This is a genomic window from Puia sp. (assembly GCF_036500295.1).
GTDB lineage: Bacteria > Bacteroidota > Bacteroidia > Chitinophagales > Chitinophagaceae > Puia.
Genome location: NZ_DASYCH010000017.1, coordinates 57,672 through 114,400, shown reverse-complemented (window position 1 = coordinate 114,400; position 56,729 = coordinate 57,672). Strand labels below are relative to the sequence as shown.

Below are 56,729 nucleotides of genomic sequence, written 5' to 3'. Positions count from 1 at the left end.
GCCGAATTCGCCGGTGGCGATGGGCTTTCCGAGATGAGTCGTGAGTGTCCGGATGGTCTGCTCATAGAGTGGGACGGCGATATCGGGTTTACTTGCCCGGATATAAGAGGGCCGGTTGCCTTTTTTCGTGGAGGCATGGAGGGTGAACTGGCTTACCAGCAGGATGTCGCCGCCGGTCTCTTTGACGGAGACGTTCATCACGCCGTTCTCATCGTTAAAAATGCGCAGGTTAACGATCTTTCCGCAGAGCCATTCGATGTCTTCGGGGCTGTCCGCATCCTCGATCCCGACCAGAACCAGCAGGCCATTTCCGATGGCCGATCTGACTACTCCTTCAATGGTGACTGAGGCACGGGATACACGCTGGATAACGGCTCGCATTTTTCGGATGAAGATACTACTTTACGAAAAGGAAACGGGTATTCGCGGAGGCCTACGATGATGGCGCCCGCCACCATCAGCAGAAAGATAATAGACGCCATCCATTGGATCTGGCGGCCGACATAATAGGACAGGGGCCGGAAGAAAAAGCGGATGACGTGTCTGCCGGCGGGGACTGAGAGGCCGCGAAGCACATAGTTGGTGCGGATGATGGGGACTTCTTTATCATCGATCCATGCCCGCCAGCCGCGCTTGTAATAGACCTCGCTGAAGACCGCGAACTGGCGGTGGTTGGATTGGGCGAGATAGCTTGCTTCGTCATTGTCGTTCTGGACGAGGGAGATGACGGAGGTATCCTTTTTTGCGGTGGAAGTATCGGGAGGGATGACGTGTGCGCTGTCGGCGGCGAAGAGGATGGCGCTTTTTTTCGGGTCGAAGTAGGTGAGATCGTCCATCACTTCTTTTGCGCCGGGTTCATACCGGATGCCCTCGACGAACCATACGGGACCGAGGTTATCCTTATTCAGGACCACGGTGTCGCCCCCACCCCGTTTTGCCCGGATAATATATTTCGCGTTGAGCATATCGATCGAGGGGGAGCAGTTGGGGTAATTATAGAGCTGGCGGTTGATCAGGTCTTCATAGATCTTTAACCGGGCCGCATGATATCCGCCGATGGACTGATGGAAGTAGGCCGTCATTGCGCCATAGGTAAGGGCATTCGACACGCTGTCGCGAATGTCGAAGACGCGGTAATAGCCTTTGTCCATTAGAATGGTGCTATCGGCATGGGTTCCCGCAAAGTTCTGTTCATAATCATCGCGCTCTTTGTAGTTATCGTTGTTGAGATATTTCCAGTCGAGGCTGACGATATCGGCAAAGGCGAGTCCGCCGACGAGGGTCAGCAGGATCGCCGGGGCGAATCTTTTCCGGATGAAGAGGGTGATCAACAAAGCGGCGATGAAGACGATGACCAGGGTATGAATGATTGCCTGGCCGAAAAGCTGCTGGCGATCGGCCCGGAGTCCGGCGACGAAGGCTTCCATCATTTGCAGGCCGGACTGGCCAAAGGACCTTGCCTTCTTCAGCAGATCGGCGTCGCGGGGGCTGGAATAGTCAAACTGGAAATAGAGGCCGGCTGCCAGCAGGAACACTCCAGTTACGAGCAACAATCCGCGGAGGTACCGGCGCCAGAGTCCTTTCTTATCTTCGGTGGCAACAATCTGCTGGAGGGTGAGGGTGGCCATCAGGCAGAGCAGAAAGGAGGGGACGACCAGGATCATGCTGGGGGCCCGGAACTTGTTGTACATCGGCAGGTATTTCAACAGGAAGCTGTTGAAGGGCTGGAAGTACCCGCCCCAGCTCATCATGATGGTGAGGACCATCACGGCGAGCATCCACCATTTGTGCCGGTTGTCGAGGATAAAGAAGCCGAGGAGCGCCAGCAGGACGATTACGGCCCCGACATAGGGAGGGCCTGAAAACAGTTCGCCCACGCCTCCCCAGTAATATTTCGGGCCATCCATCCCTACCTGGTCGGCGAGGGTCCGGGGCATTTTTTGGTAGACCCGGGTGGCTTTTGACCGTTCGGGCGGAAGCTGCAGGTCGCTGCTGCCGCCGAAAATATCGGGGATGAACATGACCAGCGGTTCGGAGCGGTACATGCTGAAGTCGAAGGCGGCGTGTTCGCTGAGGCCGTTTTGGGTGTAATTGCCTTTGTCGTCGGCCAGTTCGCTGCCGCCGCGGATCGACTCTTTCGATGCGTCATAGGAGGTGAACAGATTTACCGCGTTGGACAGGATGCCGATGAGGGCTGCGCCGACGACGAGCAGGACGGTACGGCCCAGCAGGCGGCTTTCTTTCCGGCGGAGCCAGGGAATCCCGTAGCCCAGGAGGACGCCGGCGGCGATGATCATTGTGTAATAGACGATCTGGATGTGGTTGAACGAGATCATCAGGGCTATGAAAAGGCTGGTCATTACGATGCCCAGCCAGTATTTCCGTTCGCAGATAAGGATTATCGCCCCGATTACGCCGGGCATGATGGCGATGGATTGCATTTTTGTATCGTGGCCAACGGAGACGATGACGGCGTTGTAGGTGGCATAAGCGAAGGCCAGGGCGCCGATGACGCCGACGAGGGGCTTTACGCGGAGAACTCCCGCCAAAAAGTAGAAGCAGATGCAGGCCAGGAAGAAAAAGCTGGCGGGTTTTACCAGGAAGAGGGTAAGCAATCCATAAAACAGGCTGGGGATATTTACGGACTGGGTGTCCATGGCGATCTGGTAGGCGGGCATGCCGCTGAACATCCCGTTGCTCCACAGCGGGAAATGCCCGTGTACATCCCTGTATTTAAATGAGTTATGCGCCATCCCCTGCCATTGCAGCACGTCTTCCTGTTCCAGGACCTTGTTGTCGAAGGCGGGATAGCAATAGATCACAGCCACCACGACGAACACGACGATCGCGATGAAGTGCGGAAAGGCACTTCTGAGCAGGTCCTTACTGAATTTTTTCATGAATGATTACGGCGGATGCTGGCAAACAAGGTAATAGGATAATGCAATTCGCGGACCAGCATTGGCTGAACCGGCATGATTTTAATCTATCTTTAACGGATCGCCGCTCTGGCGGCTTATCTATCAAAAACAAACTTTACGCCGGCGTTGCGGGCGTAAAATAACATGAAGATCGAACTTACAAAAGAAATTATTTTCAGGACTGCCCGGAGTGGAGGGAAGGGGGGACAGAACGTGAATAAGGTGGAGACGATGGTGGAGGGCTATTTTTCCATCCGGGATTCGGCCCTGCTTACGGCTGAGCAGAAAGAGGTGTTGGAGCGGAAGCTGGCGTCGCGGATCAATTCGGAGGGGGTTTTACAGGTGAGATCGCAGGTACACCGGACGCAGCTGGCGAATAAGGAGGAGGTTGTCCGGAAGATGGGGGCGCTTATCGAGGCGGCGTTGAAGAAGGAGAAGAAGCGTGTAGCGACGAAGCCATCGAAGGCGGCTAAAGAGCGGCGGATCGGGCAGAAGAAGCGGCAGAGCGAGATAAAGACGGGGCGGCGCCGGGTTAAGGGCGATGAGTAATTTTATTCAAGGTACGGACCCGGAAAACCTGGGTCCGTACCAAGACAGCAAATCCCGACCTGTCGACGGGATTGCTGCTGGTAACCTCACGAATGTTTAATGGTATTTGGTATCTGATCGGAAGGCAAAGGGGGGTAGGGGTTTGCAAATTAATTTCAACATTCTGATCCGACAGGTTCCACAAATTTCGATCCTCCAGGTGGTTTGCCCTAGAGCAGAGGTACGTAAAGTTCATGCGTACTTATACCTATTTTATTCAGGGGGTAATACCTGATACTGCTTATCTCCGGAAGCAGTATATTGTTGCTCAATCAAAAACACTTTGTTATGAAAAAGATCCCGACGTTCCTGCGGCTTTTCCCGGGCGCGCTTCCTGTTGCCGTCGTCTGTCTATTTCTTTCCGGAGTATCCGGCTGTGGTCCCCATCCAAATGACGGGGGAGGTAAACCATCGATCAATGAAGATTCCCTGCGGAATCACGTCATACCGATCAGTCTGGCCATTCAATATACAAAGGCCTTCCGGGCTGTTCTCGACAGCAACTATCACCTTCATCCCAAAGCGGTCGATTCGTTGCAATTCAACAATGCGGAAGAATTCCCCGCCGATGTGTTCTATGATCTTTTGGCGCAGACCAATCCCAAACAAGGTGGTGCAAAGGGAATCCGCATCTATCTCGGCCGTGATCCCAATGGTCAGCTGAAGATGGTGCTGATCCCTGTCGACAGTCTGGGCAACGATATCATCAATCATCTCGTTGATCTAAAGGGGAAGCCGGTTCCGGGCACGGCGCATGTGGAAGCGCTGCAGGTGAATGACGGTCAGGGATTCGAGGTTGGCCAGGTCTGTCCGACGGCCTGCGACAATGGGGGGAGCGGCCTTAACCAGTAACTACACATGAAGTCCATCTATATTTTTATTCTTAGTGAACTTATCTTATTTCCCCTCCTCGTCGGGCTGGTGCGGTTGCGTCGAATAAAAAAGAGTAGTTACCAGCCCTTTTTTTTCCTGATCCTGATGGGGGCGTTCTGGGAACTGCTCAATGTATATTTTATCAAGGTGCTGCACCTTCACAATGTCGTCGTCGTCAACTTCTATATGCTTTTTGAATGGCTGCTGATTGCCTGGCAGTTCCGCATGTGGGGGTTACTGCGAAGCCGGAATGCGGTGTTTTATGCCGTGCTGTTGCTTCCCTGTCTTGTCTGGCTGATAGAGCGCCTGGTCTTCTGGCAGATGGATTATTTTGTGCCGTATTACCAGGTGTTGTATTGTTTCCTGGTGGTGCTCTTCAGTGTAAACACCATCAATTTCATGATCACGCATGACTATCGCAACCTGTTTGGCAATCCCACCTTCCTGATCTGTATCGGCTTTATTATCTACTTTATCTACACGATCATTTTTAATTGGGCTTATCAGACCAGTTTGATGGGGGCCACGGAGACCACCACATTTATAATAATGCTCCATGGCTACGTAAATGCCCTTACAAATGTTATTTTTGCCATTGCGTTGCTCAGAATACCCCAACCCCAAAAGTTCACCCTTAATTAGGGGGACCGTAGTCCGACAACTCATGTATAATGGAAGCTAAGGTCCTGAATATTACTCTTTTCGTGTCTCTGATAATAGCGATTATCATCGTTTATTTCTTCGTATCCATCATCCGGTATCATCGCCGGTATATGAAGCTTCAACGGGAGAAGATCTTTGCGGAGATCACGATCCGGGAGAACGAACGAAAACGGATAGCCGGAGATCTGCATGACAGTCTGGGGCCGCTTTTGTCGGCGGTGAAGTTAAACATCAGCAGCGTGGAAGTTGAGGATGCCGGTGACCGGGAGGTGCTTGAGAAAACGGGGGGTTATCTGGATGAGATCATCGGAAGTATGCGCCGGATCAGCCATGACCTGCTTCCCAGCACGCTCGAGCGGAAGGGGCTGCTGGAAGCTATCCGGGAATTTCTGTTACAGGTCAAGAACAAGCAGTCGGTGAATATCCAGCTGTATGTGGTGAAGGAGGTCTCGGTTCCGAAGGAAAAGGAGATCCATATTTTCCGGATGATCCAGGAGATCGTTCATAACACCATCAAGCATGCACAGGCTAAAAACCTGCAGATCGGCTTCAGCGAAGAGGGGGGGCATCTGTTGTGCCTGACCAAGGATGACGGGCGGGGTTTTGACAAGGAAAAGGTGTTGGCCGGCAGCCTTGGATTGGGGCTTCGGAGCCTGGAGAGCCGGTGTGAGATCCTGAATGGGGTCTTGACGCTGGACTCGGTCCCCGGCGGGGGAACGAATTATTTTATCAAGATACCGGTGAGCTAGTCCCACGCTAAAGTCCTAATTTTATCGGGATGAATAACAGAATTCGCCTGGTAATTGCGGACGACCATGAGATATTTCGGGATGGTCTGGCTCTTATGTTGTCCAAACAGGAATCCGTTTCCCTTGCCGGGCAGGCGAGTGACGGCCAGGAACTTCTCCAGCTGGTGGATGAGACAAGGCCCGATATGGTGCTCACCGATATTAAAATGCCAAAGCTGGACGGCATTGCGGCCGCGAAGCAAATCCTGCAACGTTTCCCGGCGACGAAGATCATTGCGCTCTCCATGTTCGAGGAGGAGGATCTCATCGTGGAAATGCTGGAGGCGGGCGCCAAGGGTTATCTTTTGAAGAATGCCGATAAGCGGGAGATCCTCGAAGCCATTCTCACGGTTCATGAAGGAAATATCTTCTATTGCAAGCATACGACGGCGCATCTGGCGTCTCTGATCGTCAAGAGCAAGTTTGATTCGCATAAGAAGTCCGCGGGCCCGCTGTTCACGGACAGGGAGCGCGAGATCATCAAGCTCATTTGCCTCCAGCATACCGCTCAGGAGATCGGGAACCTGCTTTTTCTCAGTAAACGGACGGTAGAGGGGTACCGGACGCGGATACTGGAGAAAATGGACGTCAAGAACACGGCGGGGGTCGTGATTTTCGCCCTGAAGCACAGTATTATCAAAGAAGAAGAGATACTTTAGCGCCAAAAACCCCGTTCTAAGGTAATTTTGCAGCGATAAAACATTGATTTGAGCAGTATTAAAAAATTAGCGGGCGAGACGGTATGGTATGGCGTGAGCTCTATCGTTGCCAAGTTCATGGTCCAGCTGCTGACCCCCTATCTGACTGCCAAGTTCAAAGGGACGCCCGAGTTCGGGCAGATGAGCCTTGTCTATGCCGCCATTTCCTTTGTCAATATCGGGGTATTATTCGGGCTTGACTATGCCTATTTCCGGTATATCAACAAAAAGGACACGCCGACCGCCGATCTTTATCCCACGCTGCTGATCTCCCTGATCTCGAGTACCACGCTGATCACCACGGTGATCATCCTTTTGCGGGGTCCGGTAGCCACGGTCCTGGATGTGGCTAACCACCCCGGATATATTACCTTAAGCGCCCTGATGATCGCCTTCGATGCGTTGTCGGCGCTCCCCTTTGCCCGATTGCGGCACGAGGGCAGGCCGCGGAAGTACGCGTTTGTCCGCATATCGGGCATCCTGGTCTATATCGCGCTGGTGTTTTTCTTTCTTTCGGTCTGTCCAAGGCTGCTCAAGACCCATCCCAACAGCATCATCGCTTTGATCTATCAGCCGCGCTATGGATTCGTGGGGTATATCTTACTGGCCAATGTCCTTCAGAATGCCTTTCAGTTGTTGTTACTGAGCCCTGTTATGAAGGTACCCCACTGGACCTTCAACGTGCGGTTGTGGCGGGAGGTAATGATCTATTCCCTGCCTCTGACGGTCGCGGGTTTTGGGGGGATGATCAATGAGACCTTCGACCGGATCATGCTGGACTGGCGGCTGCCGCATGTCAACGACTATGCCACCTACCAGGTGGGTATCTATAGCGCCTGCTACCGGTTGTCGTTGCTGATCACCGTTTTTGTGCAGGCTTTCCGGATGGGGGCCGAACCTTTCTTTTTCAAGCAGAGCGTGGAGGAATCGGCGCAGCGTACCTATGCCCGGGTGATGAAGTTTTTTGTCATTTTGGTCTGCGGCATCTTCCTGTTTGTGATGATGTATATCGATGTCCTGAAATATTTCATCCAGGACCCGTCGATGTGGGTAGGGCTGAAAGTGGTGCCGATCCTGCTTTTCGCCAATATGTTCCTGGGCATCTACTACAATCTTTCCATCTGGTACAAGCTTTCGACCAGTACCCGTTCGGGGGCCTATATCACGCTGATCGGGGCGGCGATCACGCTGATCGTGAATTATGTTTTTATTCCGAGGTTCGGCTTTATGGCCTCGGCCTGGGCCACCTTCCTTTGTTATGCCAGCATGATGGTCATTTCCTATGTGTGGGGACAGAAGGTTTATCCTGTGCCCTATGCCCGGAAGAAACTGATCGCCTATATGGTGATCGTGGCGCTGTTGTATTTTGTCTATGTGGGGCTTACCGGCTTCTGGGATAACCTTGTCTACCATTTGACGGTGGGCACGATCCTAATGGCCGGGTATACGGTCTTCATCCTGCGGGTAGAGCGCAAGGAGTTCCGGCGCCTGCCGGTGATCGGGAAGTACCTGGGGGGGCGCCCGCCCGCGGCCGCTTAGGCCAAAAAGGGATTATTTTTCTTTTCCCAACCAATTGTAGTCGGTTCGCCGTGTCCGGAATAGACGATCGTCTCGTCCGGAAGGGGCCATAACTGGTCGCGGATGCTGGCCAGAAGGGTTTCGTGATGCCCGCCGGGGAGGTCGGTCCGGCCGATGCTTCCCCGGAACAGAACATCGCCCCCGATGAGGAAGCCTTGTGCGGCGCAATACAGCCCGATGCTGCCGGGGGAGTGGCCCGGCAGGAAGAGAATATCGAAGGTATGATCCCCCAGGAGGACGGGGCTGCCGGGGGCCAGGAAGATCAGTTCTCCCCGGTAGTTCTCGAAGGGCATGTCCCAGGCCTGGCCCCATTCCGGGGCGGCGGCCAGTACGGATTCTTCTTTTTCGTGGAGATGCAGGGGTAAGTCCCAGGTGTCGCTGACGAATTTGTTCCCGAAAACATGATCGAGGTGACAATGGGTATTGACCAATAACCTTGGGCTTAGGCCCTGCTGCTCAATATATTCCTTTAAGGCGGTCCGTTCGTTGCCGAAATAACAGCCCGGATCGATGATGCAGCAGGCATCCTTTTCATCGGATAACACGTATGTGTTCTCTTGCACGGGATTGAATGCGAAGGACTTTACGGTAAGCATAGGCCATAATTTAATATATAAATCAATTTCACCGGTAGGTTGGATTGTTATAACTTTAAAACCTTTAAAGGAAAGCAGGTATGCAATTTCATCAGTTCAGGTTGAAGTCCCACTATTTTCTCTGGATTTTTATTAGCCTTTTCTTTTTCACCGGATCCCTCAAGGCTCAGGTGAATACGGTGGAATTCGGTAAAAATCGCCTGCAATTCAAGAAGTTTAAATGGCAATACTACCAAACGACCAATTTCAACACCTACTTTAACCAGGGGGGGCAGGATCTTGCCAAATATGTCCTCCAATTATCGGAAAAAGAGCTGCCCGGGATTGAAAAATTTGTCGAATACGGGCTCCAGCGCCGCGCCAACATCGTCATTTACAACACGTACAATGACATGGAGCAGTCCAACATCGGGCTCAATCTCGACTGGCAGACGACTGGGGGGATCACGAAATTAGTGAATAATAAAATGGTGGTCTATTACAATGGCGACCATAACAATCTGCGTATTCAGATTCGCCAGGGGATTGCCCGCATCCTGGTGGAGAATATTCTTTTTGGGGACGATCTGGGCGAGTTTGCGGCCAACCAGGCCCTGCTCGATCTGCCGCAATGGCTGACGGATGGGTATATCGAATATGTGGGTGAGAACTGGAATACGTTGCTTGACGACCAGCTCAAGTCGGCGATGCTTTCGGGGAGGTACAAGAATTTTTATCAGTTTGCCTATGAGCGGCCGAATCTTGCCGGGCATGCCTTCTGGTATTATCTGGCCGATAAGTATAAGAAAGAGAACGTCACCTATTTCCTGTATCTGTCGCGGGTGTACCGGAACCTGAACAATGCGTCACTGCGCATCTGCAAGAAAAAGTTCAAGGAAGTCCTCAAGGATTTCATGATGGAGGAAGAGGAAAAATATGAAAAGGACCTTCGGGGTCGGCGCAATTTCCCGAAGGGGACGGTTTCCGTGACCGAGGATATCAACGATCACAAGGATTTCTTCCATTTCACGCCGAATCCTTTGCCGAAGAGCCAGACCTATGCGGTGGTGGAGTACAATCGCGGGAAGTACACGGTCAGCCTGCATGACAATTATATTTTCACCAAGGTGTTGTTGAAGAACGGGGTGCGGTCGCTGCAGGAGCAGATCAATCCGCATTATCCGTTGCTGGCCTGGGATCAGAAGGGAACCCGGCTGGCCTGTGTCTATTGGGACAGGGGGAAGACCAAACTTTTTGTCTATGATGTCGTCCGGAAATACAAGCCGATCACGCAGGACCTTCCCGATTTCCAGCAGGTGCAGGACTTCAAGTATATGCTCAACGATCACACGCTGATCATGAGCGCCGTGCGTAACGGTCAGTCGGACATCTATGTCTATGATCTCGACAAACAGACTTACCGGCAGATCACCAATGACATCTATGATGACATGGATGCCACCTTTATCGCTTTCCCGGGCAAGACGGGGATCATCTATTCTTCCAACCGGCCGTCGGCCCATGCCGGCACCAAGGATACCGTGCTGCCTTCCAACTATCATTACAATATCTTCCTTGTCGACAACTGGAATGACAACGAGGAAAAACAGATCTCGCAGCTGACCTATCTGAAATATGGGAATGCGCGCTATCCGATGCAGTACAACAGCAATCACTTCACTTTTGTGAGTGATGAGAACGGGATTGCCAACCGGTATGCGGGTTTCTTCCATACGCAGCGGGCGGGACTGGACACGGTTTACAAGGTTGGGGATGAGTTGCTGCACAACCCTACTGCCAGCGATCTCGACTCGACGCTGAAGGCGTATAACAAGCCGCAGGCGGATACCTCGTATGTAGTTTCCCTGTCCAATGATTCGGCCTATGTCTTCCCGATCACCAATTATCAAAGCAGCCTGGTCGAGACCAAGAATGCCGGGGACAACGGGCAGGTGAGTGAAGTGCGGCAGGAAGGGGATATAAAATTCCTTTATAAGCTGAAGGTGGATGAGGCGGCGCTTGCCAAGCGCAACGTGATTGCGCGGATGACCGATTACCGGAAGAAGACGGTTGCGGAATCGCAGATTGCCGGGGCCAGTGTTCTGCGGCCCGTAACGGCGCCCAGAAAGGATTCGTTGCGCCGTCAGCCGACCTCGGATTTCTTTGAGAGTGAGTTTGACCGGTCGAAAGACACGGGGGCCAACCGGAGGCCCAATGTCGCCAATCCCTTTGCGGTCCGGCCCGCGCAGCGGCAGCGGGAAGAAGTTCCCCTGCTTCAGAAGGCGAAACTTTTTGATTACCGGCTGAAGTTCTCTGTCGATAATTTCACGGCCGGCTTTAACAACGATGTGCTGGTCAGTAAATACCAGCCGTTTACCGGGTCGTTACCGATCAACCTGAGCGGACAGGACGCCTTCAGCGGGATGCTTAAGGCCTCCATCTTCGATCTTTTTGAGGATATCCGGTTTACCGGCGCGATCCGGTTGCCTTTCTTCGGCAGCGGCGGGAGTCAGACGCCGATTGTCAATACGAATAACCAGGCGACTTTTGCGCCCGGCAACTCCTCTTTCTTTGACGGGAGCAGCGAGTACTTTCTGCGGGTGGATTATCTGAAGCATCTCTTCGATTATTCGCTGGTCTATTACCGGGAAACGCAAACGGGGAATTATCTTGACCCGAACCTCGGTTCTTCGTTGTATCCCTATGACGCCAAAGCCTATACGAATTTGTGGCAGGGAATCCTCAAATATCCTTTTGACAAGGTGAGAAGTCTCCGGTTGTCGGTGGGTTACCGGACAGATAAAGTCGTCATCCGGCCGGATATCACCGGCTTCCCGCCGTTGAATGTGATCGACTCCGTGGGGCTTAAGGCGGCGCCGCAGGGCAAACAGAACTATGGACTTGTCCACCTGGAATATGTCTATGACAACACGCTGCTGAAGGCCACCGATATCTGGAACGGGCTTCGGTATAAGGTGTATATGGATTGGAATACGCAGCTGAACGGCGGTGCGGGTGTGGGTGAAGGCCGGTATACGTACAACCTCGGGTTTGATGCGAGACATTATCTGCCTATCTACCGCAACTTTATCTGGGCGGTGCGGGCGGCCGGTGATTTCTCCTGGGGGAACCGGAAGATCGTCTATTATCTCGGCGGAACGGATGGTTGGTTGTTTCCCAAGGCCAATAACAGTCCGCAGCCACAGGACCCGAACTATGCCTTTCAGTCGCTGGCGGTCAACCTGCGCGGCTTCAATCAAAATCTCACCAACGGGAACAACGCCGTTATCATCAACAGCGAACTGCGTTTACCGATATTCACCACGCTGTTCAATAAACCCATCAACAACGCCTTCCTGCGGAATTTCCAGCTGGTGCAGTTCTTCGATCTCGGCACGGCCTGGAACGGCAAATACAATGGGCTGAAGCGTCCCGAGCAAAGCTACCAGAGCGATCAGTATCCGGGTCTTACGGTGCTGGTCAAGGCCGGTGGTATCGGGCCGTTTGCCGGCGGATACGGATTTGGCGTCCGGAGTACGCTGCTGGGTTATTTCCTGCGATTCGACGCCGGATGGCAGATGAATACGTTCTTCCAGCAGAAGCCGGTGCTCAATGTATCGATGGGTGTGGATTTCTAATCAGCGTTTCGTCTTTTACGATGGGGCCCATTGCGAAGAGAAATATCGCAACCCCGATGAGCGCGGATATTCCAAATGCAATAAAAAGGACATTATAAGCCATCGTGTAGCCGTGGGTTACCGAGAGTGTCTTCAGGGTAATCCCGGAGGCGGATTGAAAGATGGCGCCGCCGAGGCCGTTGCCGATACAGGCCAGGCCCCAGGCAGAAGCCGCGGAATTCTTTGGTACGACGTCGGCGGGAAGGGCGAGACAATTGGCGGTGTAGGAGGTGTACCCAAATCCCGCGATGCCAAATACGATCAGTGCGGAAACGGCCGAGGTGATCAGGAAGGGCCCGGCTAAGAGGGCGAGCGCCATCAGGCCGCCGGAGAGTCCCAGTGCGAGCTTTCGTGCCCGGGGAACCGGCATTCCCCGGCGAATGATATGTTGGGTAAAATAGCCGCCGGCAATATTACCGATGTCGGCGATGAGAAAGGGCAGCACCGCATACAAGCCGATCTTTTTCAGATCCCAGTGATAGACATCCACCAGGTAGCGACCGAGCCAGAAGGTGACGAAGTACCATACCGGCTCGAGGAAGATCTTTGCCAGCAGGAAGGTGGCAACAAACCGGGTGCGGATGAGCCTGAGCGGAGAGATCGGGCGTTCGCGAACCTCTTGCGGAGCGGCGGAGGCCGGGGTATAGTAAACCAGCCGGTAGAGGATCACCCAGACGTAGCCAAAGATGCTCAGGATGACAAAGGTGGACTGCCAGCCATAACGGGAGCCCATAAACGCCACCAGTGGCGGAACGATAATGGCGCCCAGGGCCGAGCCGCTGTTGAAAATACCGGATGCCGTCGAGCGTTCGTGTGGGCGAAACCATTCACTGGCGACTTTCAGGCCGGCGGGCCAGTTGCCGGCTTCGCCGAAGCCCAGCATAAAACGGCAAATCCCGAACTGCCAGGGGGTACGGGCGATGGCGTGAAAGAGTCCGGCGGTGGTCCAGAACAGCATGCAGCAGATATACCCCAGTCTTGTACCGAGCCTGTCGATGACATAGCCGGAGACCACGTTGGAGATCATGTAAGCGATAAAGAAAACGGTCCCGAGATAACCGAAGACATCATCCGGGATGAGCTTTCGCAGATCGCCGGCCGCGCTCAGATAATTAAAGGCCAGGCGGTGGACGTAGTTGAGAACGGTAGCCAGGAAGGCCAGGCCGATCATCACCCAACGCATGTTGGAGGTTTGCGGCCCCTGACTGATTCCCTTCATAGTATGCCGGGTTTTACCAGCGATTTGACGGGTTGGCCTTTTTTCAACGGGTTGTGCAACGGTCGGCCCATGCCGGCCCATTCTATCTCCATGACATCGCCATCCTGCAGGACAAAACCCTTGCTGAAGCTAAAGGCGTCAGCGCCGAAGAAATGAATGTGCGCCTGTCCGGGGACACGATGATCCGGGTATTTGAAATGATGGTGTTCGAGATTTTCGAGGCTGTGGGCCATGTGCTGTGCGCCGGTGTGGACCGGCGTGGTCCAGGCGGATTGGCCGTTCCGCCGGATGCTGACCTTGCCGTCGATGGTGGTAAACGCTCCGCCGATGACCAGTTCGGGACCGATGGCACAGTTGCGGAGTTTGGAGGGGGCCAGGTAGAGGTAGTTTTTCTTCTCCATGACGTGATCGGAGAATTCATTGGCGGTTGTGAGCCCGACGCGCCAGGGGTGACCGGAAGGATCGACGATATAGACCCCGGCGACCTCCGGTTCTTCCCCGCCGTCATCGCCAAAAGGGGGGATCTCCAGTTGTTGGTTATGGGCACGCAGTGCATGACCGGTGCCTTTATAGAACCATTCGGGCTGAACGCCGACGGTCCCTGGTTTTGGGGAGCCGCCTTCGACGCCCCATTGGTAGATGCGAAGGCTGTCCGTAGGCGGGCTTGTAAGGCTGTCCTGGGTCTGGTGCATCATCTGCCGGCCCAGGGCGCTGTTCTTATGCGTGAGGCCGGTACCGGATACCAGACAGGCCGCAGGATTTTCGGGGTGATCAAAGGAGGGCAGTAATTGCCATTCATTTTGGCCGCCGTAGATGGAGTCGTAGTCCAGCAGGCTTTGGGATGCGAGCGTGGTGATGAGCTGGTGGAGCGGGATTTTTTTATCGACGGCCTGAAGTGCGGCTTCGTAGATCGATGATGGGCCGTCGAGGAGCCGGAGTTGGGGTTCTTCGACGAGGGCCACGCGGCGTTGCCCGGTGGGATGCGTGAGTTGGACGAGGCGGATAGGTTTGGTCATGGTAATTTTTTTATTGGCTGATCCAGCCACCGTCGATGGAAATACAGGCGCCCGTCATGAAACTGGAGGCGGGGCTGGCGAGATAGAGGGCTATGCCGCCGATCTCTTCCAGTTCGCCCCATCGGCCCATGGGGATGCGGGAGATGAAGGATTGATATTTTGCCGGATCGTTCATCAGGGGCAGATTCATGTCGGTACCGAAGGGACCGGGGAGAAGGGCATTTACGGTGATGCCGTGGGTGGCCAGTTCGATAGCGAGTGCTCTTGTCAGCTGGATCACGGCCCCCTTGCTGGTGGCATAGGGTGTTCGCTCGGCGATTGCGGTAACGGAGAGCATGGAGCCCAGGTTGATGATGCGGCCATAGCCCCGTTCTTTCATCCCCGGGATGACGGCCCGGCAAGCGAGCCAGGAGCCGGTGACGTTTATCTGTTGTACTTTGTTGAAGTCATCGAGGGAGAGCTGTTCGATCGGGCCGCGAATATTGATCCCGGCCGAATTGATGAGGATGTCGATCCGGCCCAGCTGTGCGGTAACGGCCTGGACGCCGGCGATGACGCTTTGTTCATCGCCAACATCGAGGGTGACGGCGATACAGCGTACGGGGGCGGCGGCTTCGATGACTGTCTGTGCGGCCTTGTTCTTTTCTTTGTCGCGGGCGGCGATTGCGATATCGGCGCCGGCTTCCGCGAGCGCTTTTGCCATGGAGAGGCCCAGTCCGCGGTTGCCGCCAACCACGAGCGCCGTTTTCCCCTGCAGATTGAATTGTTGAAGGATGCTCATGGTGTTTATTCGATGATGGTGAAGTGTTCGGGATGCGGTTTGAGGGTCAGGCCGACGCCGGGCAGGTGATCGTCGAGCTGTAGTTTACCGTCGTTCGCGATGGCTTCGCCATCAAAAATATACCAGAACATCTCGTTTCCTACTTCGATGCCTGTCTTTGGGAAGTACTCTGCCATCGGGGAGGCAAAGCTGCTCATCACCACGTGGAGATTGTGCATCTGGCCGCCGTGGGGGATGATCTCGATGCCGTTCTGGTAGGCCAGGGTGCAGATCTTCTGTGCTTCGGTGAAGCCGCCGACGCGGTTGGTGTCGAACTGGAAGATGTCGAGGGCGTCGGCTTTTATCAGATCGTAAAACCCAAACCGGGTATATTCATGTTCCCCGCCCGAGAGGGGGATCTCCGTGTATTGTTTCAGCTTTGCGAAATTGTGGATCTCGTCGGGGAGGAGCAGTTCTTCGACCCAACGGAGATTATAGGGTTCCAGCTCTCTGAGCAGCCGTCTTGCGTAGGCGAAGTCGAAACCCATATAGGCTTCGAGCATGATATCCACGTCGTCGCCGACGGTTTCCCTGACGACTCTGACCATTTCAACGTTCTTCCGCATCCCGGCGGTGCCTTCCGTCAGGGGGTAGCCGCAGCGCAGCTTCATGCCGGTGAAACCTTCGGCCTTGTAGTGCGCGGCTTCCTTTTGAAGGCTGTCGAGATCCCGGGTATAGAGCCGGCTGTAGTAGGTGTCGATCTGTTCTTTTGTCCTGCCGCCCATGAGCATGAAAACGGGTTGTTTCATGATGTGGCCTTTTATATCCCAGAGGGCGATGTCGACGGCGCTGATCGCCGCGAGGACTGCGCCTTTGCGGCCGAAGGCGACCGTGCTGCGATACATTTTCTCATAGAGATATTCCGTGTTGAGGGGATTTTCGCCGATGAGCAGGGATTTTAGCTTCGAGTCGATGATGGCTTTTGTGATATCGGGACAGAGGCCGGCATTGCCGATGCCGATATGGCCATCGTCGGTGACTATTTCCAGCACCAGCCAGCTAAAAAAGCGATAAGCCGCCTGCGAATCCTTTTGGAAAGGCAGGAGGCTTACCGGGGTGGCGAAGATGGTGTCACCGGTGGTGACCGGTCCTGTCCACTGATATAATTTTGCGTTGACCGTTTTTATTTTCATGTATTCGGGTTATGAGGTTTGAATTTAGCCTCATCCCTGAAGTTACGAAACGCGGATATTAACACGTTGTGGTTAAGAATTAACCTACGGTGATCACGATGGAGATATTGCTGGGCGATCCGCGTCTCGGGATTGCGGTCTGCCAGATACAGGACCACCAAAAACAGCCACTCCAACGGTTTCATAAGCAGATAGATGCCGTTCGACACCCAGGCCCTATCGAAGACTCCATAGTAGCGATGGATGCCGTCGCCTATCTTGTTGTACAGCGCCCTGACAGGGCGATGCAGCCAGGGTAGTTTCTGCTCGAGCAGTTCTTCAAAGGCATTGGAAATGAGAAGCTGGCGGTTGCATTGGATCAGGCGACCCGCCCGCACTCCTATCCTGACAGGTTTTACGAGGCGAGGGCTACCTTTCGCGGCAATTGTGCAGAGAAAATGGCCGCCGCAGACCACACCCGCGCACTGATAGTCCAGCTTTGAAAACCCGTGTTGGTAAGTGTCTGTGAAGACCCGGACGAAGGAATCGGGTTTTTGTCCGAACAAGAGCAAGACTGCAATGAGTGTGACCAGCAACGGAAGACAGAGAAGTACGAGTACCGGCATTTTTTGCCAGGCCGGGCTAAATACCACTCGCCGGCAGATCATGATGAAGCGGTTTTCAGTCGGCGCTTCCTCGTCGCTTACGCTGTCCAGCGCCAGGGAATGGTTTTCGACCAGGACCAACAGGAATTGATTTGCGACCGGGAGGATGCCGAAAAGCCAATACCAGGTATCCCGGCCCTGAAACCCCACAAAGCTGTCGAAGACGATGCCAATGATCAACAGGCAGTTGACAACGACTTCCAGCAAAGGTGGGGCGAGCCTTTTCTTCCATGCCGAATAAAAGAATGCGATCAGACAAAGTACCACCAGTACTACCGCCGAAAGCCGGTGGGTGGGCGAGAATATGGCCGAACCACCACAGCAACTATTCGCAGTACCCAGATCGTCGAGGAGAATGCCCACCGGTCCAAGCATAACGAGCACCTGTAACAAGTGTTTGAGCTGCGGGAAGCACCGACGGCCGGTGAATAGGAAACAAAAGAAGTCGATCCAGGTAAAGAGGGGTACCATACCCAGGACAAAGATGCCCATGCTATTTTTCTTTTAGGGTTAGGGAGTAACCGGGGCGGGTTCCGCGGAAGGTTGGCCGCCCTGCTTTTGGTCCCATTTTATTTTCCGGGAGAAGTACATCACGATCGCCAGGGTGATAAAGAGGCCGATGCTACCCATGAGCAGCGCATAATCCTGCAACTGGATGAGGGTAAATACGAATCCGTATTGTACGACCAGCAGCAGGGTGATGAACAGTGACATGCGGCCCGAGCGAAGGAGGCTGCCCACGTACCAGGCGATGAGGCCGATGGTAGCGAGAGCCGCGATGGTGTAGGCGCCGTTGAAGCCCAGGTATTCCGAGAGGGACAGCAGCAGGGCATAGAAGATGCATAGGGCGAGTCCGACCAGCGCATATTGCACGGAATGAATGATCCGGTCGTAGACCCATTCGATCAGCAGGAAGGCCGTGAAGGTGAGCAGGATGATGAGGATGGCGTATTTGACGCTGCGGGTTGTCTGTTGGTATACGTCGACGGGGACGATGAGGCTGACGCCAAAGGCAGAACTCTCCAGGTCGTAATTCCCTTCTTTCCATTGCTGGGGGAATTTCCGGTTGAGGGCCAGCACTTTCCAGTCGGCTACGAAGCCGCTGTCTTTTATCGTGTGGGTATCGGGGAGGGCGCTGCCCGTAAAGCTGGGGTCGGGCCAGGCGGAGGTAGCCTGTACGCTTGTTTCGCGGCCGGCCGGGACAAAAGAGAGGTTGCCGGAGCCTTTCAATTTCACGGTTGCCGAGAATTCCAGTTTGTTCTTTGCGGCCGATTGCATCCAGGCAGGCAAAGTGGCGCCGAGGGCTGTTTTGAATTGTTCGGTGGAGCGGCTTGCGGGGGCCAGGTCGAGATCGGCGGTTTGCGGGGTGAGGATTGCGACGGAGCCGGCGGAGTTTGCGGTGGCGAAGCCGGCGGTGGCCAGATGAAGCTTCATATCTTCCTTGAGGCCCTGGAGGTCGCTGATGTCGAAGAAGATGGTGGCGTCTTTCCAGAGCAGGTTGGCGGGTGAGAGACTCAGCTCTTCGAGATGGAGGCTGTCGAAGCTGCCGCGAATGTCGAGTTCGGTCGTATAGACGATGACCTGGTAGATGCCGCGATATCTTTTCTCGGGTGCGAGGCGGGTGTGGATATCGAGCCTGGAAGGCAGGAAGTAGGCCCAGCGTTTTACTTCCACCTTGTTGCCGTTGTCGGTGTTGACGTCCATGTAGGGGATTCCGATGACCGGACCCGTCACGGTTTGGGGGGCGGCCCAGCGGGAGTTGATCTCGGAGACGGCGTCCCGTTGACGGTCCCGGCGTTCGCGCACGAGGTCCTGGATAAAGAATGTCGGGATGAGCATCAGCAGGATCAGGGCGCCGATGAGCGCGGTTTTGAAGGCAACGCGAAAGCTGCCCCAGAGGTTGGGTTTAATTTCCATGGTTTGTGTGTTTTATTTTGGGTTGGTCAGTTAAGTGCACGGCTAAGTTTCTTCATCATGGTATAAATAAAGATCAGCAGTACGGTGTAGCAGCCGATCATATTCCAGGCATATTGATGACGAAAGGGGTGGATGATCATTGTCCCGATATCGGCCGCCAACTGGAACGGGTTGCTGAGGATATCCCAGCTATTGTACCGAAGATAGCGACCGACATAGACGCCAAATGCGTTGAGGGCCATGATGGGATAGATGGGCAGGTTATACAATTTTTCCATCTGCCGGAGGGAGAGGACGCCGAGCAGCAGTCCGTTCCAGGCGCAGGAGAAGATCAGTGCGAGGTCGAACCATTCGGGTGCGAGGGGATGCCGGCTATCGTGCAGATGATAGAGGTCGGTCAGGATGTAGAATGTGTTGGGCAGGAAGACAAGCCAGGCCAGGAAGATGCCATAGCGGAAAAGAGGCTGCTGCATCCATTTCGGGGATGCAGTCAGCCAGTTGGACAAGGCATAGGGAATATAGGCTAAAAACAGGTTCCATATCATGTACACGAACATCCAGCTCCCGGTGTGCAGGATGCGGAAAACGATCAGTCCGCAGCTAAAGATGATGCTGGCGGTCAGGAGCCGGTCGAGCTCGGTGCGCAGGAAGAAGAATCTCCTGAGATATTTGTTTTGAAAAGAAAAGGTTGTCATATAATTTTTGGGATGAAGATGAACAGACCCGCGATGACGGCGATGATGGCCGCCACGAGGACGGCGCCGGCCGCGAGATCTTTTATGATCTTTATTTCTGGATGCCGTTGTTTTGTGATGTGATCGGCGAGCTTTTCGAAGCAGGTGTTGACGATCTCCGCGACCCAGACCAGGCCGATTACCCCGGCGAGGGTAGCGGCTTCGGGGCAGGAGACCTTAAATACGAGGGCGGCGATGAGGACGGCGATGGTCGCCGTGAAATGGATACGGGCGTTGTGTTCATAGAGCACGAAATTCCGGATGCCCCGGAAGGCGTGGGTGAAACTGATGAGGCGGCTGCGGATGGAGAATTTTTCGGGTTGCATGCGTTTACGTTTATGCGATTGCGGGAAAGGGAGCCGCGGTTTGACCGCGCTTCACCTTCGACAATATGGCTTCCAGTAAAGGTAGCATCTTGTTAAGACCCTCTGTTTTTATTATAAAATTCCACATCGGCTCGAATTTTTTCCAGCCGCCGGCGTAGGCAAAATGTTTGATCCGGTGTTTGAGATCCTCGTGGCCGAGGCTTGCCCTTACGATATTGCCCCAGGAATAGAAGGAGCGATAGGCATGGTCATAGCCTTTTTTCAACTGGTCGGCGGAGAGTCCCGTGGTTTTGTACACTACCTGGCGGGTATCGTAGCAATCCCAGTTGCGGTGGAGGATGCGGTCCTGGGCTTCCATGTCTTTGAAGAGGCGGGTACCGGGATAGGGAGTAAGAATATGAAAGGTACAGGTCGTCAGAGAATTCCTTACGGCCCAGTCAACGGTCCGCTGGAACACATCCGGGTCGTCGTCGTCCAGGCCGAATACGAAGCTGCCGTTGATCATGATCCCCAGCGAATGGAGTCGCCGGATAGCTTCTTCATAGTCACGGCCGATGTTTTGTTTCTTATTGCTTTGCACGAGATTATTCCGGCTAAGGGTCTCGAAGCCGACGAACACGCTGCGCATGCCTGCTTCGGCGGCATGTTCTATTCCGTCGCCCCGAAGGATGGCGTCGATGGTGGAAGCGCCCTGGAAGACGCGGTTCATTCCCTTCATCCCGTCGAAGAGGGCGTTTGCAAACCGCTGGTTGCCCAGAAGGTGGTCATCGAGGAAGTACAGATGCCGGCCGGGCAGGCGGTCGATCTCGGCGAGGGCGGCGTCTACCCGTTGGGTATAGAAGGAGCGGCCGCCTTCGAAGAACGCGTCCTTATAACAGAAGTTACAATGATGTGGACAGCCGCGGGAGACCACGATGGAGTTGGGGACGAGATAGCGGGTACGTTTGATGAGATCGCGGCGGATGGGTGGAATGGCGGCAATATCCCGCTCTTTGTTGTAATAACGTTTCCGGGGTTGGTTGGCTTTGAAGTCGCGAAGAAACTCCGGGAAGGTGTCTTCCCCCGGGCCGATAAAGATACTGTCGGCATGCTGCGCGGCTTCTTCGGGGAGGGAGCTGACGTGCAGACCGCCCAGGCAAACGTATGCCCCTTTCCGGCGGTATTGGCCGGCGATGGCGTAGGCGCGGAAAGCGTTTGTGATATAGACCTGGATGACGACCAGCTGAGGCTCGTCATCGAGATCGAGCTGTTCCACGTGTTCGTCCTGGAGATGGATCTCATCGTCGGGCGAACAATAGGCGGCGAGGGTAGCCAGGCCCAGCGGGGGGAAGAGGGAATATTTTATGGGGCGCCAGAAGGGGCTTTTTGCTTCTGTCAATGCAGGCAGGATCATTTTGATCTTCATGGTTAGCGGTTTAATAGCGGATATGCTGGATGAGGGTATAGAGGGCCAGGACGATCAGCAGGAGGGCGCTTTGAAGCGCGATGGCGGTGTTGAGCCAATTCCGCCGGTAGGCTACGCCCAGCTCCAGGCCTTTCGAACTCTGGTGCAGGCGTAGCTTCAGGATGGCGGCAACATTAAAGAGTACAGCCAGCAATAGACAGCCGAGAATGAGCTGGGCTTTATGGAGTGCAAAAGGATGAAAGGGTGATTGAAGAAAGGAGGGTGCGATATCATAGTACATCGATTTCGCCCCGAAGAAAAGCCGGATCAGGAAGGCCAGCAGGAAATAGCAGGCGGGCAGCATCAGCATGAAGCCGAGGATACCGGATAAGAGGGGGCGAAGATTAGATATTTTAAAAGCGCTTTGCATTTCAAAGTATTTGGGTAAAAAAAATTTGTTTTTTGTGTCTGCCGTGAATTTTGTTTTGTGTACGCCGCGAATGATGTTTTATAGATGCGGCAAATCATGCTTTGTGTACGCCGCGGATCATATTCTCAAGGGCTTCGAGATGTTCTTTAAAGGCTTTTTCGCCGGCCTTTGTGATGGAATAGGTGGTATTCGTCTTCCGGCCGATGAACCCCTTGTGAACTTTTATAAAGCCGTTCTCTTCGAGGTTGGTCAGATGGGAGGCGAGGTTTCCGTCGGTGAGTTCGAGCAGCTGTTTGAGATCGTTAAAGCTGATCTCTTCGTTCATCAACAGGATGCTCATCACTCCCATGCGGATGCGACTATCGAATACTTTGTTCAGGTTCCCGATCGGATTCTTCATGATCTTTCATATTTCCACCACATGATCAGCCCATACACGATGTGCAGTGCGCCGAAACCGGCGGCCCAGAAGCGCAATCCGTAGTGAGGAAAGTACATATTTACACAGCCAAGTGCTATTTCCAAAAGTCCAAGATATCGAATATCCGTTAAAGTGTATTTGCTGGCGTTTACGAGGGCGAGTCCATAAAATACGAGGCAGGCGGGCGCGACGTAGGACCAGCCGGAGTGGTCAAGCAGTCCCAGGACGAAGAAGCCGCCGGCGGCAAGGGGGATGGCCATATTGGCGGCAAGCCGTTTGGACGCATGGTCCCAGATGGGGAGTTTGCTGCGGCGGGCTTTGCGCCAGGTGAAAAAGGTGGAGGAGGCAAGTGCGGCGATGAGGACTCCGAGGGCGAGGAAGATCATGCGTTGGAGCAGCGGATGTTCGTGGTATTCGCCTTGTGCGGAGCCGTCGGAATCGACATAGGGTGTCAGCCAACCGCGGGCGATCCAGGCGCCGATGAGGGCGCAAACCCCTGCGCTGACCCCGCTTAACCCACTGAGGGAAATAAAGCGGGAGCTGCGTTCCATCATGCGTTTGATGTCCTGCAGGGTTTCGAGGGATTGCTCGGTTGGACTTTGATTGGTCATAAAAGCACTTTGAAGTACAAAGTAAAGGCTATTTTTTTACCCCTGCAAATTTTCCTAGAGGAAAATTTGCAGGGGTAAAAATCTTTAATATATCAGGACCTTGAATTGCAGGGTAGCGGGCTTGCCGTCTTTTCCTCCAAACACCTTCAGGTAATAGATGCCGGGGCCGACATGACGGGCGTCGACGGCGAACATATGGTTATAGTAATAGAGCCGGTTGTTGGCGCCGACCTGCTGGCCGTTTCCGTTGTAAAGAATATAGGCGCCGGCGGTGAAGGTTTGGTCCGGCAGGCAGTAGAAGATGCCGTGCGAAGGATTGGGGAACAGGCTGGCGCCGTTGGGTAGTTTTGCGGGTTTGAGCACCAGGACGGTAGCAGTGACCGGTATTGCGGCGTTGTAGTTATTGTCCCCGGGTTGGCTGGCGGTGATCGCTACGGTTCCGGTATCGAGAAAATTTAGCTGGTCGCCGTCAATGGTGGCGATCCGGGTGTCGGAGCTGCTGTATTGCACCGGCAGACCTGAGGTCGCCGTGCTTTTGAGGGTTGGCGGGGTATCGTACCCCAGGATGAAGGTAAGCGGCAGTTGAAGGGAGATAATAAACTGGTCCTTCTTTTTGACCAGCAGGGTGCGGGTCACCGGTGTTGCGGCCTGTAGGCCACGGCCGCCATCCTGGAAGGCGGTGATCGTCGTCTGGCCGGCTTTGTTGATATGGATCTGTGGTCTGCCGGTCCAGTCGGTGGTGAGCCGGGCGATGGTCGTATCCGCGATGACAAAGCGTACTTCCAGCGTCGACGTTGCCGAGGCGCCGATGTAGAAATCAGGATCGCCATAGGTAGGGGTCGGGAACGAGTCGAATTTAATGAACTGCAGCGGCTGAACGGTGATCGCTTTTGAGGATGCGGCGCTGGTACCGCAGATGGTGGTGGCGACGACACTGAGCACACCGCTGGTAGCTGCCGGGTAAGGGGAGAAACTCACATCCACCGGGTTCCCGGTGTTTGGGAAGTAGCCCCCGCCGATAAAGACATACGAACCGGAATAGCTCCATTGATAATTTACATTTGGATCGGTGGGGCCGTCGATGGAATATCTCACCGTGTTCAGGCCGACGGTATCGACATCCTGGCCGATGATGGCACCCGGCTGAGCGGGAGGAGGCACCACGGTCAGCGTCAGGGTCATTTGGGAGGAAAGCGTTCCATCGGTGACCTGGAATACGACGACATCGGTACCCGCATAGCCCGGATTGGGGGTATAGGTTATGGAGTTTGGCTGGTAGACCCCGAAAACCGGATTGGAGGTAAAATTGGCGGCGCTGCTGATGGCGGCGGTGCCATGAAGCGCAGGGGTCGCGACGGAATAGGTCAGATTGGTGTAGGGCCCGTTGTAGGTCGTCTCCAGGTAGAGCCGGAGATCATAGGGCGAAGCATTCTCGCAGACGCCCCAGCTGAAGGTTGGGTAGATGAACTGCGGACCGCCGGTCTGTGCGTGGACAGAGAGGCCAATAAGGATAAGCAAGGCGGTTAACGGGCGGATCAATGGGCTCATACGATGTCGGTTAGGGGTCGATAAACTTCCGCAAAAAAAGACAAGATAACCGAGATATGCAAGTCCTATTTAAGCCAGGGCCGGTGGCTGCTTCGGGCAGGGGCCGGTGGCTGCTTCGGGCCAGGGCCGGTGGCTGCTTCGGGCAGGGGCCGGCGTTTGCTTTAACCGGGGTGTCAGGGCTCAGAGGATCAACTCCATCTGAATATTTGCGCGCTCATATGGGGATGGGGGGCCGGCGACTTTACGGAAGCCGAATTTATGATAGAGGCTGATGGCGGGTTTGAGGGTGGTGTTGCTTTCGAGGTAGACGCGGGGTGCGCCGAGTGCCCGGGCCTTGTCGATGCAGGCCTTGCCGACGAGGTAGCCGATGCCCAGACCCTGGGCCCGGGGGGAGACGGCCATCTTGGCGAGTTCGAAACCGCCATCCGGCATGGGGATGAGGGCGCAGGCGCCGACGGGCTCGTTCTTGTAGAGGGCGATAAAAATATAACCGCCTTTGTCGAGGATATATTCCTGGGGGTGGTCGAGGGCCTTGTAGTCGCCTTCTTCCATCCGGAAATATTTGGTGATCCATTCTTCATTGAGCCGGCGAAAGGCCGGTTGCCAGGCCGGCGTATAATCCACGATCACGACCTCCCGGCTTTCCCGGATCTTCTTTTCTTCGCGGACGCGGTGCAGCAGGTTTTTTTGTTCCAGCAGGAACTCCCATTCGGCGATGGCCTTCCAGAGATCGTGATCGGTCTCTTTCATGGCTTTTTCGATGGCCGCGGTGACATCATCCAGCTGAGCCTGCATTTTCTGGCGGATCCCGAGGCCGGTAGCGGAGAGCAGGACGAAGTTCTTTCGTCCATCGGCTTCGCCTTTCTTTTCGACGATATATCCTTTTGCCGCCAGTTCCCGGACGATCTGGCTGACGGAGGGGTGGGTATGGCCAATTTCGCGGGCGATGTCGGTTATCGATTTTTCCCCGGTGGGCGAGAGGGAGTAAAAGACGGGGAACCATTTTGGTTGAAGATCGACCTGATAGAGGTCGTAGATGCCGGCGGCCTGTTCGGTCATTTGTTCGCTGAGGCGACGGAGCCGGCTGCCGAGGGCCATTTTGCCGGTGCGTTCATAGAAATCCATGATGATTGATATTAGTTACGTAAGTGCTTACGTAAATGTATGGAGAATTTCGCGCTCTGGGAAATAAATCTTGGGGAGCCGGGGCCGGGCGGCGGAGTTTGCGGCGGCGGGGGGATTTTTCTTACATTCGGGAATAATACAGACGATTACATGCCAGCATCCTACATCCTTGCTTTAGACCAGGGCACGACCAGTTCGAGGGCCATTCTATTCGATCACAACGGGCAGATCCGGCAGATGGCGCAAAAAGAGTTTACCCAGCACTATCCGCAGCCGGGTTGGGTGGAGCATGATCCCGAGGAGATCTGGTCGTCGCAGTATGGCGTGCTGGCCGAGGTGCTGGCGAAGAGCAACCTTACCACCCGGGATATTGCCGCCATCGGGATCACCAATCAGCGGGAGACCGTCGTGGTTTGGGAGCGGGCCAGCGGCCGGCCGATCCATCCGGCGATCGTCTGGCAGGACCGGCGGACGGCGGGGTTTTGTGATGAATTGAATGCGCGGGGGATGGGACCGATGATCGGGGAGCGGACGGGGTTGGTGATCGACGCCTATTTTTCGGGGACCAAGCTCAAGTGGATCCTGGATCATGTCCCCGGGGCGAGGGCCAGGGCGGAAAAGGGGGAACTGGCTTTTGGAACGGTGGACAGCTGGCTGGTCTGGAAGCTGACGATTGGGAAGCTGCATATCACCGACACGACCAATGCCTCCCGCACTCTTCTTTTTAATATTCACACGCAGCAGTGGGATGCCGATTTGCTCCGGCTTTTCGAGATCCCGGCGGCGATCCTCCCCGAGGTGCGGCCGTCGAGCGAACTATATGGACATACCGGCAGCATCATGGCGCCAGGGTCGGTCGGGATCCCGATAGCCGGCATTGCGGGAGACCAGCAGGCGGCGTTGTTCGGGCAGCTTTGTACGCAGCCGGGGATGGTCAAGAACACCTATGGCACCGGTTGTTTTCTGCTGATGAATACGGGGACGAAGGCGGTTGCCTCCAAAAACCGGCTTATCACGACCATCGCCTGGACGCGTGGCGGCAAGACGGAGTATGCGCTGGAGGGGAGTATTTTTATCGCGGGGGCGGTGGTGCAGTGGCTGCGGGATGGGTTACATTTTATCCGTCAGGCCCAGCAGGTGGAAGCAATGGCCGCGGAGGTAGCGGATACGGGCGGGGTTTATTGCGTGCCGGCCTTTGCGGGACTTGGGGCGCCTCACTGGAATCAATATGCGCGGGGGAGTTTTTTCGGGATGACGCGTGGGACTTCGCAGGCGCATATGGCGCGGGCCGCGCTAGAGAGTATCGCCTATCAGACCTATGATGTGCTGAAGGCGATGGAAGCCGACAGCGGGATCGTGTTGAAGGAGTTGCGGGTGGACGGTGGTGCGACGGCCAATAATCTACTGATGCAGTTTCAATCCGATATTTTGCAGGTGCCGGTGGTGCGGCCGGTGGTGACGGAAACGACGGCGCTGGGGGCGGCTTATCTGGCGGGTCTTGGTGTCGGTTACTGGTCGTCGGAAGAGGATATCCGGCAGCAGTGGGCGGAGGACCGGCGTTTTCGGCCGGAGATGGAGGGACAACAAGCGCGGCAATTGCTGAATGGCTGGCAGCGCGCCGTAAAGGCGGCGATTGCCTGGGCCGACAATGCATGATCATGAAAAGACAGGAGATGATAGCGGCGCTTGAAACGAAGGGCGCGGAGCAATGGGATATCTGTATCATCGGCGGCGGGGCCACTGGGCTTGGGGTGGCGGTGGATGCGGCATCCCGCGGGTTCAGCACGCTGCTGGTAGAGCAATATGATTTTTCGAAGGGCACGTCGTCGCGTGCCACCAAGCTTGTGCATGGCGGGGTCCGGTATCTGCAGCAAGGCAATGTGAAGCTTGTCACGGAGGCGCTCCATGAGCGGGGCATCCTTCGGCGGAATGCGCCCCACCTGGTGAAGGATCAGTCGTTCATCGTGCCCAACTATAAATGGTGGGAAGGCCCCTATTACGGCATCGGCTTAAAGGTATATGACTGGATGGCGGGTAGTCTGGGGCTTGGCAAGTCGAGACTGCTGTCGCGGGAGGAGACGCTGCAAATGGCGCCGACCCTCGATGCCGAGGGCCTGCGGGGCGGTGTTCTTTATCATGACGGGCAATTCGATGATGCGCGGCTGGCCATTCACCTGGCGCGAACGGCCGCGGAGCATGGGGCGGTGGTGCTCAATTATTGCCGGGTCGATGGATTTGTAAAGGCGGAGGATAAGATAACGGGGGTACGGGTCACGGATACTCTTGGTGGAAAGGAATATACCATCGCCGCAAAGGTGGTGATCAATGCCACGGGTGTGTTTACCGACAGTGTGCTTCGGATGGATGATGCGGCGAGCGAGCCTATCATCGCCCCGAGTCAGGGGGTGCATCTGATGCTGGATAAGGATTTCTTACCCGGGGAGGCGGCGATCCTTGTGCCGCATACGGATGATGGCCGGGTGTTGTTTGCGGTTCCCTGGCATGATAAGATCATCATCGGGACGACGGATACGCCGGTAAAGCAGATCGATATCGAGCCGCGGGCGTTGCCGGAGGAGATTGCTTTTATCCTGGAGCAGATCGGCCGTTATCTGCGGCGGGCGCCGGGCCCGGAGGATATCCGCAGCATCTATGCCGGTTTGCGGCCATTGGTGAGGAGCAGCAGCCGGAAGACGGCCGAGCTGGCGCGTGACCATCTTATTGTGGTGTCGGATTCCGGGCTTGTAACGATCACGGGCGGCAAGTGGACGACCTACCGGCGGATGGCGGAGGATACGGTGAATACCGCCATTGCCCGGGGAAAATTGCCGGACCGGCCCTGTGTCACGGCCACGCTGCCGATCCATGGGGCGATGGTTGTCGACTTCGCGGATCCGCAACATTATCATGGCAGCGATGCGGCGAAGATCCGGGAGCTGGGGTCGACGAACCCCGAATGGAGCGGAAAGCTGCATCCGCGGCTGCCGTATCTGCGGGCGGAGATCATCTGGGCGGCGAGGGAAGAGCTTTGCATGACAGTGGAGGATGCGCTTAGCCGGCGGACGCGCAGTCTGTTGCTGGACGCCCGGGCGGCTATCGAATGTGCGGAACCGGTAGCGGCGATGCTGGCGGGCGAACTCGGCCAGGATGCCGGCTGGCAGCGGCAGCAGGTGGAGGAATTCCGGCAACTAGCGGCAGGCTATCTTGCGACATAACTTCTTAAACTATACACTATGACGCCTTTTTTTGGCGAATTTATCGGGACGGGGATGCTTGTCCTACTCGGGCAAACCGTTGTCAGTAATGTGGTGCTACAAAAATCGAAGGGTTTTAGCAGCGGGTGGATCGTGATCAGCTTTGGCTGGGCGATGGCCGTTTTTGTCGGCGTTTACTGCGCGACCGGAGCGAGTAAGGCGCATTTGAATCCCGCCATTACACTCTCTTTTGCCATGCTCGGGAAGATTTCCTGGGATATCGTGCCGTTGTATGTCGGAGCGCAGTTTCTTGGTGCAATGACAGGGTCTCTTCTTGCCTGGCTCTGTTTCCGGCCGCATTTTGAGGCGACGGCGGACGCGAGCGCCAAATTAGCGGTGTTTTGCACGGCCCCGGCTATCCGCAGTCCCTTTGACAACCTGATGGCGGAGGCGATCGCCAGCTTTGTGCTTGTCTTTGGCGCGCTGTTCATTGCTTCGCCGGGAAGCAGTCTCGGGGCATTGGACGCGTTGCCGGTAAGCCTGCTTGTGTTGGGGATCGGGCTTGGCCCCGGCGGGCCGACGGGATATGCCATCAACCCTGCGCGTGATCTGGGTCCGAGGATCATGCACGCTCTCCTACCCTTGCCGGGTAAGCGGGATAGCGACTGGTCTTATGCATGGGTTCCGGTGGCAGGTCCGGTGATCGGCGGGCTTTTAGCGGCGCTGGTTTATCACGCGCTGCATTGAGGCTTATGTCTGGCTTGCAGCCGACGGGCCCTTTGCCCGTTGGACAAAAAAAATCCCTGCCGTGAAGCAGGGATATACTAATCAAATTCCTAGCCAAATTATTCTTCTCATTCACCCTTATATACGAGAGAATGATGCCTTTGGTTTTCCCGGAAGGTCATTTTTCCGTTTTTTTTAACATAAGGGTACAGGCTTCGAGCAGTCGCTCGAAGTCTTTGTAACGCATGAGCAGGTTTGCTCTGTCCTCGGGACTTTCGAATTCCGTGTTTTCCGTAGTGAGACAGGTTTGCACCATCTCCCAGAGGATAAAACGGCATTCATGCAGGCGGTAATCGCTGAAAAAACGTTCGAATACGCCGACGGGATCCCGCATTTCATCTTCCGCCAGCAGTAATACCTGGTCGAACATTTCTTTTCTTTCCAAAAAGACGGACATAAAATTGTTTTTTTAGGTTAATACTTGGCTGCATCCGGTTGACGCCGGCGTAGAAGGATTGTCAATTGCGGATGCTCCACTTATCCGCAGCGATGGAAGAAAGAATGATTAACCTATTTGCGTGAGTAGGTGTTGAGGGGGGATGTAAAGTTAATGAAAAAAATCACTTGAGGATAAAATTGTGGCGCAGGCTTTTTCTATTTGTGCGTCGGTGATGGATAGTGGCGGGGCGATGCGAAGGCAATGGGGAGCGAACAGGTACCAGTCGGTGAGCAGGCCGGCGGCGATGCAGGCGTCGATGACGCGTTTGTTCTGTTCGAAGCTTTCGTACTCCACTGCTATCAGCAATCCGCAGGTGCGGACTTCTTTTATTGCGGGGTGGACGAGCAGGCGGCGAAAGAGCGCTTCTTTGCGCGACACTTCTTCTATCCAGCCGGATTCGAGCAGTACCTGCAGGGAGGCATGACCGGCCGCGCAGCAAAGCGGGTGGCCGCCAAAGGTTGTGATATGGCCCAGCACCGGATCGCCGGTGAGGCTCCACATGCGCTGCCGGCTGGCTATAAACGCGCCCATGGGCAAACCGCCGCCGAGGGCTTTCCCCAACAGCACCACGTCCGGGATAACGTCATAGGCCTGAAAGCCCCAGAGGGTTCCGGTGCGGCCAAAACCGGTTTGGATCTCATCCAGAACGAGCAGGGCGCCGGTGTCGTCACAGCGTTGCCGGAGCTGCCGCAGCCAAACTCTGTCGGGGGCGAAGACGCCCCTTTCCGCCTGCACCGTCTCGGCGATGACGCAGGCGGTGCGATCGGTGATCGCATCCAGCGCTTCGGGGCTGTTGTACTCCACGTGATGGATACCGGGCAGCAAGGGGCGGAAGGCATTGCGCCAGTATTCATCGCCCATTATGCTGAGGGCGCCCTGTGTGGAACCGTGATAGGATTTGTTGAACGCGACGATCTCCGTACGGCCCGTGAGCCGTTTGGCCAGTTTCATGGCCCCTTCCGTCGCTTCGGCGCCGCTGTTTGTAAAATAAACGGAGTCGAGGGACTCCGGCAGATGGCTTGCCAGTGACGCGGCATATTGCACCTGCGGGGTCTGGATCAGTTCGCCGTACACCAGCAGGTGAAGATAGCGGCCGGTCTGTTCGTTTATCGCCTCCACTACGCGGGGGTGACGGTGACCGGTGTTACAGACGCTGATGCCGCCGATCAGGTCCAGGTATTCTTTCCCGTTCCGGTCATACAGATAGACGCCTTCGGCTTTTACGATCTCTAGACCGAGGGGGTTGGGCGAGGTTTGTGCGACGTGGCGATGGAATAAACGATGATTATCGTGACCTGTGCTCATGGAAGCACAAAGTTCGTAAATTTGGTTATTCCTAACTAAATTCCACAAAAGATGGCCACGATATTACCGGTTGAAGGCAAGTCCCCCAAATTTGGAAAGAATTGTTTTGTTGCACCCAATGCCACCGTAGTCGGTGATGTGGAGATCGGTGATGAATGCAGTATCTGGTTCAATGCCGTCGTACGCGGTGATGTCAACTGTATTCGCATCGGCAACAAGGTGAATATCCAGGACGGGGTGGTCCTCCACGGTACTTACAAGAAATCCAGCGTCACGATCGAGGACTGTGTTTCGATAGGCCACAACGCAATTATCCATGGCTGTATCATTCATGAGCGGGTGCTGGTGGGCATGGGTGCGATCATCATGGACAATGCAGAGATCGGCAAGAACTCGATCATTGCAGCCGGTGCGGTTGTGCTGGAAGGCACGAAGGTGGAGTCGGGAACCATTTACGGCGGTATCCCTGCAAGGAAGATCAAGGATGTACCGGCCGATCTCATCTCCGGGCAGATTGACAGAATTGCCAATCACTATCTTGTCTATGCGGGCTGGTTCAAGGACTCGAATGATGCGCCGAATCCCTAAAATCCAGAATTTCGACATTTTAGAGGGTGACCTATAAAAACCCCTACCCATTTACCATAAAAGGGTTAGGCGGGGCTTGTTAAAGGGGGGTGGATACTTGCAAATCCAGGATAATATTTGTACGTTTAATAGCGTTTAGATGATATCCATGAAACTACCGAAGACAATATTTCTCCTCTCGTTGTTTTGTCTCCTTTTCCTGGCTTTTTCCTCGTGCAGTCTTTTTGGCCCGAAGTATGGGTGTCCGAGTGACGGGAAAAACATAGGGGCGGAACGAATAATAAGCGGAGAGAAGGTCCCGAAGTCACCGAAGTTCAAAGCATAGCAACGAAAGATACCCCGTAAATCGATACCCTAATATAAAACTCAAATCCCTACTCTATGAGCCCTCTAACTCTACGCACGGATTTCGGCTGTACCGAAGCCGTGATCGACGACGACTGCGGATTGAAGCGTTTCTATGAAGTCGCAAATATCCTCTCCGACGACCTCGATATCAAATTCACTCAAAAGACCGATGATTTCGATTCACTAATGTGGGATTTCCTTTACAAAGGACATATCCTGACCCTTCACTACAACATTTACACCGGTATTTCGATCTATCCCCGGAAGTTCCGCGAGGCGCCCCGGAGGGAGAATGACGCTGTTGTCGAAGTGGCAAAATTCCTTGAAAGTAAACTGCTGATCAATACAGCCCGCCGTTACATGTCCTGACCTGTCAGGGCTCGTATAGCTGACGAATGTTTGCTGAATGTTTGAGCCAGGCCTGCTGACGCGGGTCTGGCTTTTTTGGGTATATTGCGGGATATGGCAGCCACCAGACAAAATCCTTTTTATACCAAGCTGGCGATGGTGCTGATCAGCCTTATCGCCCTGTTCTATATCGCCGTCCTGGGAAAGACTGTTCTTGTGCCGTTGACTTTTGGCCTATTGTTTTCCGTCATGCTATTGCCCCTTGCGAACTTCTTCGAACGGAAGGTTCATTTTCCGCGGAGCCTGGCCTCTTTGTTATCGGTGCTGATCCTTGTCAGTTCGCTGGCCGCGCTTTTGTACCTGGTCGGTTCGCAGATTACCAGTCTTGCGGACGACTGGCCGCAGTTTAAGCAGCAGGTAGCCACCGGTGTAACCGATGTGCAGCAATGGATCTCTGCGAAATTCCATATCCGCATCAAACAGCAGATGACCTATGTGAACAACGCGACCTCGAAGTTGCTGGAGACAGGCAGTTCGGTCATCGGGAATGTGGTGGTGTCCTTTTCTTCGGTCCTGCTGACTCTTGTGTTCATCCTTATCGACACGTTCTTTCTTCTGTATTACCGTCGATTGATCATCCGGTTTCTCGTGGCCGTTTTCAAGGAGGAGAATTCCGTTATCGTTTATGATGTACTCGCGCAGATCCAGTCACGGATACGCCAATATATCCTTGGGCTGTTGCTTGAAATGGCGATCGTTTCGGTCGTATGCTGTCTTGCCTTATGGATCCTTGGGATCAAGTACGCCATCCTGCTCGGGCTTATCACGGGCTTATTCAATATCATTCCTTATATCGGCATTTTTACGGCTACGCTGCTCAGTACGCTGGTCACCTTTGCGACGGCCGGCGCAACCAAGCTGCTGCTGGTGATCGCCACCATCCTGGGGATCCACCTCATCGACTCGAATGTATTGCTTCCCCTGATCGTCGGGTCGAAGGTCAGGATCAATGCTTTTATCACCGTGCTTGGGGTAATCATCGGGGAATCCATCTGGGGTATTCCCGGCACTTTTCTGGCGATACCCATTATTGCCATTGCCAAGATCGTATTCGACCGGATCGAGCCGCTCAAGCCCTGGGGTTATCTTTTTGGCGATGAGCGGGATGAAAAGGAGCCACCGCCGCTGAAAGAAGAGATCGTGGAACAAGGGCATGACGTGACAAATGCGCCCGAGAAAAAGTAGAATGCGGATCACCCGTCAGTAGTTCTCGCCGCCGAGGCTTCCGAGGATCGCGCAGTAGCTTGTGTAGCGATGAGGGGCGATGCTTCCTTCCTGGACACCCAGCTTTACGCTGCATCCCGGTTCTTCCAGATGAAGACAATCGTTGAATTGACATTGTCCCGCAAGGACCCGCATTTCGGGGAAATAGCCGGAGAGTTCTTCCTTTGTGATATCCACCAAACCGAATTCGCGCATTCCCGGGGTGTCGATGATCCGGCCGCCCGTAGGCAGGTCGAACATTTCCGCGAAGGTGGTGGTATGGATCCCCTTGCCGCTCCAGCCGCTGACGTTCTGGGTCTTCAACTGCCAGTCGGGATAGAGGGCATTCAGGAAGGAGGACTTCCCCACCCCGGAGTGACCGCTAAGCAGACTGATCTTTCCCTGCAGCAATGTTTTGACCTCGTTCAATCCCTCACCGGTATGGACGCTCATCCGGATGACCCGGTAGCCAATCGACGAATACATTGCTTTCCAGTCTTCGAATCTATCTTCCTCCTTTGCGCGAAAGAGATCGGATTTGTTGAACAGGAGAACTGCGGGTACATGGTAGGCTTCGCTTGTTACGAGAAAGCGGTCGATAAACCCTTGCGAGGTGCGTGGATCTTTGAGGGTGACGACCATAAGAGACTGGTCGAGATTGGAGGCCACGATATGATGCTGGTTCCGGTGGGAGGGAGACTGCCGGTTGATATAATTCTTTCTGTCGTGGATGGCGGTGATGATGGCCGTTGAATCTTCTTCGCTTTCCGGTTCGAAGTCCACGTCGTCGCCGACGGCGATGGGGTTTGTCGAAGTGATGCCGTCGAGTTTGAAAACCCCTTTGAGGCGGGCATTCCAGGTTTCGCCTTCGGCCGTTTTGAGGACGTACCAGGATCCCGTGGATTTGTAGACTTTACCCTGCATGCGTGTGTGAAGTTAGGGAAACTTTCGCAGGACCGTCCAGCGAAGGAGCAGTTCCAGCATCAGCGACACCGCGGCCGCGAGGGCGAAAGGAAAGAATTGCTCGGTGTAGCGGCGAATGGTGGAGACTTCGATCTTCGATTTTTCCAGGCGATTGATCTCGTCATAGATGCCTTTGAGGCTTTCGTTGTCTTTTGCCCGATAGTAGCGGCCGCCGGTTTCCGTGGCGATCTGGGTCAGGAGCTTTTCGTCGATATTGACTTTTTCGCGTTGCATGACGACGCCGGTGGCGGTCTGCACGGGTACGGGCGCGAATCCTTCGGTGCCCATGCCGACGGTATAGACTTTTACGTGCACCGATTTGGCGATCTCTTTTGCCGTATTCGGGTCGATCAGGCCGCCGTTGTTCTCCCCATCGGTGAGGAGGATAATGACCTTGCTTTTTGAAGGGGAGTTGCGGAGACGGTCGACGCCGGTGGCGAGGCCCGAGCCGATGGCGGTGCCATCTTCGAGCAGGCCGCTCTGAACGCTGAACAGCTGGGATTTTAACACGTTGCGGTCGGTGGTCAGCGGACACATCGTAAAGCTCTCCCCGGAGAAGATGACCAGGCCGATGCGATCGGTCGGCCGGTGGTCGATGAATTCCGACGCGACGTTCTTTGCCGCCTCCATGCGGTTTGGTGTAAAGTCCTGGGCGAGCATGCTGCCGCTGATGTCGAGACAGAGTACGATGTCGATGCCTTCGCCGGTGACCAGCTGTTCGTCATTGCGGGTTTGAGGACGGGCAAGGGCGATGATCAGGCAGCAGAGGGTCAGCAGACGGAGGATGAACAGCACGGGGCGGAGGAAGTTCTTCCAGGAGCGAAGACCGCGGAAGGCGCGGACCGAGGAGAAAACCACGGTTGCCTGGTTCTCACCGGCACGTTTTATTTCCCACCAGACCAGCAAGGGAATGAGGATCAGCAGCCCGAAGAAGGCCGGCTGGGAAAAATAAATATGTTGATACCAATCGTACAGCACGTTGCTTTATTTGGTGGTTTGAGGGTTTGGCGGTGGCGGTTCCAGTGCGGTGATCGCCGAGCGGATCACCTGGTAATGATGTTCGCTGTCAGCCATCCCGGGCTGGTATTTTGCAAATTTTACAAAGTCGCTCATCCGCAGGGTCTCGGCCACGGAATCGAACTGAGCAGGCTCCAGGCCGGAGCTACGCAGTTGGGCAATGAGTTCTTCGCTGGTCTCGGCGAGACTGTGGATGTTGAGTCTTCTGAAGAGATAGACCCGGAAGATCTCGTCCAGCCTGCTATAATATGTTTTTATCGCGCCATTGACGGGAAGCTGCTGTTTTAGAAGTTCGTCCAACTGTTTCATGGCTTCTTCGAATGGAGAAAGCAAGGGGGTCTGGCGGGTGATGATCTGCATGATGACCTTTCTTTTCCGGATCAGCCAGACAACGAGGGCCAGCGAGAGCAGGGTAACCGCTCCTACGATCCAGGGGATCCAGCGAGCCCAGGGATTGGGTACTTCGATGATATCCTTTATATCGTGAAAATCCTTTGAAGGATCGAATTTCGAGTAGCGGACATCAATACGGATGGAGTCGGTCATCGCTTTTTTCGTACCGGATAAAAAGGTGAGCCGCGGGATAACCCAATTCCCGGAGTCGAAGCTGGTGATGGTGAAGTATTGCCGGTAGTAGCGCTGACCGGGGCGCACGGCGGTGTCTATCTTTCCTTTTTCCAGCCATTCGAAATGCGGCAGTGTATCGGTGGCGGGCCAGGCGAAGGGAATATTGTCGGGAACCGTTGCTTCGAGCATGAACTGGATCGGCTGACCGATGAGGATGCTGTCTTTGTCGATCGTTGCTTTTACGATGGCCGGCGCGGGTGCGGGTTTGTGCTGTGCGTGAAGCATAGCCGGCAGCCATAGGAACATTGCAATGATATATGATCTTAAGGGTCTCATGTACTATCCGGGCCTGTGGCGGCCTACGAAGAATCGCTGGAGGATCTTTACATAGTCTTCGTCTGTCCGCAAGTGCAGAAGATCGCAGCCGGCCTTTTGAAAAATGCTTTTACACTGTTCGGTGTGGTTAAAGAAATATTGTTGGTAGTTGGTGCGCACCAGGTAGTCGTTTGTGTCCACCCAATACCGGCCGCCTGTTTCAGAGTCTTCCGCTTCGACCAGGCCGATTGCCGGAAGCTGCATATCCATCTTGTCGTAGACCTTTATCCCGATCATATCATGTTTTTTCCCGGCGACCTTCAGGGCATCTTCGAATCCGGGCTCGGGTTTGGCGCTGGTCATCCGCTGTTCGGGACTGCCGTCGAGGAAGTCGCTCAGCAGGAAGACGATGGCTTTTTGCCGTGCGCTGCGGTTGAGGAACCGGATCGCCTCGTTGAGGTTGGTGCCTTTTCGTTTCGGCTCGATGGTGAGCAATTGCCGGACGATGTAGAGGACATGCTCGCGGCCTTTTTTGGGGGGGATATAGCTTTCGATCTTATCGCTGAAGAAGATGGCGCCCACCTTGTCATTGTTATTAACGGCGGAAAACGCCAGCACTGCGCAGATTTCGGTGATCAGGTCTTTTTTCCGGGCATGGGTGGTGCCAAACAAAGCGCTTGCGCTGACGTCGACGAGCAGCATGACGGTCAGTTCGCGTTCTTCTTCGAAGAGTTTGCTGAACGGATGATTGAACCGTGCCGATACATTCCAGTCGATGAACCGGATATCGTCGCCCGCGGCATACTCCCGCACTTCCCGGAAGCTCATGCCACGGCCTTTGAATGCGCTGTGGTATTCTCCGGTGAAAAGATGACGGGTCAGTCTTTTACTTTTTATCTCCAGCTCCCGTACCTTTTTTAATATTTCGGTGGTTGTGAGCATGCTGCCTTTGGCGATTACGGTATGGGAATGACTTTCAACACTTCGTCAATGACGTTTTCCACGTTCACGCTTTCGGCTTCGGCTTCGTAGGTGAGCCCGAGGCGATGGCGCAGAACATCCTTCGAGATGGAACGGACGTCTTCGGGGATGACATAGCCCCGTTTATTGAGGAAGGCGTTTGCTTTTGCGGCGAGGGCCAGGTTGATGCTTGCGCGGGGGCTGCCGCCATAGGCGATCAGCGGCTTCAGCTTCTCCAGTTTATATTTTTCGGGAGTCCGGGTCGCAAAGACGATATCGAGGATATAGTGTTCGACCTTTTCATCCATATAGATCTGGCGGGCCAGGTCCTTTGCCTGCATGATCTCCTGCATTGTCACGACCTGTTCCACCTGCGGAGATTGAGTTCCCTGCACGTTCTGCCGGATGATGAGTTGTTCTTCCTGTTTGGTGGGATAGTCTACGAGCACCTTCATGATGAACCGGTCCTGCTGGGCTTCGGGGAGGGGGTAGGTGCCTTCCTGTTCGAGGGGGTTCTGGGTCGCCAGGACGAGGAAGGGTTCTTCGAGTTTATAGCTTGTGTCGCCGAGGGTGACCTGTCTTTCCTGCATGGCTTCCAGCAGGGCGCTTTGCACTTTTGCCGGGGCGCGGTTGATCTCATCGGCCAGCACGAAGTTGGCGAAGATGGGTCCCCGGCGAACCACGAACTCGTGCTTCTGCTGATTATAGATCATGGTCCCGATGACGTCGGCGGGGAGCAGGTCGGGAGTAAACTGAATACGGCTGAACTTGGCGTGTATGGCCTGGGACAATGATTTAATAGCCAATGTCTTAGCCAGGCCCGGAACGCCTTCGAGAAGGACGTGTCCGTTGCTGAGCAGGCCGATGAGCAGCCGGTCGAGCATCTGATGCTGGCCGACGATGACCCGGCCGACTTCATCTCTCAGCCGATCGATGAAGGCAGCCTGATATTGGATCTTGGTATTTAACTGTCTGATATCCTCCGCTGTATAAAGCATATGGTGAACTTACTTTGGGGTTCGAAATTACGGCAAATTAGCGCATTGCCCGCAAGCCGTTATTTAATTCGAAAATTATTATATATGTTAACAATAATGTTATTGGGTTTCGAGTTTTAAACCTGGGTGATTCCGCACCTTCAAATTGAAAATGATGCGCCAGATGTACAAGAAACGGACCATACTGGGATTTGCGGCGTTTGTGTTAATGATGGGTTGTGCCAGCCGAAGTACATCGGGTAAAGATGTGGAATTATTGACCAATAGTCCGTGGAAGTATGAGAAGGCGGGTTTTGACGATCAGGAGGCGAGTTTTGATGCGCTGGATCCCCGGATTGCCGGCAATGAGAAAGACAATACCATCATTTTTTGCAAGGATGGCACAGGATATACACAGCTTTCGCGCCGCAGCAGGGTGGGCAGCCAGGACAGTTTCCCCTTTGTCTGGGCTTTTTCCAATGACAGCACGATCTATTTCCAGGATCAGTATTACAAGGTCCGGGTATTAACTCCCCGGCGATTGGAGATCTATGCCGATCAGAAACTGGGCCGGACGAGCAGCCGGTATATCATCATTCTTAAGCGATAACCCTTAATCGTAGTTCTACTATGGTAATTTCTCGGGAGATGCATTACCTTGGTGTAACCTTTGCATAACCTTGTAACTAAAAACCATGAAAAGTTTAATCCGTTTGTCGCATTACATCCCGGCTGCATCGCTGGTCATCTTCATTGTTACCTCCTGTAACAAGAATGGTGGCACGGGCAACAATTCAAACCAGGACAGTACGAAGGCAGCCGCAACCGTCACTGCCAATCTCACGGCCAAGCCCTGGAAGTACGACACTTCGGGTCTTGATACCAACAATGACGGGAAAATAGACCAGGGTGGCGACACCACGGTGGTGCCGATCTGCGAACGCGATGATCTTTACACCTTTAATACGGACAATACCGGTTCGCTTAATACCGGCAGCCAGCATTGCACTGTTGGCGAGGCACAAACCATTTCCTTTATCTGGACGTTGAGTTCCGACAACAAGACCTTGAAGGCAACGGGCAATCCGATCCTGCAGTCAGGGGTTACGATCCAGACGCTGGATTCGGCTCATTTGTCCGTGTATCGCGACTCGACGCTTCTGGGTGTCACTTACCGATATATCGTTTCGCTGAAGCACTAGGCGGGCACGGGCCGGTGAGGGCCGGGCGCTTAAGGTTATGACAGGTATTTCCCAACAATGGGCATGCGTCTGCCCATCCCAAATGCTTTACAGCTGACTCTGATAATGGGGCAGAACTGGTTGCGTTTGTATTCGCTGGTGTTTACCAACCGGAGGATACGTGCAACCATTGCTTTTTCGATGCCCATGGCGATGATGGCCGCGGGTCCCTGCCGGCGTTCGATATACTGGTAGAGAACCTTGTCGAGGATATCGTAGTCGGGGAGGCTGTCGCTGTCTTTCTGGCCGGGCCGCAATTCGGCGGAGGGTGCTTTATGAAGGATGTTGGCCGGGATGATCTCGCCGTCGCGGTTGATGTCGTTGGCGAGGGCATATACCTGCCCCTTATATACGTCGCCGAGAACGCTGAGGCCGCCGGCCATGTCGCCGTAGAGCGTGCCATAGCCGGTGGAGAGTTCGCTTTTGTTGGAAGTATTCAGCAGTATATACCCGAATTTATTGGCGAGGGCCATGAGGATATTCCCTCGTGTCCGGCTTTGGAGGTTCTCTTCGGCGAGGCCGAAGGGCGTATCCCTGAATACGGGTTCGAGGGTGTGGACGAGGGCATCATAGACTTCCCGGATGGGGATGATGTCGTAGGGATTTCCGAGGTTGCTGGAAAGCTGTTCCGCGTCACTGACCGAATGCCCCGTTGAGTAGGCAGAGGGCAGAAGAATGGCCCGGACATTCTCTTTTCCCAGGGCTTCCACTGCAAGCGCAAGGGTTACTGCGCTGTCGATACCGCCGCTGCTGCCGAGGATCGCTTTTGTAAAACCCATTTTTGAAAAATAGTCGCGGATGCCGAGGACCAACGCTTTGCGGATCTGGCCGATATTTCGTTGGTCAGTGAGGTATTCGAGCACGCGGTCGGGGTTATTTTGTTTCGACACCCGCATGTCCTTATCGAAGACATCGGTATTCAGCGTGGCTGTGCCGGTATTCTTTGCGCCAACGGGTGTAACGGGCAGGCCGGAGAGATCGCCGTTCTCTTCGCCGGCGTCGGTGCGGACCGAAAGCCCGGGCAGCAATTCTTCGAACAGCGGCGGCACGGCATGCGGCAGGGAGACTACCGCGAAGTCCTCTTCAAAATATTTAAGTTCGTGGATAAGATTTCCCTTGGCATCATAGACGACGCTGCCGCCGTCGAAAACGATCTCCGTCTGCGAACCTACGGCATTGCAGTAGTACATCGGGAGATGATATTTCAGTACGTTCTGCCGGACCACTTCCTTCCGATCTTCATCGTGATCATAGTCGAAGGGGGACGCCGAGATATTGATCATCAGATCGGGATGCTGGAGCATCAATTGGTCCATCGGGCAGACGCGGTATAGCGGGTTGTCACCGAGATTCCAGGCATCTTCGCAAATGGTGAGGGCGATCTTTTTGCCTTTGAACGGGATCACTTTCCATTCATAGGCGGGTTCGAAATACCGGTATTCATCGAACACGTCATAGTTGGGCAGGCAGGTTTTGTGTGCTACGCCTTTGATCTCATTTTCATAAAGCAGCCATGCAGCATTGAAGAGGTCCTTCCCTTCCCGGGCGGGGTTGCGTGCCGGTGCGCCGATGATGACGCCGATTGTGTCGGCTTCCCGGCGGATGCGATCGATGGCGGTATCACACTTCGCGATGAAGTCGTCGAATTCGAGGAAGTCACGGGGTGGATAACCGCAAACGGACAGTTCGGTGAATACTACCAGGTCGGCGCCGGCCGTCTTTGCCTGGTTAATGCCTGCGATGATCTTCCGGGTGTTCTCTTCAAAATTGCCGACATGATAATTTTGCTGGGCGATGGCGATCTTCATACTACAAAGTTAGCGAAAATGCTATAGGCGCAAAGTTAACGAAATCGGTATATTTGGCTATGGCTTTCAATGAACGACTTGCCCAACGGATCAGGGAGGCGCTTGCCCATCTGCCGGATGTGGTGGAAAAAAAGATGTTCCATGGCATTTGTTTCATGGTGAACGGAAAGATGTGTCTTTGCGTCCGGCTTGATGAAATGCTCTGCCGTATCGGGCCGCGTCAGTATGGGGATGCGTTGGAGATGGATCATTGCCGGCCGATGATCCACAATGGAAGGACGATGACCGGTTTTGTCTTTGTGAGCGAGGAAGGGATCAAGAAGAAAAAGGATTTTGAATATTGGGTAAATCTGGCGCTTGCCTTCAACAGCGAGGCAAAGGCTTCAAAAAAAGTTGTTAAAAAAAAGAAATGAGATCATTCGCGCTTTTTCTTGCTGTCAGTATTGTGTTTGTGTCCTGCGGTTCGGCCGACAAACCGGATGTCTCGGGTGTGGATGTCGGGAAGGTGCATATCGAACGATTCGACACCGCTTTTTTCAATATCGATTCCAATGACATTATTTCCGGGCTTCGGCGGCTGGATCGGGAATATCCCTGGTTCACTCCTGATTTCGTGGAAAACATTCTTGGCGCGGCCGAGCCCCTGACGGATACGAGCCGGATCGCTTTTGCCGCGACGCGGCAGTTTCTGATCACCTATCTCGGGGTGAGTGATTCCCTGAAACAGAAATATCCGCGGCTTGACTGGCTGGAGTCTGAGTTGCAGCGGGGCTTCCGATTTGTAAAATATTATTTTCCGCAGTACAAGCTGCCGCAAAGGGCGGTGGCTTTTGTCGGGCCGTTTGATGGGCCGGGTGTCGCCATCACCTCGAATGCGCTGGCCATCGGATTGCAATCCTATGCCGGCAGGAATTTCCCCTTCTATCTTACGGGCAAGGGGCAGGATCTGTATCCGCAGTATGTTTCCCGGCGTTTTGAACCGGAGTATATCACGGCCAATTGTCTGAATGCGATTGCGCAGGACATCTTCCCCGACAGCAGCGACGGCCGCCCGCTTATCGATGAGATGATCATCAAGGGCCGGTACCTCTGGCTCGCCGGTAAGCTATCGCCTGATCTGCCGGATAGTATCCGGACGGGCTATACCAAGGCGCAGCTGGACTGGTGCGCGGGGAATGAGGCGGCGGTGTGGAACTTCTTTTTACAGGGAACCGATCTGTATACGCAGGACCCCGATATCATCAAGAATTATATTGGCGAGGGGCCGAAGACGCTTGGGATGCCTGATGCGGCGCCGGGGAATATCGGCGCCTGGGTGGGATGGCAGATCGTCAGGAAATATGCCTCGGCGCACAAGGACCTGACCCCCGCACAGATGATGACCCTGCCGGTTCGAAGTCTTTTTGAAGCCGCGAAATACAAACCGAAATAGACGTTATTCGCCGACGCGGGAAAGTTGGAGCTGAACGGTGTCTCCCCCCAACATCCCTTCCCAATGCATATGACTTCCGTCATAGTGGCTGACGGTCTCCGTCGCCGTATCGGCATGACTGTTGTCGCCCGGGAAAAAAAGTTGCAGCTGCTTTTTTGCAGGGTTGTAGAAGAAGCCGGCGTCGAGGCATCTGGCCTTTTCGTAGATATAGGGATTGGGACAGAAGTGCAGTTGGTGCGAATGTTCGATATAAACCGTGCGCCAGGCGCCGGAGTTGGCGAGCCAGGCATCCGGCCCCACTGTATCCCTGTTGCGAACGAGCAGATCGACCGTCCATTTGCCTTCGAGCGGGGAACCGGGATTTTTGCTGACCGCGCTGAAAAGGATGGCAAAGGCGCCGCCGATGGCGAGGAGCCGGGCTCCCTGTTTCAGCCAACCGGGGCCGATCGGGGGCAGCCGGTTTTCCTGATGAAAGAACAATTTTATCCATTCGGCGCGGCGGAGCGCTAACAGATAGAGCAGTCCGAGGGCAAACAAAACAGAGTTGAGGAAGGCGCCGATGACGATATGATAAAAGATGTTGATCAGCAAAATATTTACCATTACGGGTAATAGGATAGCGGCGCCCAGCAGGGTCGTTCTTCTGAAAAGGAGCAGGATCGATCCGCCGATCTGGAGTCCGGCGATGAGGACGGCAAAGACGTAGGAATGGCCGAAATAGTTCCAGGTAAGGTCAAAGCCGCTGAGCTGACCGATGGGAACATCGTTGCGCGAAAAAGAGACCCCGAACTGGGTTTTGAAAATCTTCCCGAAACCATAGATGGAGATCGTGAAGGCCAGCCAATAGCGGAGGAGGGCCTGAAGCCAGGCATGGAGCCTGTCGGAGTTTATGGCCCGGCGTTTTTCCCGGGACTGCCAGATGAGGGAATAGACCAGGGCAAAGAGGGGGGCAATGATTATTTGTCCCAACAGGAAGACGGCAAAGGCATAACGACCAAGGCTAAAGGGGAGTGTGTAGGGCAGGAGTTGGATCAGCGACATCGAGATATTGAGGGTGGCGACTCCGGCGAACAGGCATTCGGTGAATTTGGAAAACCAGGGGGTGCGGGGAGCGATAGGTAAGGGGGAATCCGGCATGGGCAGGTTTTCCACCTAAGTTAGTTATTTTCCGATCCTTTCCTTCAGCAGTTTGCGGGCGGCCTGGATCTCGGTAATATCCTTAAAGGAGTCTTTTGGGATCATGAAAAATGAGCGCGGACTGAAGTAGATATGGAAGAAATAAAGGGTCTCTTTGAACGCGGTAAAGTCGTCCCAGTTCCACAGCTGTTCCCCTTTTTTTGTCTCGAGGAGGACGCCGCGGTCTTCGAGGGTCAGGATGAAGGTATCCTGGAAGGTGGCGGAGCGCTTATAGATGCTGAGGGGGAGAAGGCGGCGGATGGACAGCCAGAGACAGAACCAGAGGACGGAGAAAATGAGAAATGGAAGGACTTGTATCTTCTTGAGTGCAAATAAGATAGCTGATAATATTGCAAATACATTGATCATGATGACCATGGTTCGGATCTCCGGTCTGCCAAAAAAGTGGCCACGTAATCCATCCAAAACCTGCTTCTTGTTGTATCCGAATTGAATAGTCATTTGCGCGTAAAAATAATGCAAAAAGGGAGAGTGCCGACGTGCGGATGCAAAAAAGCCCCCGCTTACGGGCGGGGGGCTTCAAAAAGTTTTTTGTGGTGCCTAGCGCATATCCCGGCAACGAGAGTAATGGTGGCTCGCGGCCTGGTCAGGCGTAACGCTACGGCTACAGGAATAGAACATGGTGCTGGTGACGATCAAAAGGAGAATTGCGACGAAAAGACGTTTCATGTTTTTCATTTTAGGGTTGAAAGGATTATCTAAAAACGTATAAAAGCTGATATTAGTATTTTCCGTAGGGGTAAGGTTATACCTGGTCCTAAGGGTAAGGTACGGCGGGATGGGGGTTTAAAATAATCGATTTCCGAAAGAGGCCCCGGGAAGGGGACAAAAGGAGGCCCTCCCATCCCGGGAGGGCCAAATGGATCAATAATTTTGCGCTTATGTGCGGTCCAGCTCAGCTGCAACCCATGCTATTGCCGCAGTTCAGGCATTTATAGCAGGTGCCGCTGCGGATCGTGATATGGCCGCAGGTATTACAGGCGGGGGCGTCGCTTTGCATGCTCCGGGCGGCTGCATTGATGGCTTCCAGGCCGTTGTCGGCGCGGAAGGCGGGTGTTACAGCCCTGGAGGTCTTTGCGGCCTGGGGCTGGGTACCGCCTGTGGGTATATTTCCGCTTGCCTTTGCTACGATGCGGACATCGCTGAGCTCCGGTTTGTTGCCAGTATCATGGGAAGTGGGTATATCCCAGTCTTCGGCGCCCGTATTGGCGACTTCGGGCCGGTCGAGGACGTGAACGAGATCGGTGCGGCCGAGGTATTCATAGGCCAGGGACCGGAAGATGAAGTCAACGATGGAGGTGGTGCTCTTGATATTGGGGTGGTCGACCATGCCCGAGGGTTCGAACCGGGTGAATACGAATTTTTCAACAAACTCTTCCAGCGGCACTCCGTATTGCAGGCCGATGGAGATGGCGATGGCGAAGCAGTTGAGCATGCTGCGCATGGTAGCGCCTTCTTTTGCCATGTCGATGAAGATCTCGCCGACGGTGGTGTCGCTGTATTCCCCGGTGCGGAGGAAGATGGCCTGGCCGTTGATCTTTGCTTTTTGGGTAAAGCCCCGGCGTTTGGCGGGAAGGGTCCGGCGTTCGACGATGGTGGCGAGGGCTCTCTTGAGGTTGGTGTCGGGAGAAGCCTGGACGCGTTTGTGCACTTCTTCGAGTAGCTCTTGCACGGTAAGCTTGCCGAGGTCGACGATGGTGGATTCGGCGGCAGGCTGAGCGGCCGGGATTTGTTGGGCGTCGGCGGCTGTTTCTTTTTCTGCCGCCTCTTTCTTTTTCTTATCGGATTTCGTGCTAAGCGGCTGGGACAGCTTCGAGCCATCCCGATAGAGGGCGCAGGCTTTGAGCGCCAGCTTCCAGCTAAGCATATACGAGTCGGCGATGTCTTCGACGGATGCTTCGTTCGGCAGGTTGATCGTCTTTGAGATGGCGCCGCTGATGAAAGGTTGTGCGGCGCCCATCATCCGGATGTGGCCGTGGGCATGAATAAACCGCCGGCCTTTTTTACCGCATCTGTTGGCGCAGTCGAATACCGCCAGGTGTTCGTCTTTGAGGAAGGGGGCGCCTTCGACCGTCATGGTCCCGCAGACGTAGTTATTGGCGGCTTCGATCTCTTCTTCGGAGAATCCGAGGGCTTCGAGGAGGTTCCATTCGAAGTTGTAGTACTGTTCGGGTTTGAAGCCGAGGCGTTGGAGGCATTCTTCGCCGAGGTTATACACGTTGAATACGAAGCTGATCTCGAAGGCCGAGCCGACGGCGGCGTCGAGTTTTTTTATTTCTTCGGCGATGAAGCCTTTTTCGCTGAGGGACTGGTGGTTGATGGCGGGTGCGCCGGCGAAGGTACCTGAGCCGACGGCATATTTTACGATAGCGTCGATCTGCTTATCGGAGTAGTGCAGGTTTTTCAGGGCTGTCGGGACGGACTGGTTGATGATCTTGAAGTAGCCGCCGCCGGACAGCTTTTTGAATTTGACCAGGGCGAAGTCGGGTTCGACGCCGGTGGTATCGCAGTCCATGACGAGCCCGATGGTCCCGGTGGGGGCGATGACGGTGGACTGGGCGTTGCGATAGCCATATTTTTCGCCGAGCTGTACGGCTTCATCCCAGGCTTTTGTAGCGGCTTTGAGGAGATAGTCGGGGCAGTATTTTGCTTTTAGGCCCTGTGGTTTTATGGCGAGGCCTTCATATTCATCGGCGTCATAGGCGGCCAGGCGATGATTGCGCATTACCCGGAGCATGCTTTCTTTGTTTTCTTCATAGCGGGGAAAGGCGCCCAATACGCCGGCCATTTCAGCGGAGGTCTTGTAGGCGATGCCGGTCATGATGGCGGTCAAGGCGCCGGCGATGCCGCGGGCTTCTTCGCTGTCATAGGGAATGCCCATGATCATCAGCATGGAGCCCAGGTTCGCATAGCCCAACCCGAGGGTGCGATAGTCGTAGGAAAGTTGTGCGACTTCCTTCGACGGGAACTGCGCCATGAGCACCGATACTTCGAGCACGACGGTCCACAGGCGCGCCGCATATTCGAATTCTTCAACGTTGAAGGTGTTCGTTCTCTCGTTGTAAAAGCGGCGAAGGTTGAAGGAGGCGAGGTTACAGGCCGTGTTGTCGAGGAACATGTATTCCGAGCAGGGGTTGGATGCGCGGATGGAGCCGCCGGCGGGGCAGGTGTGCCATTCGTTGATGGTCGTGTCGTACTGGGTACCCGGGTCGGCGCAACGCCAGGCTGCATAAGTGATCTGATTCCATACTTCCCGGGCGGGGATCCGTTTCATGACGCGTTTGTCGCTGCGGGCGGTGAGTTCCCAGTCTTCGTCGTTCTGTAATTTTTCGAAGAAGGAGTTGGGGATGCGAACGGAATTGTTTGAGTTTTGCCCCGAGACGGTGCGATAGGCTTCGCCTTCATAGTCGCTGGGGTAACCGGCGGCGATGAGGGCGGCGACCTTCTTTTCTTCTTCGACCTTCCAATTGATAAAGTCCATTACTTCCGGGTGATCGAGATCGAGGCAAACCATTTTTGCGGCCCTGCGGGTGGTGCCGCCGGACTTGATAGCGCCCGCGGCGCGGTCGCCGATCTTGAGGAAACTCATGAGACCGCTGGACGTGCCGCCGCCGCTGAGTTTCTCACCTTCTCCGCGGATATAGGAGAAGTTTGTTCCGACGCCCGAGCCATATTTGAAGATGCGGGCTTCGCGGACCCAGAGGTCCATGAGTCCGCCGTCGTTTACCAGATCGTCCTCGACACTGAGGATGAAGCAATTGTGAACTATAATCCCATTGGCGGAAAATTGCGACGAGGCCGTTTGGATATCATACACCATTTCATCTCCGATGTAGTCGATATCGGTTACCGTCAATTCAGATATCGTGGCTTTATCCTTTCCGTCGATATCATTATTCAATTGACGCAATTTCGTCCTTTTCTCAGTGCTGACAAACCCAATCAGTTGTTCATATTTGATTCTTTCGGAATAGTAAGCAATGATTACCTGAAAATGGTGATGCCTGTCTTCCCTGCTATCCTTTACTATCGAAACGTTGCTGTAAATACCAAGGGATAAAAGCAGCATCTGGGTGCCATGCGCAAGTTCTTCGCTTATGGTTGTCAATACGATATCACCCGAATTCCGACCCCCTTCGTTTCGCACTCTAGCGGTTCCATCGGCCTGGAAAAGACTGCGAAGGAAAGCAGCTTTCTCAACGAGAGAGCCCTTCATTATCGGCTCCGGGACAAATGCAGTTAGCGACCTTTGCTCAAGTTGGTACTCCTTTACGAAGGGGTCAACTTCTTTCGAATCGTGTTTTACAATCCTGTAAAGATCGCCAATCGCCTTGCGGACAACGGTTTTGTGGCTGCCGAATAGGGAGTTGAATAATGCACACACGAACGCATATTCATCCTCATCGATGGTGATCGCACCGAACATCGTGGTTTTTTTGTTACGGTTGTATTTCCCGTAATAGCCATCTCCAATAATCCATCCGGCAAGGGCTGCCTTCTGAATAGCCAGGAGAGAGTGGTCAACGGGATCCGGTTCGAAGCCAATGTTGAAGCCAGGACCTTTAAAATAGCTGTCTACAAGATTGAACCTGGAATTGCCACCAAACTGCTCATTTGCCATCATTTCTACCAGAGAAAGGTCGGGAGTCACATCTGCCAGAGAAGTCTGTTGCACTTTTTTACCGAGCAGGGTCTTAAATTGATTCCATTCGTATTCTCCGCCATCTTTCCGTCGCCGGTCTGCGCTCCAGACGTGGTGATCGTCGGTGAATTCGATGAAATTTCCATTTGCTAACGTGGCTCTGAAAATGCTTCTGATCCCATTATTTTTTGTCGCCAGGATCGGAACCAGTTGGCGGCCATCGAATACCAGGAGATCTGTCCGGTCATTATCGACAATTTCGCCGATATCGAAGATGCCTTTGTCTGTAAATACCTTTGTACTATAGCGTGCGCAGGCATGAGGCTGCGGACGTTCGTAGGCCGAGGTGGACTTCTTCAACTGGTCGTCGGCGGGGTCCACGAAATAGTGTCCCTGGGGCTTACCTGTGATGCCATAGCTTTCGTGAAGCCCGGTATTGAACCACTGGGGGCTGTTGGGAACGCAGGCCTGGTCGAGGATGCTGTATACAAGTTCTTCATAGAAGACCTGTGCGTCCTTTTCCGATGCGAAATAGCCATAGCGTTCGCCCCAAACCCGCCAGCAGTTGGCCATGCGATGCGCTACCTGTTTGACCGATGTTTCGCGGCCGGGAGAGCCGTCGGCCTGAGGGACGCCGGCTTTGCGAAAATATTTTTGAGCGAGGATGTCGGTTGCGATCTGGGACCACCGGGCCGGCACTTCGACGTTGTTCATTTCAAATACCACTTCGCCGCTGGGGTTCCTGATGACGGACGTGCGATAATCGTAGTTAAACTGATCGAATACGCTGGTATTCTCTTTCGTAAAGCGGCGGGGAAATTGCAGGCCCTTCGTAGCTGGCTTTTTGGCGGCCATGGTCAGTTCATTTAGTTGGTGAGTAAACTTTTTGTCAGACTTTGTTTTCGGAAGGGACAGGGTCTACGAAAATATTTTTTCGATACGAGATTTCCTCGACCTATTTCTGCACATTGGTGTGCGTAAAAATTTTTACCATTTTGTTTAGTTTTTATTTATTCTTTTTGAGGTATGAAAACACCCAACAAAACCTTGCTAATCATTCTTTTGATTTTTGCCTTCACGGGTCAGGCGAATAGTCAGACGCAATTCATGGGCTGGCTCTCGACCTTTCAAAATTATAAAGTCAATAACAAGTTTGGATTTTATTTCGACGGGCAGTGGAGATCGACCGCACAGGTTCAACAAATGAACACTTTGTTGTTGAGACCGGGGATCAATATTTATCTTTCGCCTGTCTTTACCGCCACTGCCGGTTATGCTTTTATTCCGCAACAGCGGATATCCGCTGGGGTGACCGGGTATCTGCCCGAGCACCGGGTGTGGGAGCAGGTGGTTTTTACGCATAAGGTGAAGGCGCATCACCGGCCTGTTGCCACCGTCGCGCATCGGGTGCGGCTCGAGCAGCGGTTCATCCCGCGTCATCATGCCGAGGGGAATTCGCTGGTGAAGGATGGTCATCGTTCGGCGGGCAGGCTACGTTATTTTACGCGGGGTGTTGTGCCGCTGGGTTCGCGGCGGGACAGGGGGATGTTTGCCGCGGTGCAGAATGAGATCTTTTTTCATACGGCGAACGGGGGCTCTTTCGATCAGAACCGGGCTTATGTCGCCGCGGGTTACAAGATGAATGCTGCGCTGGATCTCGAGATGGGGTATCTGAATCAGTACATCTCCGCCGGCGGCGGCGCTTCCACGAATAATCATATCCTCCAGGTGGCTACGTATATCCGGCTATGACGGATTGATGATGAGCGAGGCCAATTCGGGATGCCGGCTCACGTAGGTCCTGACGAAGGGACAATAGACCTTTACTTTCAGGTGATGGGCTTTTGCGTAGTCAAAAGCGGCGGCGGCCAGGGCAGTACCCATCCCCCGGCCGCCCAGTCGTTCCGGTACTTCGGTATGCATGAGGACGATGCTGTCCTCTTTGAACCGATATTCCAGGAACGCTATCTCACCTTCTACCGGCAATTGAAATTGTTGCCGTTGCTCGTTGTTTATTACGTTGTATGGTTGCATTTCGACCTCAAAAATCGGATATATGTGGTATTTTCGTAAATATTCAGGGATTTTACGAGAAATAATACCCCCTTAAAAGCCAGAAACTTTTCGCATTTTTGTATCACCAGCAGCAATAGCGAATAATGAAGCAATTTATTTACGAATCCTTGTTGGCAAAGAAACGAAAGGGGAAAAAATCCTTCGCCGTACTGATCGATCCGGACAATGTGAATGCAGGAAAAATCGAGGAACTGACGAGTCTGGCGGTGAGCGCCGGGGTGGATTATCTTTTTGTCGGAGGCAGCCTGGTCATTTCCAATCATCTCGATGAGGTGGTTCAGCATATCCGGAGCAATTGTTCCATCCCAGTTATTCTTTTTCCCGGTACGCCCTCGCAGGTGTCCCCGTTTGCGGATGGGCTTCTTTATCTATCCCTGATCTCGGGTCGTAACCCGGAACTGCTTATCGGGCAGCATGTCATTTCTGCGCCCGCGGTCCGCAAAAGCGGGCTGGAGATCATTTCCACCGGCTATATGGTCATCGATGGCGGGGCGCCGACGACGGTCTCCTACATCAGCAATGCGAGTCCTATTCCCGCCGACAAGAACGAGATCGCGCTTTGTACGGCGATGGCGGGGGAGATGCTTGGGATGAAACTTATTTACATGGATGCGGGCAGCGGCGCCCGGCATGCTATCCGGGAGGAGATGATCGCCAGTGTGGCGAGTCATATCGAGGTTCCGCTGGTCGTCGGCGGCGGTATCCGTGACCCTGAAAAGGCCTACCGCAACTGCAAGGCCGGGGCCGATGTCATCGTTGTCGGCAATGCCATCGAGAAGGATGCGTCGCTGATCCGGGAGATGGCCTCGGCGATCCATTCAGTGCCGGTGAGAGAGCTATAGGTCTATTCGGACCGGAGGCTGTCGGCGGGATTGGCCCGCGCGGCCCGGAAGATATGATAGCTTGTAACCCCGAAGGTCAATCCGCCGATAACGGTCAGCGACCACAAAAAAATCCCAACCGAAATATTTGCGTGATAGGCATAGGAAGCCAGCCAGCGGTTTCCCGCGAGACCGGCGAAGGGTAAGACGATGCCCGCAGCCAGCGCTAGCAGCAGAAGCAAGGGCCTTGTCAGCAGGGTGAGCAGCTGCAGGATGGAGGCGCCGAGGACCTTGCGGATACCGATCTCCTTTGTCCGTTGCAGGGTGATCAGGGATACCAGGCCATAGAGCCCGATGATACAAATAAAGAGGGCGATCCCGGTGAAGAGATCGAACAGGGACATGGTTTTCCGGTCGCCTGCGTATTGTGCATCGAAATTCTCCTGCATGAAGTAATAGCTGAATGGGGTGGAAGGAAAATAGGCCTTCCACAGTTGTTTTAGCCGCGGTAACTCCCGCGGGTTACTGTTCAGCATCACCGCGGCGAGCGGAAAGCTGTTGTAGATGAGGACGACGGGTTCGATGGAATTGTGAATCGACCGGTAAAAGAAATTCTTCACCACCCCGACTACCCTACCCTTGTGGCCAAAGCCTTCGATCGATTGCCCCAGGGGCGAGCGCCAGCCCATTTCCTTTACGAAGACCTCGTTGACGAGGAAGGCGCCGGTCCTGTCGGTGGAGAGGCTGTTGGTCAAATTCCGGCCGGCGACAAGCGACATATGTAACAGCGGCAGGAATTGCGGATCGATATAAAAGTAATTACACATCAGCTCCCGTTTCTTTTTTTGTTCGGAGTAGACGATGGTGGAAGCCATGGAGATCCCTTCGGCAGGCATCCCGCTGCCGATCGAGATCCCGCTGACGCCGGCCTCCCGGCGAAGGGCATCGCAGAATGCGGTATCGGATTTTCGGTTGAGGGAGTCCGTGGGGAGGTTGATGTTGACGAGATGCCCCCGGTCCATTCCCAGGTCTTTTTGCCGGATATACTGCATCTGGCTGTTCATCACGGCTGTTCCCGTGAGCATCGCGAGAGCGATGATGAACTGAATGACGGTGAGGGTCTTTCTGAGGCTTATTCCCTGGCGGTTGTTGTTTTCCCCTTTCAGTGCTTTTACGGGATTGAACCGGGAGAGGACAAATGCGGGCCAGGCGCCGGCTAACAGCCCGGTCAGCGGAAAAAGGACCAGCAGGAACCGGATCGTCGATCCGTCGGCGAGGGCGAGGTGGGTAGACAGCAGCCGGCTGAAGAGCGGTGCGCCGGTTAGAACGAAAACGAGGGCCACCAGCCAGGCAAGTGTCACCAGGATGAAGGATTCACCGAGGAACTGTCTCGCCAGCTGGGGGGTCGCTGCCCCGATGGCTTTGCGGACGCCTACCTCTTTTGCTCTTTCGGCGGCCCTGGCGGTGGAAAGGTTGATATAATTGAGCAGGGCCAGCAGCAGGATCAGGGCGGCCAGCCAGGAGAAAATGGTATTAAAAGCGCGGTTACCCTTTTCGTTGTCCTGGAGCTTCTCCTTGCTGAAATGTACGTCGGCAAGGGCTTCGGCTTCAAAGGCGAGGCTATAGCCGGTGTCGCCGGAGGAATCCAGATCGTGGCGGGCATAACGGGCGATCGCGGGGAGCTTTGCGGCAAACCGGCGGAGATCGGGTTTGTCCTGGAAGAGAACGAAGGTGTAGACCGAGAAATCGTCCAACCAACTGGTCGTATGGGTATAGTCTTTGGACAAAAGTGCGTTGATGGGAATGTCGGAGTTGGGCGGCCGGTCGGCAATGACCCCGGTGACCCGCCAGGGTTTGTCGCCGCAGATCATCGTCTGGCCGAGTGCCCGGGCCTTACCGAAGTAGCGCTTTTCGGCGCTTTTTGTGAGCACGATGGATTGGGGCGCCGAGAGGGCTGTCGCCGGCGAGCCTTCGAGGAAGGTGAAGGTGAAGACCTTGAAAACCGAGGGATCGGAATAACAAAAACTCTCTGCTTTGCTGTATTCGGCGCCTTCCCGAACGAGGATATCAATGGATGACTCGATGCGGGTGGTGGCGGCGATGCCGGGGATGTTCCGTTGCAGAGCGGCGGCCAGGAGAATGGGGCTGGTGGCGAAGGACATGTCGGATTCCGGGGCGTGGAGGATGGTCGTTACCCGGGCGATGCGGTCGGCCTGGCTGTTATACCCGTCATAGGTCAGCTGGGTATGTACGTAGCCGTAGATCAGGATACAGGCGGCGATGCCGGTCGAGAGGCCCAGGATGTTGATCCCGGCAAAGCTCTTCTGCCGGAACAGGCGGCGAATGGCGGGACGAAGGAAAGCAGGTTGCATACTACGGGAGAATGCCATTCACCGCTTTCGGGTTGCCGGACAGGCTTTAACAGCACGTTAAAAAAATAAAATAGGCCTAAAAAATGGGATTTTTGCCTATTTTTGCGCAGCAAAAGCTTTTACAACAATTTCATCTTCTATTGAAATGAAAAAAAACTCACACATATCACAGCTTGTGGTATTGCACGCCTTTAATCAGCGTGGGTTTTTTGCTGTGCCTCTGTGCTCAGTTTTTTCCGTTCGCCCCATTTGCGGGGCTTATTACGGGCGTCCCACGCCCGTTGGGGTACGACGTTGATACTTCTTCATCAGCCCGGTCTGTGTCGTAACGACGCTATTTTCCTGTCCAGCCGATTTTGTCTTTTCTAGTTTTGAATTGGGGAGAATTTATCCTAAGATCATGGAACAACAACACTTTAAGATAGTTATTGCTGACGAGTCCCACCAGGATTTCGCCAAGATCATTTGTGACGAGATGGAGTCCTCGGCGAAGGCCCGGGGTACGGGCATTGCCAAGAGGAGTCCGGATTATGTCCAGCAGAAGATGCGGGAGGGAAAGGCGGTCATCGCCTTTACCGATGCGGGGATCTGGGCGGGGTTCTGTTATATCGAGACCTGGAGTCATGGGGAATATGTCGCCAACTCGGGGCTTATCGTCTCCCCGCCGTTTCGCAAGAGCGGGTTGGCCAAGCTGATCAAGAAGAAGATCTTCGAGTTGAGCCGGAAGATGTATCCGAATGCCAAGATCTTCGGGCTGACCACGGGTCTGGCGGTGATGAAGATCAATTCCGAGCTGGGGTATGAGCCGGTGACCTATTCCGAGCTTACGCAGGACGATGCGTTTTGGGCCGGCTGTAAAAGCTGTGTCAACTACGAGATCCTCATGAGTAAGGAGCGGAAGAACTGTATGTGTACGGCGATGTTGTATGATCCCAAGGATCATTATGAGCCCGAGGAGACCACTCAGGATTTTAAAAAGCATTCCAAACTATACGAGCGATTCATGCGAATCAAACAGTGGAAGTTGCTGGCGCCTTTCCTCAAGCATCACATCGAGGAGAGCGGCGCTCCGGCCGGTAAGGCCGGTAACGGCGGCGGCGGCAGGCCCAGGTCGCTGTTCCACTTTTTTCATCTGTAGACGGACCGGAGGTCCGTCGGCCGAAGGCCAGACATTAGCGCTTTGCGGGAGATGCGCTAAATTCCAGATAGCGCATCTCCCGCACATTATAAATTTTTAAAAATCCATTTGTCAGTCATGAGCAATAAAGTCGTCTTAGCCTATAGCGGCGGATTGGACACTACCTATTGTGCCATTTATCTCAGCAAGGTCAAACATCTCGAGATCCATGCCCTCACGGTCAATACGGGCGGGTTCAGCCAGGAAGAGATCAACGGGATCGCTGCACGTGCGAAGAGCCTTGGAGTCGCTTCTTTCGAGTGCGTGGACGTCACCAGGGAATATTACGAAAGCTGTATCAAGTACCTGATATTCGGCAATGTGCTGAAGAATGCCACCTATCCGCTGAGTGTGAGTGCGGAGAGAATGGTCCAGGCGATCGCCGTGGCCGAGCATGTGAAGAAGGTTGGCGCCTCCTCTGTCGCCCATGGCAGCACCGGCGCCGGTAACGACCAGGTGCGATTCGACATGGTCTTTCAGAGCATGCTGCCGGGGGTTGAGATCATCACGCCGATCCGGGACCTGCGGCTCAGCCGCGAGGAGGAGATCGCTTTTCTGAAGGAGAACGGGGTGGAGATGAATGCGGAAAAAGCAAAATACAGTATCAATAAGGGGCTCTGGGGTACGTCGGTCGGAGGAAAGGAAACGCTGACCTCCAACGACTATCTCCCCGAGGATGCCTGGCCGACGCCGGTGACGGCGACGGGGACCCGTAACCTGACACTGGAATTTGAAAAGGGGGAGCTGAAGGCCGTGGACGGCAAATCCTTCGCCAACCCGGTGGAAGCGATCCAGCATCTGCAGGCCATTGCCCAGCCTTACGGCGTGGGCAGGGATATCCATGTCGGGGATACCATCATCGGGATCAAGGGCCGGGTGGGCTTTGAAGCCGCCGCCCCGGTGATCATCATCAAGGCGCATCATCTGCTGGAAAAACATACGCTGACCAAATGGCAACTGTACTGGAAGGATCAGCTGAGCACCTGGTACGGCAACTGGCTTCACGAAGGGCAGATGCTCGATCCTACCATGCGAAATATCGAGAAATTTCTGGAAGACACCCAGGCTACGGTCAGCGGGAAGGTCTTTGTCACGCTTCACCCCTACCGTTATACCATCAACGGCATCGAGAGCGGGCACGATCTCATGAGCAGCAAGTTCGGCAGCTATGGCGAGATGAACAAAGGATGGAGCGGGGACGATG

At 54.4% G+C, this 56,729-nt stretch carries 52 protein-coding genes (2 of these 52 cut by a window edge); 21 read left to right on the top strand and 31 right to left on the bottom strand.

Features of this window, described 5'->3' with window-relative positions:
- Positions 1–381 carry the 5' portion of a D-aminoacyl-tRNA deacylase gene (gene dtd, locus VGM48_RS05440; protein ID WP_331576834.1) on the bottom strand. It extends 72 nt beyond the left edge of the window, so 381 of the gene's 453 nt are visible here — the first part of the coding sequence; its start codon is at positions 379–381; its stop codon lies beyond the left edge, outside the window.
- Positions 327–2,900 (bottom strand): YfhO family protein, encoded by a 2,574-nt coding sequence (locus tag VGM48_RS05435; RefSeq protein WP_331576832.1) that lies wholly within the window; start codon positions 2,898–2,900, stop codon positions 327–329. Before VGM48_RS05435 ends, dtd begins: the two co-directional genes overlap by 55 nt.
- A 165-nt stretch (positions 2,901–3,065) precedes the next feature.
- Between VGM48_RS05435 and arfB the strand changes: the two genes are divergently transcribed.
- The 6 genes from arfB (at position 3,066) to VGM48_RS05405 (ending at position 8,070) form a co-directional block, all read left to right on the top strand.
- Positions 3,066–3,470 carry an alternative ribosome rescue aminoacyl-tRNA hydrolase ArfB gene (arfB, locus tag VGM48_RS05430; RefSeq protein WP_331576830.1) on the top strand — a complete coding sequence of 135 codons (405 nt, stop codon included), beginning with the start codon at positions 3,066–3,068 and terminating at the stop codon, positions 3,468–3,470.
- A gap of 327 nt (positions 3,471–3,797) precedes the next feature.
- Positions 3,798–4,361 (top strand): hypothetical protein, encoded by a 564-nt coding sequence (locus VGM48_RS05425; RefSeq protein WP_331576828.1) that lies wholly within the window; start codon positions 3,798–3,800, stop codon positions 4,359–4,361.
- Positions 4,362–4,367: 6 nt separating this feature from the next.
- Positions 4,368–5,024 (top strand): hypothetical protein, encoded by a 657-nt coding sequence (locus VGM48_RS05420; protein ID WP_331576826.1) that lies wholly within the window; start codon positions 4,368–4,370, stop codon positions 5,022–5,024.
- A 29-nt stretch (positions 5,025–5,053) separates the two neighbouring features.
- Complete coding sequence (locus tag VGM48_RS05415; protein ID WP_331576824.1) at positions 5,054–5,794, top strand: sensor histidine kinase; 741 nt, start codon at positions 5,054–5,056, stop codon at positions 5,792–5,794.
- Between the two features lie 29 nt (positions 5,795–5,823).
- Complete coding sequence (locus tag VGM48_RS05410; protein WP_331576822.1) at positions 5,824–6,492, top strand: response regulator transcription factor; 669 nt, start codon at positions 5,824–5,826, stop codon at positions 6,490–6,492.
- A gap of 48 nt (positions 6,493–6,540) precedes the next feature.
- On the top strand, positions 6,541–8,070 hold the full coding sequence (locus VGM48_RS05405) for an oligosaccharide flippase family protein (RefSeq protein WP_331576820.1): 1,530 nt from the start codon (positions 6,541–6,543) through the stop codon (positions 8,068–8,070).
- On the opposite strand, the gene VGM48_RS05400 is transcribed toward VGM48_RS05405, so the two are convergent.
- Positions 8,067–8,705, bottom strand: coding sequence for an MBL fold metallo-hydrolase (locus VGM48_RS05400; protein WP_331576818.1), 639 nt, complete (start codon positions 8,703–8,705; stop codon positions 8,067–8,069). The genes VGM48_RS05405 and VGM48_RS05400 overlap by 4 nt on opposite strands.
- Positions 8,706–8,785: 80 nt before the next feature.
- On the opposite strand from VGM48_RS05400, the gene VGM48_RS05395 reads away from it, so the two are divergent.
- Positions 8,786–12,322, top strand: a complete 3,537-nt coding sequence (locus VGM48_RS05395) for a hypothetical protein (protein WP_331576816.1) — start codon at positions 8,786–8,788, stop codon at positions 12,320–12,322.
- Here VGM48_RS05395 and VGM48_RS05390 read toward each other — a convergent pair.
- The 14 genes from VGM48_RS05390 to VGM48_RS05325 all read right to left on the bottom strand — a co-directional run bounded on the left by VGM48_RS05390 (position 12,294) and on the right by VGM48_RS05325 (position 25,689).
- Entirely contained in the window at positions 12,294–13,580 is a 1,287-nt protein-coding gene (locus VGM48_RS05390; protein WP_331576813.1) for an MFS transporter, read from the bottom strand. The genes VGM48_RS05395 and VGM48_RS05390 overlap by 29 nt on opposite strands.
- On the bottom strand, positions 13,577–14,596 hold the full coding sequence (gene araD1, locus VGM48_RS05385) for an AraD1 family protein (RefSeq protein ID WP_331576811.1): 1,020 nt from the start codon (positions 14,594–14,596) through the stop codon (positions 13,577–13,579). Before araD1 ends, VGM48_RS05390 begins: the two co-directional genes overlap by 4 nt.
- Before the next feature lie 10 nt (positions 14,597–14,606).
- The gene (locus tag VGM48_RS05380) at positions 14,607–15,377 is read right to left on the bottom strand and encodes an SDR family NAD(P)-dependent oxidoreductase (RefSeq protein ID WP_331576809.1); all 771 of its coding nucleotides are present in this window, start codon (positions 15,375–15,377) and stop codon (positions 14,607–14,609) included.
- Positions 15,378–15,382: 5 nt separating this feature from the next.
- Complete coding sequence (locus VGM48_RS05375; protein ID WP_331576807.1) at positions 15,383–16,549, bottom strand: enolase C-terminal domain-like protein; 1,167 nt, start codon at positions 16,547–16,549, stop codon at positions 15,383–15,385.
- Positions 16,546–17,685 (bottom strand): DUF6688 domain-containing protein, encoded by a 1,140-nt coding sequence (locus tag VGM48_RS05370; protein WP_331576805.1) that lies wholly within the window; start codon positions 17,683–17,685, stop codon positions 16,546–16,548. Before VGM48_RS05370 ends, VGM48_RS05375 begins: the two co-directional genes overlap by 4 nt.
- 18 nt (positions 17,686–17,703) lie before the next feature.
- The gene (creD, locus tag VGM48_RS05365) at positions 17,704–19,110 is read right to left on the bottom strand and encodes a cell envelope integrity protein CreD (protein ID WP_331576803.1); all 1,407 of its coding nucleotides are present in this window, start codon (positions 19,108–19,110) and stop codon (positions 17,704–17,706) included.
- A 26-nt stretch (positions 19,111–19,136) separates the two neighbouring features.
- Positions 19,137–19,805 (bottom strand): DUF1361 domain-containing protein, encoded by a 669-nt coding sequence (locus VGM48_RS05360; protein ID WP_331576801.1) that lies wholly within the window; start codon positions 19,803–19,805, stop codon positions 19,137–19,139.
- A complete protein-coding gene (locus VGM48_RS05355; RefSeq protein ID WP_331576799.1) occupies positions 19,802–20,170 on the bottom strand; it encodes a diacylglycerol kinase family protein in 369 nt (122 codons plus the stop codon). The genes VGM48_RS05360 and VGM48_RS05355 overlap by 4 nt, the downstream gene beginning before the upstream one ends.
- A gap of 10 nt (positions 20,171–20,180) precedes the next feature.
- A complete protein-coding gene (locus tag VGM48_RS05350; protein WP_331576797.1) occupies positions 20,181–21,575 on the bottom strand; it encodes a B12-binding domain-containing radical SAM protein in 1,395 nt (464 codons plus the stop codon).
- Between the two features lie 10 nt (positions 21,576–21,585).
- A complete protein-coding gene (locus VGM48_RS05345) occupies positions 21,586–21,984 on the bottom strand; it encodes a hypothetical protein (protein WP_331576795.1) in 399 nt (132 codons plus the stop codon).
- A 94-nt stretch (positions 21,985–22,078) separates the two neighbouring features.
- Positions 22,079–22,384 (bottom strand): transcriptional regulator, encoded by a 306-nt coding sequence (locus VGM48_RS05340; protein WP_331576793.1) that lies wholly within the window; start codon positions 22,382–22,384, stop codon positions 22,079–22,081.
- Positions 22,381–23,016 carry a hypothetical protein gene (locus VGM48_RS05335; RefSeq protein WP_331576791.1) on the bottom strand — a complete coding sequence of 212 codons (636 nt, stop codon included), beginning with the start codon at positions 23,014–23,016 and terminating at the stop codon, positions 22,381–22,383. Before VGM48_RS05335 ends, VGM48_RS05340 begins: the two co-directional genes overlap by 4 nt.
- A gap of 84 nt (positions 23,017–23,100) precedes the next feature.
- Positions 23,101–24,564 carry an Ig-like domain-containing protein gene (locus VGM48_RS05330; RefSeq protein ID WP_331576789.1) on the bottom strand — a complete coding sequence of 488 codons (1,464 nt, stop codon included), beginning with the start codon at positions 24,562–24,564 and terminating at the stop codon, positions 23,101–23,103.
- A gap of 180 nt (positions 24,565–24,744) precedes the next feature.
- Complete coding sequence (locus VGM48_RS05325; protein WP_331576787.1) at positions 24,745–25,689, bottom strand: bifunctional helix-turn-helix transcriptional regulator/GNAT family N-acetyltransferase; 945 nt, start codon at positions 25,687–25,689, stop codon at positions 24,745–24,747.
- A gap of 150 nt (positions 25,690–25,839) precedes the next feature.
- Here VGM48_RS05325 and glpK point away from each other — a divergent pair, with 150 nt between their 5' ends.
- From glpK to VGM48_RS05310, 3 genes are read left to right on the top strand one after another with little or no spacing between them, the layout of a single operon-like run.
- Complete coding sequence (gene glpK, locus VGM48_RS05320) at positions 25,840–27,345, top strand: glycerol kinase GlpK (protein ID WP_331576785.1); 1,506 nt, start codon at positions 25,840–25,842, stop codon at positions 27,343–27,345.
- A 2-nt stretch (positions 27,346–27,347) separates the two neighbouring features.
- Positions 27,348–28,904, top strand: a complete 1,557-nt coding sequence (locus VGM48_RS05315; RefSeq protein ID WP_331576783.1) for a glycerol-3-phosphate dehydrogenase/oxidase — start codon at positions 27,348–27,350, stop codon at positions 28,902–28,904.
- 18 nt (positions 28,905–28,922) lie between these two features.
- The gene (locus VGM48_RS05310; RefSeq protein WP_331576781.1) at positions 28,923–29,630 is read left to right on the top strand and encodes an MIP/aquaporin family protein; all 708 of its coding nucleotides are present in this window, start codon (positions 28,923–28,925) and stop codon (positions 29,628–29,630) included.
- 157 nt (positions 29,631–29,787) lie between these two features.
- On the opposite strand, the gene VGM48_RS05305 is transcribed toward VGM48_RS05310, so the two are convergent.
- Both VGM48_RS05305 and VGM48_RS05300 read right to left on the bottom strand, forming a co-directional pair.
- Complete coding sequence (locus VGM48_RS05305; protein ID WP_331576779.1) at positions 29,788–30,066, bottom strand: hypothetical protein; 279 nt, start codon at positions 30,064–30,066, stop codon at positions 29,788–29,790.
- Between the two features lie 150 nt (positions 30,067–30,216).
- Positions 30,217–31,413: an aspartate aminotransferase family protein gene (locus VGM48_RS05300; protein ID WP_331576777.1), complete on the bottom strand. Its 1,197-nt coding sequence runs from the start codon at positions 31,411–31,413 to the stop codon at positions 30,217–30,219.
- A 51-nt stretch (positions 31,414–31,464) separates the two neighbouring features.
- Here VGM48_RS05300 and VGM48_RS05295 point away from each other — a divergent pair, with 51 nt between their 5' ends.
- From VGM48_RS05295 to VGM48_RS05285, 3 genes are all read left to right on the top strand, one after another.
- Positions 31,465–32,001, top strand: coding sequence for a gamma carbonic anhydrase family protein (locus tag VGM48_RS05295; protein WP_331576775.1), 537 nt, complete (start codon positions 31,465–31,467; stop codon positions 31,999–32,001).
- A 381-nt stretch (positions 32,002–32,382) separates the two neighbouring features.
- Positions 32,383–32,718, top strand: coding sequence for a hypothetical protein (locus tag VGM48_RS05290; RefSeq protein WP_188935461.1), 336 nt, complete (start codon positions 32,383–32,385; stop codon positions 32,716–32,718).
- A gap of 93 nt (positions 32,719–32,811) precedes the next feature.
- Positions 32,812–33,942, top strand: coding sequence for an AI-2E family transporter (locus VGM48_RS05285; protein ID WP_331576769.1), 1,131 nt, complete (start codon positions 32,812–32,814; stop codon positions 33,940–33,942).
- Positions 33,943–33,957: 15 nt separating this feature from the next.
- Here VGM48_RS05285 and rsgA read toward each other — a convergent pair whose 3' ends face one another.
- Genes rsgA through VGM48_RS05260 form a run of 5 tightly spaced genes read right to left on the bottom strand, consistent with a single transcriptional unit; the run spans position 33,958 to position 38,738 of the window.
- Positions 33,958–34,884, bottom strand: a complete 927-nt coding sequence (gene rsgA, locus VGM48_RS05280; protein ID WP_331576767.1) for a ribosome small subunit-dependent GTPase A — start codon at positions 34,882–34,884, stop codon at positions 33,958–33,960.
- Positions 34,885–34,896: 12 nt separating this feature from the next.
- Complete coding sequence (locus VGM48_RS05275) at positions 34,897–35,901, bottom strand: VWA domain-containing protein (protein WP_331576765.1); 1,005 nt, start codon at positions 35,899–35,901, stop codon at positions 34,897–34,899.
- Positions 35,902–35,907: 6 nt separating this feature from the next.
- The gene (locus VGM48_RS05270; protein ID WP_331576763.1) at positions 35,908–36,813 is read right to left on the bottom strand and encodes a hypothetical protein; all 906 of its coding nucleotides are present in this window, start codon (positions 36,811–36,813) and stop codon (positions 35,908–35,910) included.
- A gap of 33 nt (positions 36,814–36,846) precedes the next feature.
- Positions 36,847–37,764 (bottom strand): DUF58 domain-containing protein, encoded by a 918-nt coding sequence (locus VGM48_RS05265; protein ID WP_331576761.1) that lies wholly within the window; start codon positions 37,762–37,764, stop codon positions 36,847–36,849.
- Positions 37,765–37,778: 14 nt separating this feature from the next.
- Positions 37,779–38,738, bottom strand: coding sequence for a MoxR family ATPase (locus VGM48_RS05260; RefSeq protein WP_349257091.1), 960 nt, complete (start codon positions 38,736–38,738; stop codon positions 37,779–37,781).
- Positions 38,739–38,943: 205 nt separating this feature from the next.
- Between VGM48_RS05260 and VGM48_RS05255 the strand changes: the two genes are divergently transcribed.
- Entirely contained in the window at positions 38,944–39,369 is a 426-nt protein-coding gene (locus tag VGM48_RS05255; protein ID WP_331576757.1) for a hypothetical protein, read from the top strand.
- Between the two features lie 85 nt (positions 39,370–39,454).
- Entirely contained in the window at positions 39,455–39,961 is a 507-nt protein-coding gene (locus VGM48_RS05250) for a hypothetical protein (protein ID WP_331576755.1), read from the top strand.
- Between the two features lie 35 nt (positions 39,962–39,996).
- Here VGM48_RS05250 and VGM48_RS05245 read toward each other — a convergent pair whose 3' ends face one another.
- Positions 39,997–41,808: an NAD+ synthase gene (locus VGM48_RS05245; RefSeq protein WP_331576753.1), complete on the bottom strand. Its 1,812-nt coding sequence runs from the start codon at positions 41,806–41,808 to the stop codon at positions 39,997–39,999.
- Between the two features lie 59 nt (positions 41,809–41,867).
- On the opposite strand from VGM48_RS05245, the gene VGM48_RS05240 reads away from it, so the two are divergent.
- A complete protein-coding gene (locus VGM48_RS05240) occupies positions 41,868–42,221 on the top strand; it encodes a TfoX/Sxy family protein (RefSeq protein WP_331576751.1) in 354 nt (117 codons plus the stop codon).
- Positions 42,218–43,240: a hypothetical protein gene (locus VGM48_RS05235; protein WP_331576749.1), complete on the top strand. Its 1,023-nt coding sequence runs from the start codon at positions 42,218–42,220 to the stop codon at positions 43,238–43,240. The genes VGM48_RS05240 and VGM48_RS05235 overlap by 4 nt, the downstream gene beginning before the upstream one ends.
- Before the next feature lie 3 nt (positions 43,241–43,243).
- On the opposite strand, the gene VGM48_RS05230 is transcribed toward VGM48_RS05235, so the two are convergent.
- From VGM48_RS05230 to VGM48_RS05215, 4 genes are all read right to left on the bottom strand, one after another.
- Entirely contained in the window at positions 43,244–44,377 is a 1,134-nt protein-coding gene (locus tag VGM48_RS05230; protein WP_331576747.1) for a hypothetical protein, read from the bottom strand.
- 24 nt (positions 44,378–44,401) lie between these two features.
- Positions 44,402–44,878: a YcxB family protein gene (locus VGM48_RS05225; protein WP_331576745.1), complete on the bottom strand. Its 477-nt coding sequence runs from the start codon at positions 44,876–44,878 to the stop codon at positions 44,402–44,404.
- Between the two features lie 99 nt (positions 44,879–44,977).
- Positions 44,978–45,106: a hypothetical protein gene (locus tag VGM48_RS05220; protein ID WP_331576743.1), complete on the bottom strand. Its 129-nt coding sequence runs from the start codon at positions 45,104–45,106 to the stop codon at positions 44,978–44,980.
- A 226-nt stretch (positions 45,107–45,332) separates the two neighbouring features.
- A complete protein-coding gene (locus VGM48_RS05215) occupies positions 45,333–49,934 on the bottom strand; it encodes an adenosylcobalamin-dependent ribonucleoside-diphosphate reductase (protein WP_331576741.1) in 4,602 nt (1,533 codons plus the stop codon).
- A 171-nt stretch (positions 49,935–50,105) separates the two neighbouring features.
- On the opposite strand from VGM48_RS05215, the gene VGM48_RS05210 reads away from it, so the two are divergent.
- A complete protein-coding gene (locus VGM48_RS05210) occupies positions 50,106–50,831 on the top strand; it encodes a DUF2490 domain-containing protein (RefSeq protein ID WP_331576739.1) in 726 nt (241 codons plus the stop codon).
- Here the strand turns inward: VGM48_RS05210 and VGM48_RS05205 are convergent.
- The gene (locus VGM48_RS05205; RefSeq protein WP_331576737.1) at positions 50,826–51,113 is read right to left on the bottom strand and encodes a GNAT family N-acetyltransferase; all 288 of its coding nucleotides are present in this window, start codon (positions 51,111–51,113) and stop codon (positions 50,826–50,828) included. The two genes, VGM48_RS05210 and VGM48_RS05205, sit on opposite strands and share 6 nt — an antisense overlap.
- Before the next feature lie 125 nt (positions 51,114–51,238).
- Between VGM48_RS05205 and VGM48_RS05200 the strand changes: the two genes are divergently transcribed.
- The gene (locus VGM48_RS05200) at positions 51,239–51,997 is read left to right on the top strand and encodes a geranylgeranylglyceryl/heptaprenylglyceryl phosphate synthase (protein WP_331576735.1); all 759 of its coding nucleotides are present in this window, start codon (positions 51,239–51,241) and stop codon (positions 51,995–51,997) included.
- A 2-nt stretch (positions 51,998–51,999) separates the two neighbouring features.
- Here the strand turns inward: VGM48_RS05200 and VGM48_RS05195 are convergent, their stop codons facing one another.
- The gene (locus tag VGM48_RS05195; protein WP_331576733.1) at positions 52,000–54,348 is read right to left on the bottom strand and encodes an ABC transporter permease; all 2,349 of its coding nucleotides are present in this window, start codon (positions 54,346–54,348) and stop codon (positions 52,000–52,002) included.
- Between the two features lie 400 nt (positions 54,349–54,748).
- Between VGM48_RS05195 and VGM48_RS05190 the strand changes: the two genes are divergently transcribed.
- On the top strand, positions 54,749–55,486 hold the full coding sequence (locus tag VGM48_RS05190; protein WP_331576731.1) for a GNAT family N-acetyltransferase: 738 nt from the start codon (positions 54,749–54,751) through the stop codon (positions 55,484–55,486).
- Positions 55,487–55,603: 117 nt separating this feature from the next.
- A protein-coding gene (locus VGM48_RS05185) for an argininosuccinate synthase (protein WP_331576729.1) crosses the window boundary here: on the top strand, positions 55,604–56,729 show its 5' portion. Its footprint extends 71 nt past the window's final position; 1,126 of the gene's 1,197 nt are visible here — the first part of the coding sequence; its start codon is at positions 55,604–55,606; its stop codon lies off the right edge, out of view.

What these genes read in the sequence shown, in the direction of transcription:
- VGM48_RS05435 (WP_331576832.1), bottom strand. Translation starts at nt 2,900, where the DNA reads ATGAAAAAATTCAGTAAGGACCTGCTCAGAAGTGCCTTTCCGCACTTC.
- arfB (WP_331576830.1), top strand. Translation starts at nt 3,066, where the DNA reads ATGAAGATCGAACTTACAAAAGAAATTATTTTCAGGACTGCCCGGAGT.
- VGM48_RS05425 (WP_331576828.1), top strand. Translation starts at nt 3,798, where the DNA reads ATGAAAAAGATCCCGACGTTCCTGCGGCTTTTCCCGGGCGCGCTTCCT.
- VGM48_RS05420 (WP_331576826.1), top strand. Translation starts at nt 4,368, where the DNA reads ATGAAGTCCATCTATATTTTTATTCTTAGTGAACTTATCTTATTTCCC.
- VGM48_RS05415 (WP_331576824.1), top strand. Translation starts at nt 5,054, where the DNA reads ATGGAAGCTAAGGTCCTGAATATTACTCTTTTCGTGTCTCTGATAATA.
- VGM48_RS05410 (WP_331576822.1), top strand. Translation starts at nt 5,824, where the DNA reads ATGAATAACAGAATTCGCCTGGTAATTGCGGACGACCATGAGATATTT.
- VGM48_RS05400 (WP_331576818.1), bottom strand. Translation starts at nt 8,705, where the DNA reads ATGCTTACCGTAAAGTCCTTCGCATTCAATCCCGTGCAAGAGAACACA.
- VGM48_RS05395 (WP_331576816.1), top strand. Translation starts at nt 8,786, where the DNA reads ATGCAATTTCATCAGTTCAGGTTGAAGTCCCACTATTTTCTCTGGATT.
- VGM48_RS05390 (WP_331576813.1), bottom strand. Translation starts at nt 13,580, where the DNA reads ATGAAGGGAATCAGTCAGGGGCCGCAAACCTCCAACATGCGTTGGGTG.
- araD1 (WP_331576811.1), bottom strand. Translation starts at nt 14,596, where the DNA reads ATGACCAAACCTATCCGCCTCGTCCAACTCACGCATCCCACCGGGCAA.
- VGM48_RS05380 (WP_331576809.1), bottom strand. Translation starts at nt 15,377, where the DNA reads ATGAGCATCCTTCAACAATTCAATCTGCAGGGGAAAACGGCGCTCGTG.
- VGM48_RS05375 (WP_331576807.1), bottom strand. Translation starts at nt 16,549, where the DNA reads ATGAAAATAAAAACGGTCAACGCAAAATTATATCAGTGGACAGGACCG.
- VGM48_RS05370 (WP_331576805.1), bottom strand. Translation starts at nt 17,685, where the DNA reads ATGGGCATCTTTGTCCTGGGTATGGTACCCCTCTTTACCTGGATCGAC.
- creD (WP_331576803.1), bottom strand. Translation starts at nt 19,110, where the DNA reads ATGGAAATTAAACCCAACCTCTGGGGCAGCTTTCGCGTTGCCTTCAAA.
- VGM48_RS05360 (WP_331576801.1), bottom strand. Translation starts at nt 19,805, where the DNA reads ATGACAACCTTTTCTTTTCAAAACAAATATCTCAGGAGATTCTTCTTC.
- VGM48_RS05355 (WP_331576799.1), bottom strand. Translation starts at nt 20,170, where the DNA reads ATGCAACCCGAAAAATTCTCCATCCGCAGCCGCCTCATCAGTTTCACC.
- VGM48_RS05350 (WP_331576797.1), bottom strand. Translation starts at nt 21,575, where the DNA reads ATGAAGATCAAAATGATCCTGCCTGCATTGACAGAAGCAAAAAGCCCC.
- VGM48_RS05345 (WP_331576795.1), bottom strand. Translation starts at nt 21,984, where the DNA reads ATGCAAAGCGCTTTTAAAATATCTAATCTTCGCCCCCTCTTATCCGGT.
- VGM48_RS05340 (WP_331576793.1), bottom strand. Translation starts at nt 22,384, where the DNA reads ATGAAGAATCCGATCGGGAACCTGAACAAAGTATTCGATAGTCGCATC.
- VGM48_RS05335 (WP_331576791.1), bottom strand. Translation starts at nt 23,016, where the DNA reads ATGACCAATCAAAGTCCAACCGAGCAATCCCTCGAAACCCTGCAGGAC.
- VGM48_RS05330 (WP_331576789.1), bottom strand. Translation starts at nt 24,564, where the DNA reads ATGAGCCCATTGATCCGCCCGTTAACCGCCTTGCTTATCCTTATTGGC.
- VGM48_RS05325 (WP_331576787.1), bottom strand. Translation starts at nt 25,689, where the DNA reads ATGGATTTCTATGAACGCACCGGCAAAATGGCCCTCGGCAGCCGGCTC.
- glpK (WP_331576785.1), top strand. Translation starts at nt 25,840, where the DNA reads ATGCCAGCATCCTACATCCTTGCTTTAGACCAGGGCACGACCAGTTCG.
- VGM48_RS05315 (WP_331576783.1), top strand. Translation starts at nt 27,348, where the DNA reads ATGAAAAGACAGGAGATGATAGCGGCGCTTGAAACGAAGGGCGCGGAG.
- VGM48_RS05310 (WP_331576781.1), top strand. Translation starts at nt 28,923, where the DNA reads ATGACGCCTTTTTTTGGCGAATTTATCGGGACGGGGATGCTTGTCCTA.
- VGM48_RS05305 (WP_331576779.1), bottom strand. Translation starts at nt 30,066, where the DNA reads ATGTCCGTCTTTTTGGAAAGAAAAGAAATGTTCGACCAGGTATTACTG.
- VGM48_RS05300 (WP_331576777.1), bottom strand. Translation starts at nt 31,413, where the DNA reads ATGAGCACAGGTCACGATAATCATCGTTTATTCCATCGCCACGTCGCA.
- VGM48_RS05295 (WP_331576775.1), top strand. Translation starts at nt 31,465, where the DNA reads ATGGCCACGATATTACCGGTTGAAGGCAAGTCCCCCAAATTTGGAAAG.
- VGM48_RS05290 (WP_188935461.1), top strand. Translation starts at nt 32,383, where the DNA reads ATGAGCCCTCTAACTCTACGCACGGATTTCGGCTGTACCGAAGCCGTG.
- VGM48_RS05285 (WP_331576769.1), top strand. Translation starts at nt 32,812, where the DNA reads ATGGCAGCCACCAGACAAAATCCTTTTTATACCAAGCTGGCGATGGTG.
- rsgA (WP_331576767.1), bottom strand. Translation starts at nt 34,884, where the DNA reads ATGCAGGGTAAAGTCTACAAATCCACGGGATCCTGGTACGTCCTCAAA.
- VGM48_RS05270 (WP_331576763.1), bottom strand. Translation starts at nt 36,813, where the DNA reads ATGTTCCTATGGCTGCCGGCTATGCTTCACGCACAGCACAAACCCGCA.
- VGM48_RS05265 (WP_331576761.1), bottom strand. Translation starts at nt 37,764, where the DNA reads ATGCTCACAACCACCGAAATATTAAAAAAGGTACGGGAGCTGGAGATA.
- VGM48_RS05255 (WP_331576757.1), top strand. Translation starts at nt 38,944, where the DNA reads ATGTACAAGAAACGGACCATACTGGGATTTGCGGCGTTTGTGTTAATG.
- VGM48_RS05250 (WP_331576755.1), top strand. Translation starts at nt 39,455, where the DNA reads ATGAAAAGTTTAATCCGTTTGTCGCATTACATCCCGGCTGCATCGCTG.
- VGM48_RS05245 (WP_331576753.1), bottom strand. Translation starts at nt 41,808, where the DNA reads ATGAAGATCGCCATCGCCCAGCAAAATTATCATGTCGGCAATTTTGAA.
- VGM48_RS05240 (WP_331576751.1), top strand. Translation starts at nt 41,868, where the DNA reads ATGGCTTTCAATGAACGACTTGCCCAACGGATCAGGGAGGCGCTTGCC.
- VGM48_RS05235 (WP_331576749.1), top strand. Translation starts at nt 42,218, where the DNA reads ATGAGATCATTCGCGCTTTTTCTTGCTGTCAGTATTGTGTTTGTGTCC.
- VGM48_RS05230 (WP_331576747.1), bottom strand. Translation starts at nt 44,377, where the DNA reads ATGCCGGATTCCCCCTTACCTATCGCTCCCCGCACCCCCTGGTTTTCC.
- VGM48_RS05225 (WP_331576745.1), bottom strand. Translation starts at nt 44,878, where the DNA reads ATGACTATTCAATTCGGATACAACAAGAAGCAGGTTTTGGATGGATTA.
- VGM48_RS05220 (WP_331576743.1), bottom strand. Translation starts at nt 45,106, where the DNA reads ATGAAACGTCTTTTCGTCGCAATTCTCCTTTTGATCGTCACCAGCACC.
- VGM48_RS05215 (WP_331576741.1), bottom strand. Translation starts at nt 49,934, where the DNA reads ATGGCCGCCAAAAAGCCAGCTACGAAGGGCCTGCAATTTCCCCGCCGC.
- VGM48_RS05210 (WP_331576739.1), top strand. Translation starts at nt 50,106, where the DNA reads ATGAAAACACCCAACAAAACCTTGCTAATCATTCTTTTGATTTTTGCC.
- VGM48_RS05205 (WP_331576737.1), bottom strand. Translation starts at nt 51,113, where the DNA reads ATGCAACCATACAACGTAATAAACAACGAGCAACGGCAACAATTTCAA.
- VGM48_RS05200 (WP_331576735.1), top strand. Translation starts at nt 51,239, where the DNA reads ATGAAGCAATTTATTTACGAATCCTTGTTGGCAAAGAAACGAAAGGGG.
- VGM48_RS05195 (WP_331576733.1), bottom strand. Translation starts at nt 54,348, where the DNA reads ATGCAACCTGCTTTCCTTCGTCCCGCCATTCGCCGCCTGTTCCGGCAG.
- VGM48_RS05190 (WP_331576731.1), top strand. Translation starts at nt 54,749, where the DNA reads ATGGAACAACAACACTTTAAGATAGTTATTGCTGACGAGTCCCACCAG.